The sequence below is a fragment of the Streptomyces sp. NPDC057280 genome, from assembly GCF_042668605.1.
GTDB lineage: Bacteria > Actinomycetota > Actinomycetes > Streptomycetales > Streptomycetaceae > Streptomyces.
Window position 1 is genome coordinate 506,609 of record NZ_JBHUYR010000005.1, and the last position, 55,892, is coordinate 562,500.

At 71.0% G+C, this 55,892-nt stretch carries 48 protein-coding genes (1 of these 48 cut by a window edge); 25 read left to right on the forward strand and 23 right to left on the reverse strand.

The window, feature by feature from the left end; genetic code table 11:
- Nucleotides 1–952: the 5' portion of an oligopeptide:H+ symporter gene (locus tag ACFUO4_RS29835; RefSeq protein WP_079311136.1), read on the reverse strand. It extends 545 nt beyond the left edge of the window; only the first 952 of its 1,497 coding nucleotides appear in the window; its start codon is at nt 950–952; its stop codon lies beyond the left edge, outside the window.
- Nucleotides 953–1,280: 328 nt separating this feature from the next.
- Here ACFUO4_RS29835 and ACFUO4_RS29840 point away from each other — a divergent pair, with 328 nt between their 5' ends.
- Both ACFUO4_RS29840 and ACFUO4_RS29845 read left to right on the forward strand, forming a co-directional pair.
- The gene (locus ACFUO4_RS29840) at nt 1,281–1,958 is read left to right on the forward strand and encodes a response regulator transcription factor (RefSeq protein WP_016436346.1); all 678 of its coding nucleotides are present in this window, start codon (nt 1,281–1,283) and stop codon (nt 1,956–1,958) included.
- 9 nt (nt 1,959–1,967) lie between these two features.
- A complete protein-coding gene (locus tag ACFUO4_RS29845) occupies nt 1,968–3,242 on the forward strand; it encodes an ATP-binding protein (protein WP_059196192.1) in 1,275 nt (424 codons plus the stop codon).
- Nucleotides 3,243–3,275: 33 nt separating this feature from the next.
- Here the strand turns inward: ACFUO4_RS29845 and ACFUO4_RS29850 are convergent, their stop codons facing one another.
- The gene (locus ACFUO4_RS29850; RefSeq protein WP_383490768.1) at nt 3,276–3,779 is read right to left on the reverse strand and encodes a GtrA family protein; all 504 of its coding nucleotides are present in this window, start codon (nt 3,777–3,779) and stop codon (nt 3,276–3,278) included.
- A gap of 216 nt (nt 3,780–3,995) precedes the next feature.
- On the opposite strand from ACFUO4_RS29850, the gene ACFUO4_RS29855 reads away from it, so the two are divergent.
- Genes ACFUO4_RS29855 through ACFUO4_RS29865 form a run of 3 tightly spaced genes read left to right on the forward strand, consistent with a single transcriptional unit; the run spans nt 3,996 to nt 6,846 of the window.
- The gene (locus ACFUO4_RS29855) at nt 3,996–5,135 is read left to right on the forward strand and encodes a 5-(carboxyamino)imidazole ribonucleotide synthase (RefSeq protein ID WP_079311134.1); all 1,140 of its coding nucleotides are present in this window, start codon (nt 3,996–3,998) and stop codon (nt 5,133–5,135) included.
- The gene (purE, locus tag ACFUO4_RS29860; RefSeq protein ID WP_383490663.1) at nt 5,132–5,662 is read left to right on the forward strand and encodes a 5-(carboxyamino)imidazole ribonucleotide mutase; all 531 of its coding nucleotides are present in this window, start codon (nt 5,132–5,134) and stop codon (nt 5,660–5,662) included. The genes ACFUO4_RS29855 and purE overlap by 4 nt, the downstream gene beginning before the upstream one ends.
- 5 nt (nt 5,663–5,667) lie before the next feature.
- Nucleotides 5,668–6,846, forward strand: coding sequence for a dipeptidase (locus tag ACFUO4_RS29865; RefSeq protein ID WP_079311133.1), 1,179 nt, complete (start codon nt 5,668–5,670; stop codon nt 6,844–6,846).
- Here ACFUO4_RS29865 and ACFUO4_RS29870 read toward each other — a convergent pair.
- Nucleotides 6,795–7,934, reverse strand: coding sequence for an alkene reductase (locus ACFUO4_RS29870; protein WP_383490666.1), 1,140 nt, complete (start codon nt 7,932–7,934; stop codon nt 6,795–6,797). The genes ACFUO4_RS29865 and ACFUO4_RS29870 overlap by 52 nt on opposite strands.
- A 61-nt stretch (nt 7,935–7,995) precedes the next feature.
- Here ACFUO4_RS29870 and ACFUO4_RS29875 point away from each other — a divergent pair, with 61 nt between their 5' ends.
- Nucleotides 7,996–8,355, forward strand: coding sequence for a MerR family transcriptional regulator (locus ACFUO4_RS29875; protein ID WP_079311132.1), 360 nt, complete (start codon nt 7,996–7,998; stop codon nt 8,353–8,355).
- A 98-nt stretch (nt 8,356–8,453) separates the two neighbouring features.
- The gene (locus ACFUO4_RS29880) at nt 8,454–9,593 is read left to right on the forward strand and encodes a dipeptidase (protein ID WP_383490668.1); all 1,140 of its coding nucleotides are present in this window, start codon (nt 8,454–8,456) and stop codon (nt 9,591–9,593) included.
- A gap of 10 nt (nt 9,594–9,603) precedes the next feature.
- Here ACFUO4_RS29880 and ACFUO4_RS29885 read toward each other — a convergent pair whose 3' ends face one another.
- Nucleotides 9,604–9,990 carry a VOC family protein gene (locus ACFUO4_RS29885; RefSeq protein ID WP_383490670.1) on the reverse strand — a complete coding sequence of 129 codons (387 nt, stop codon included), beginning with the start codon at nt 9,988–9,990 and terminating at the stop codon, nt 9,604–9,606.
- 13 nt (nt 9,991–10,003) lie between these two features.
- The gene (locus ACFUO4_RS29890; protein ID WP_383490672.1) at nt 10,004–10,363 is read right to left on the reverse strand and encodes a VOC family protein; all 360 of its coding nucleotides are present in this window, start codon (nt 10,361–10,363) and stop codon (nt 10,004–10,006) included.
- 84 nt (nt 10,364–10,447) lie between these two features.
- Here ACFUO4_RS29890 and ACFUO4_RS29895 point away from each other — a divergent pair, with 84 nt between their 5' ends.
- Nucleotides 10,448–10,948, forward strand: a complete 501-nt coding sequence (locus tag ACFUO4_RS29895; RefSeq protein ID WP_079311128.1) for a CGNR zinc finger domain-containing protein — start codon at nt 10,448–10,450, stop codon at nt 10,946–10,948.
- Between the two features lie 115 nt (nt 10,949–11,063).
- Here the strand turns inward: ACFUO4_RS29895 and ACFUO4_RS29900 are convergent, their stop codons facing one another.
- Nucleotides 11,064–12,407: a UDP-glucose dehydrogenase family protein gene (locus tag ACFUO4_RS29900; RefSeq protein ID WP_383490674.1), complete on the reverse strand. Its 1,344-nt coding sequence runs from the start codon at nt 12,405–12,407 to the stop codon at nt 11,064–11,066.
- 190 nt (nt 12,408–12,597) lie between these two features.
- Here ACFUO4_RS29900 and ACFUO4_RS29905 point away from each other — a divergent pair, with 190 nt between their 5' ends.
- Complete coding sequence (locus ACFUO4_RS29905; protein WP_383490676.1) at nt 12,598–13,755, forward strand: acyl-CoA dehydrogenase; 1,158 nt, start codon at nt 12,598–12,600, stop codon at nt 13,753–13,755.
- Between the two features lie 331 nt (nt 13,756–14,086).
- Here ACFUO4_RS29905 and ACFUO4_RS29910 read toward each other — a convergent pair whose 3' ends face one another.
- A complete protein-coding gene (locus tag ACFUO4_RS29910) occupies nt 14,087–14,635 on the reverse strand; it encodes an acyl-CoA thioesterase (protein WP_383490678.1) in 549 nt (182 codons plus the stop codon).
- 119 nt (nt 14,636–14,754) lie between these two features.
- On the opposite strand from ACFUO4_RS29910, the gene ACFUO4_RS29915 reads away from it, so the two are divergent.
- Nucleotides 14,755–16,041, forward strand: a complete 1,287-nt coding sequence (locus ACFUO4_RS29915) for an LCP family protein (RefSeq protein ID WP_079311124.1) — start codon at nt 14,755–14,757, stop codon at nt 16,039–16,041.
- Between the two features lie 71 nt (nt 16,042–16,112).
- On the opposite strand, the gene ACFUO4_RS29920 is transcribed toward ACFUO4_RS29915, so the two are convergent.
- From ACFUO4_RS29920 to ACFUO4_RS29930, 3 genes are all read right to left on the reverse strand, one after another.
- Entirely contained in the window at nt 16,113–16,484 is a 372-nt protein-coding gene (locus tag ACFUO4_RS29920; RefSeq protein ID WP_383490681.1) for a four-helix bundle copper-binding protein, read from the reverse strand.
- A 168-nt stretch (nt 16,485–16,652) separates the two neighbouring features.
- Nucleotides 16,653–17,486 (reverse strand): SAM-dependent methyltransferase, encoded by an 834-nt coding sequence (locus ACFUO4_RS29925; RefSeq protein WP_079311123.1) that lies wholly within the window; start codon nt 17,484–17,486, stop codon nt 16,653–16,655.
- 108 nt (nt 17,487–17,594) lie between these two features.
- Nucleotides 17,595–19,046 carry an LCP family protein gene (locus tag ACFUO4_RS29930; protein WP_383490683.1) on the reverse strand — a complete coding sequence of 484 codons (1,452 nt, stop codon included), beginning with the start codon at nt 19,044–19,046 and terminating at the stop codon, nt 17,595–17,597.
- 150 nt (nt 19,047–19,196) lie between these two features.
- Here ACFUO4_RS29930 and ACFUO4_RS29935 point away from each other — a divergent pair, with 150 nt between their 5' ends.
- A complete protein-coding gene (locus ACFUO4_RS29935; protein WP_383490685.1) occupies nt 19,197–20,225 on the forward strand; it encodes a glycosyltransferase family 2 protein in 1,029 nt (342 codons plus the stop codon).
- Nucleotides 20,226–20,307: 82 nt separating this feature from the next.
- On the opposite strand, the gene ACFUO4_RS29940 is transcribed toward ACFUO4_RS29935, so the two are convergent.
- The 5 genes from ACFUO4_RS29940 to ACFUO4_RS29960 all read right to left on the reverse strand — a co-directional run bounded on the left by ACFUO4_RS29940 (nt 20,308) and on the right by ACFUO4_RS29960 (nt 28,003).
- A complete protein-coding gene (locus ACFUO4_RS29940; RefSeq protein ID WP_383490770.1) occupies nt 20,308–21,867 on the reverse strand; it encodes an LCP family protein in 1,560 nt (519 codons plus the stop codon).
- 260 nt (nt 21,868–22,127) lie between these two features.
- Nucleotides 22,128–23,720, reverse strand: coding sequence for an LCP family protein (locus tag ACFUO4_RS29945; protein WP_383490687.1), 1,593 nt, complete (start codon nt 23,718–23,720; stop codon nt 22,128–22,130).
- 172 nt (nt 23,721–23,892) lie between these two features.
- Nucleotides 23,893–25,644: an LCP family protein gene (locus ACFUO4_RS29950; protein ID WP_383490689.1), complete on the reverse strand. Its 1,752-nt coding sequence runs from the start codon at nt 25,642–25,644 to the stop codon at nt 23,893–23,895.
- A gap of 230 nt (nt 25,645–25,874) precedes the next feature.
- On the reverse strand, nt 25,875–27,128 hold the full coding sequence (locus ACFUO4_RS29955) for an LCP family protein (protein ID WP_383490691.1): 1,254 nt from the start codon (nt 27,126–27,128) through the stop codon (nt 25,875–25,877).
- Nucleotides 27,129–27,247: 119 nt separating this feature from the next.
- A complete protein-coding gene (locus ACFUO4_RS29960) occupies nt 27,248–28,003 on the reverse strand; it encodes a TIGR03089 family protein (protein ID WP_383490693.1) in 756 nt (251 codons plus the stop codon).
- Between the two features lie 140 nt (nt 28,004–28,143).
- Here ACFUO4_RS29960 and ACFUO4_RS29965 point away from each other — a divergent pair, with 140 nt between their 5' ends.
- Both ACFUO4_RS29965 and ACFUO4_RS29970 read left to right on the forward strand, forming a co-directional pair.
- Nucleotides 28,144–29,499, forward strand: a complete 1,356-nt coding sequence (locus tag ACFUO4_RS29965) for a peptidoglycan recognition protein (RefSeq protein ID WP_383490695.1) — start codon at nt 28,144–28,146, stop codon at nt 29,497–29,499.
- A gap of 159 nt (nt 29,500–29,658) precedes the next feature.
- Nucleotides 29,659–30,741, forward strand: a complete 1,083-nt coding sequence (locus ACFUO4_RS29970) for a sugar phosphate nucleotidyltransferase (RefSeq protein WP_383490697.1) — start codon at nt 29,659–29,661, stop codon at nt 30,739–30,741.
- An 83-nt stretch (nt 30,742–30,824) separates the two neighbouring features.
- Here the strand turns inward: ACFUO4_RS29970 and ACFUO4_RS29975 are convergent, their stop codons facing one another.
- The 4 genes from ACFUO4_RS29975 to ACFUO4_RS29990 form a co-directional block, all read right to left on the reverse strand.
- On the reverse strand, nt 30,825–31,832 hold the full coding sequence (locus tag ACFUO4_RS29975) for a DNA-3-methyladenine glycosylase (protein WP_079311118.1): 1,008 nt from the start codon (nt 31,830–31,832) through the stop codon (nt 30,825–30,827).
- Nucleotides 31,833–31,951: 119 nt separating this feature from the next.
- A complete protein-coding gene (locus tag ACFUO4_RS29980) occupies nt 31,952–33,253 on the reverse strand; it encodes a coenzyme F420-0:L-glutamate ligase (protein WP_383490700.1) in 1,302 nt (433 codons plus the stop codon).
- Nucleotides 33,250–34,209, reverse strand: coding sequence for a 2-phospho-L-lactate transferase (cofD, locus tag ACFUO4_RS29985; protein WP_383490702.1), 960 nt, complete (start codon nt 34,207–34,209; stop codon nt 33,250–33,252). Before cofD ends, ACFUO4_RS29980 begins: the two co-directional genes overlap by 4 nt.
- Before the next feature lie 34 nt (nt 34,210–34,243).
- Nucleotides 34,244–34,738 carry a cysteine dioxygenase family protein gene (locus ACFUO4_RS29990; protein WP_059196224.1) on the reverse strand — a complete coding sequence of 165 codons (495 nt, stop codon included), beginning with the start codon at nt 34,736–34,738 and terminating at the stop codon, nt 34,244–34,246.
- A 610-nt stretch (nt 34,739–35,348) separates the two neighbouring features.
- Between ACFUO4_RS29990 and ACFUO4_RS29995 the strand changes: the two genes are divergently transcribed.
- The 3 genes from ACFUO4_RS29995 (at nt 35,349) to ACFUO4_RS30005 (ending at nt 40,960) form a co-directional block, all read left to right on the forward strand.
- The gene (locus tag ACFUO4_RS29995) at nt 35,349–35,612 is read left to right on the forward strand and encodes a WhiB family transcriptional regulator (RefSeq protein WP_010986447.1); all 264 of its coding nucleotides are present in this window, start codon (nt 35,349–35,351) and stop codon (nt 35,610–35,612) included.
- 210 nt (nt 35,613–35,822) lie between these two features.
- Nucleotides 35,823–39,458, forward strand: a complete 3,636-nt coding sequence (locus ACFUO4_RS30000) for a glycosyltransferase (RefSeq protein ID WP_383490705.1) — start codon at nt 35,823–35,825, stop codon at nt 39,456–39,458.
- Entirely contained in the window at nt 39,455–40,960 is a 1,506-nt protein-coding gene (locus tag ACFUO4_RS30005; RefSeq protein ID WP_383490707.1) for a DUF5719 family protein, read from the forward strand. Before ACFUO4_RS30000 ends, ACFUO4_RS30005 begins: the two co-directional genes overlap by 4 nt.
- Nucleotides 40,961–40,976: 16 nt before the next feature.
- On the opposite strand, the gene ACFUO4_RS30010 is transcribed toward ACFUO4_RS30005, so the two are convergent.
- The gene (locus tag ACFUO4_RS30010; protein ID WP_383490772.1) at nt 40,977–41,420 is read right to left on the reverse strand and encodes a metallopeptidase family protein; all 444 of its coding nucleotides are present in this window, start codon (nt 41,418–41,420) and stop codon (nt 40,977–40,979) included.
- Nucleotides 41,421–41,763: 343 nt separating this feature from the next.
- On the opposite strand from ACFUO4_RS30010, the gene ACFUO4_RS30015 reads away from it, so the two are divergent.
- The 6 genes from ACFUO4_RS30015 to ACFUO4_RS30040 all read left to right on the forward strand — a co-directional run bounded on the left by ACFUO4_RS30015 (nt 41,764) and on the right by ACFUO4_RS30040 (nt 47,543).
- Nucleotides 41,764–42,138 (forward strand): DUF3499 domain-containing protein, encoded by a 375-nt coding sequence (locus ACFUO4_RS30015; RefSeq protein WP_181387233.1) that lies wholly within the window; start codon nt 41,764–41,766, stop codon nt 42,136–42,138.
- Nucleotides 42,139–42,333: 195 nt separating this feature from the next.
- Nucleotides 42,334–43,698: a phosphomannomutase/phosphoglucomutase gene (locus ACFUO4_RS30020; RefSeq protein WP_079312392.1), complete on the forward strand. Its 1,365-nt coding sequence runs from the start codon at nt 42,334–42,336 to the stop codon at nt 43,696–43,698.
- A 135-nt stretch (nt 43,699–43,833) separates the two neighbouring features.
- The gene (locus ACFUO4_RS30025; RefSeq protein WP_007382472.1) at nt 43,834–44,004 is read left to right on the forward strand and encodes a Trm112 family protein; all 171 of its coding nucleotides are present in this window, start codon (nt 43,834–43,836) and stop codon (nt 44,002–44,004) included.
- Nucleotides 44,005–44,077: 73 nt separating this feature from the next.
- The gene (locus tag ACFUO4_RS30030) at nt 44,078–45,208 is read left to right on the forward strand and encodes an SIS domain-containing protein (protein ID WP_383490710.1); all 1,131 of its coding nucleotides are present in this window, start codon (nt 44,078–44,080) and stop codon (nt 45,206–45,208) included.
- 74 nt (nt 45,209–45,282) lie between these two features.
- Nucleotides 45,283–46,434 carry a mannose-6-phosphate isomerase, class I gene (gene manA, locus ACFUO4_RS30035; protein ID WP_383490712.1) on the forward strand — a complete coding sequence of 384 codons (1,152 nt, stop codon included), beginning with the start codon at nt 45,283–45,285 and terminating at the stop codon, nt 46,432–46,434.
- A 125-nt stretch (nt 46,435–46,559) separates the two neighbouring features.
- Nucleotides 46,560–47,543 carry a cation diffusion facilitator family transporter gene (locus ACFUO4_RS30040; protein ID WP_383490714.1) on the forward strand — a complete coding sequence of 328 codons (984 nt, stop codon included), beginning with the start codon at nt 46,560–46,562 and terminating at the stop codon, nt 47,541–47,543.
- A 50-nt stretch (nt 47,544–47,593) separates the two neighbouring features.
- Here the strand turns inward: ACFUO4_RS30040 and lepB are convergent, their stop codons facing one another.
- Nucleotides 47,594–48,277 carry a signal peptidase I gene (gene lepB / locus ACFUO4_RS30045; RefSeq protein WP_383490716.1) on the reverse strand — a complete coding sequence of 228 codons (684 nt, stop codon included), beginning with the start codon at nt 48,275–48,277 and terminating at the stop codon, nt 47,594–47,596.
- A gap of 159 nt (nt 48,278–48,436) precedes the next feature.
- Nucleotides 48,437–50,797 (reverse strand): fructose-specific PTS transporter subunit EIIC, encoded by a 2,361-nt coding sequence (locus ACFUO4_RS30050; RefSeq protein ID WP_383490718.1) that lies wholly within the window; start codon nt 50,795–50,797, stop codon nt 48,437–48,439.
- Nucleotides 50,798–51,266: 469 nt separating this feature from the next.
- On the opposite strand from ACFUO4_RS30050, the gene ahcY reads away from it, so the two are divergent.
- A complete protein-coding gene (gene ahcY / locus ACFUO4_RS30055; protein WP_383490720.1) occupies nt 51,267–52,724 on the forward strand; it encodes an adenosylhomocysteinase in 1,458 nt (485 codons plus the stop codon).
- 136 nt (nt 52,725–52,860) lie between these two features.
- The gene (locus ACFUO4_RS30060) at nt 52,861–53,475 is read left to right on the forward strand and encodes a hypothetical protein (protein WP_383490722.1); all 615 of its coding nucleotides are present in this window, start codon (nt 52,861–52,863) and stop codon (nt 53,473–53,475) included.
- A 32-nt stretch (nt 53,476–53,507) separates the two neighbouring features.
- On the opposite strand, the gene ACFUO4_RS30065 is transcribed toward ACFUO4_RS30060, so the two are convergent.
- Nucleotides 53,508–54,533, reverse strand: coding sequence for an RDD family protein (locus ACFUO4_RS30065; protein WP_383490724.1), 1,026 nt, complete (start codon nt 54,531–54,533; stop codon nt 53,508–53,510).
- Between the two features lie 128 nt (nt 54,534–54,661).
- Here ACFUO4_RS30065 and ACFUO4_RS30070 point away from each other — a divergent pair, with 128 nt between their 5' ends.
- Nucleotides 54,662–55,669, forward strand: a complete 1,008-nt coding sequence (locus ACFUO4_RS30070; RefSeq protein WP_383490726.1) for a stage II sporulation protein M — start codon at nt 54,662–54,664, stop codon at nt 55,667–55,669.
- Nucleotides 55,670–55,892: the final 223 nt, after the last annotated feature.

A 55,892-nucleotide genomic window follows, 5' to 3' on the forward strand; every position in this document is an offset into this window, starting at 1 on the left:
AGATCGACAGGGTCGAGCCGCCCTGGTCGTAGATCATCCAGAACACGGCCGCGGCCACGAAGAACCAGATGTACGCCGACATCGACTTCTGCTCGCTGCGGTCCAGGTCCTTGTCGCGCTTGATGCGGGCCAGCACCATCACCGGGATGATCAGGCCGAGCAGGGTCAGCGGGACCAGGATCCAGTTCAGCGTGTAGTGGCCGGAGAAGCCGACGATCGCGTAGAAGACCACGGCGACACCGGCCCAGATCGCGGCCTTGCGCAGGGTCGAGGCCTTCTCCTGCTCCGACAGCGGGGTCGGGACGACGCTGGAGCGGTCCGCCAGGTGGCGCGAGCCGATCAGGAACTGGCCGAGGCCCAGCGCCATGCCGAGCGCGGCGAGCGCGAAGCCCAGGTGCCAGTTGACGTTCTCACCGATGGTGCCGATGACCAGCGGCGCGGCGAACGCGCCGAGGTTGATGCCCATGTAGAAGACGGTGAAGCCACCGTCCCGGCGCGGGTCGTCGGGGCCGTCGTAGAGGTGGCCGACCATCGTGGAGATGTTGGCCTTGAGGAGGCCGGAGCCGATCGCCACGAGGCCGAGGCCCGCGTAGAAGGTGCCGGAGGACGGCAGGGCCAGCGTGAGGTGGCCGAGCATGATCACGCCACCGGCGACGGCGACGGTCTTGCGGGGACCCCAGACGCGGTCGCCGAACCAGCCGCCCGGCAGGGCGAGCAGGTACACCAGCGACACGTACACCGAGTAGATCGCGGTCGCGGTGGCGGCGCTGAGGTGGAGGCCGCCGGGGGCGACGAGGTACAGCGGGAGGAGAGCCCTCATGCCGTAGTAGGAGAAACGCTCCCACATCTCGGTCATGAAGAGAGTGGCCAGTCCGCGGGGGTGGCCGAAGAAGGTCTGCTCGGTGCCGGGGGTGCCCCGGCGGGCCGAGTCCTTCGTCAGGCTGGACGCCATTGGTCGTTCCTTGCTGGTGGGGACGCACGACGTGTTTCAAGGCTGGCGGTGGCCGGCCCGCACACAAAAGAGACCTTCAGCGTGAACTGCTCGGCCAAAGGTCCCCGTGCTGCAAAAGGCGTCTTTCACCATACGGCAGGACAGTGCCGGAAATGGAAGGACTTGAGAGATGGATCACAGGCTTCCGTGGAACCGTGCACACCTTTTCTAAGGTCCTCACCAGGTTCTCACCTCCGGTACATAGGTTCGTACCAGAACGCCCGATGGTAAGAATCACGCCCTTGCGATCACACCCCAGCATCTGCATTCCGCGGTCTACCATCAGCTCATGACCCGTGTACTGCTCGCCGAGGACGATGCGTCCATCTCGGAGCCGCTGGCCCGCGCCCTGCGCCGGGAAGGGTACGAGGTCGAGGTGCGTGAAGACGGCCCCACCGCACTCGACGCCGGAATGCAGGGCGGTGTCGACCTGGTCGTGCTCGACCTGGGTCTGCCCGGCATGGACGGCCTGGAGGTCGCCCGCCGGCTGCGCGCCGAGGGCCACGCCGTGCCGATCCTCATCCTGACCGCGCGCGCCGACGAGGTGGACACCGTCGTCGGACTGGACGCGGGCGCCGACGACTACGTCACCAAGCCCTTCCGCCTCGCCGAACTGCTCGCCCGGGTCCGGGCCCTGCTCCGGCGCGGCGCCGCCGAGCCCGCGCAGCCGCCGGCCACCCACGGCGTGCGGATCGACGTCGAGTCGCACCGCGCCTGGATGGGCGACGAGGAGCTCCAGCTCACCGCCAAGGAATTCGACCTGCTGCGCGTCCTCGTGCGCGACGCGGGCCGGGTCGTCACCCGCGACCAGCTGATGCGCGAGGTCTGGGACACCACGTGGTGGTCCTCCACCAAGACCCTCGACATGCACATCTCCTGGCTGCGCAAGAAGCTCGGCGACGACGCGGCGAACCCCCGCTACATCGCCACCGTGCGCGGTGTCGGCTTCCGGTTCGAGAAGAGCTAGCCGACCCCCGTGCGCCGCCGCCTCATCCAGTCGACGCTCGCCGTCGTCCTCGTCGTCATCGCCGTGTTCGGGGTCTCGCTCGTCATCGTCGAGACCCGGACCATCAGCAACAGCGCCCAGGAACGCGTCGACTCCGAGGCGGTCCGGCTGGCCAGCATCGTCGACAGCCGGCTGCTCGGCGAGCAGACCGTCGACGCGGAGGTGCTGAAGGAGCAGGTCGCGGGGGAGCGGTTCGCCGAGATCCACATCCCCGGCGAGCCGGTCATCGAGGTCGGCCCCAGGCCGACCGGTGACGTCATCAGCTCCACCGAGAAGGGCGAGGAGGGCGAGACGGTCACCGTCCAGGAGCCGCGCTCGTCCGTCACCCGGGAGGTCGGCCGCACCCTGCTGATCATCGGCGCGGTGGCGCTGCTCGCGGTGATCGCCGCCGTCCTGCTCGCCGTACGGCAGGCCAACAAGCTGGCCTCGCCGCTGACCGACCTCGCCGAGACCGCCGAGCGGCTCGGCTCCGGCGACCCGCGGCCCCGGCACAAGCGGTACGGCGTTCCCGAGCTGGACCGGGTCGCCGACGTCCTCGACGGCTCCGCCGAGCGCATCGCCCGCATGCTCACCGCCGAGCGGCGCCTGGCCGCCGACGCCTCCCACCAGCTGCGCACCCCGCTGACCGCGCTGTCCATGCGGCTGGAGGAGATCACCCTCACCGACGACCCGGACACGGTGAAGGAGGAGGCGACGATCGCGCTCACGCAGGTGGAGCGGCTGACCGACGTCGTCGAGCGGCTGCTCACCAACGCCCGCGACCCCCGCACCGGCTCCGCCGTCTCCTTCGACCTCGACGAGGTCATCCAGCAGCAGCTCGCCGAGTGGCGTCCCGCCTACCGCAGCGCGGGCCGGGCCATCGTCAGCTCCGGCAAACGGCATCTGCGGGCGGTCGGCACGCCGGGCGCGGTCGCACAGGTGCTGGCGGCGCTCATCGAGAACTCGCTCATGCACGGGGGCGGCACGGTGGCGCTGCGCACGCGCGTCACCGGCAACCAGGCGGTCATCGAGGTCACCGACGAGGGGCCGGGCGTGCCGGCCGACCTGGGCGCGCGGATCTTCGAGCGGACGATCAGCGGGCGCAACTCCACGGGCATCGGGCTGGCGGTCGCGCGTGACCTCGCGGAGGCCGACGGAGGGCGTCTGGAGATGCTTCAGGCGCAGCCGGCGGTGTTCGGGCTGTTCCTGTCCCGTACGCCTCTGAAGAAGCCGACGCTGGACGACCAGGAGCCCACGGTCCGCTAGGTCCGCCAGGCGTGGGCCAGGGCCGTGAGCCGCTCAGCTGACCCGCTGCTTCGAGCGCGGCCTGCGCTCCGCCTGCGCCAGGATCTCCTCCGCGCTCGCCACCAGCTCCGGCGCCGGCAGGGCCTTGAACACCCAGGTGCGGTACGACCAGAAGCGGAACAGCGTCGCGATGCCGATGCCGAGGAACTTGAAGACGTTGCTCTCCAGCGGGCTGTCCCAGCCGAAGCCGTACGTCGCCACGTACAGCACGCCGTTCTCGATCACCAGGCCGACCGCGCTGAACAGCAGGAACAGCGTCAGCTCCTTCGTACGGCCGCTCTTGTCGCGGTCGCGGTACGTGAAGTGGCGGAAGCCGATGTAGTTCGAGATGATCGCGACGACCGTCGCGATCACGCTGGCGCGCACCACCGGGAGGTCGGTGGTGTGCCGTACCAGGTTGAAGACGAGCAGGTTGACGAGCAGACCGGCACCGCCCACGGCGCCGAACTTGGCGATCTCGTGCACGAGCCTGCGCAGCCCTGAGGAACCACGTCCCATGGAAGTACAGGCCCCCAGTCGGTCGGTTTCGTCGACGTCGGTCGGTTTCGTCAACCCAGCCATGCTAACCATCCCCCCTGCCGGTTGCCTGCGCGCAGAGGTACACGGTCGTAAAGAAGCTGGTATGAGCGGGGGACAGGGGCCGGAAAGCAGGCACAAAGCGGGCGGAGGAGGAGCGGAATCCGGCCGCCGTGGCGTGGCCGATACCCTAGGAGCGTGACGTTCCCGGTAGTCGGCATGGTCGGCGGGGGCCAGCTCGCTCGTATGACACACGAGGCGGGCATCCCGCTCGGCATCAGGTTCAAGCTCCTCAGTGACACCCCTCAGGACTCCGCGGCGCAGGTCGTGAGCGATGTCGTCATCGGCGACTATCGCGATCTCGACACGCTGCGCGAGTTCGCGAGGGGCTGCGATGTGATCACCTTCGATCACGAACACGTACCCACCGAGCACCTCAGGGCTCTGGAGGCGGACGGCATCCCCGTGCGCCCCGGCCCCGACGCTCTCGTGCACGCCCAGGACAAGGGCGTGATGCGGGCGCGGCTCGACGCGATCGGGGTGCCGTGCCCACGGCACCGGATCGTGAGCGATCCGGCGGACGTGGCCGCCTTCGCGGCGGAGGGGGACGGCTTCCCGGTCGTCCTCAAGACCGTCCGCGGCGGCTACGACGGCAAGGGTGTGTGGGTCGTCGACTCCGTCGAGGAGGCCGAGGACCCCTTCCGGGCCGGCGTGCCGGTCCTCGCCGAGGAGAAGGTCGACTACGTCCGCGAGCTCGCCGCCAACGTCGTCCGCTCCCCGCACGGCCAGGCCGTCGCCTACCCGGTGGTGGAGTCCCAGCAGGTCAACGGCGTCTGCGACACCGTGATCGCCCCGGCCCCCGACCTGGACCCGGCGCTCGCGCTGGAGGCCGAGGAGATGGCGCTGACCATCGCCAAGGAACTGGGCGTGGTCGGCCACCTCGCCGTCGAGCTGTTCCAGACCCGCGACGGCCGCATCCTCGTCAACGAGCTGGCGATGCGCCCGCACAACAGCGGCCACTGGTCGATGGACGGCGCGATCACGTCCCAGTTCGCCAACCACGTCCGGGCCGTCCTCGACCTGCCGCTCGGCGACCCGCGCCCGCGCGCGAAGTGGACGGTCATGGTCAACGTCCTCGGCGGCGACTACCCGGACATGTACTCCGCGTACCTGCACTGCATGGCACGCGACCCCCAGCTCAAGATCCACATGTACGGCAAGGACGTGAAGCCGGGCCGCAAGGTCGGCCACGTCAACACCTACGGCGACGACCTGGACGACGTGCTGGAGCGCGCACGTCACGCTGCCGGTTACCTGAGAGGCACCATCACCGAATGAGCCCTGTCGTAGGCATCGTCATGGGGTCGGACAGCGACTGGCCCGTCATGGAGGCCGCCGCCCAGGCCCTCGACGAGTTCGAGATCGAGTACGAGGTCGACGTCGTCTCCGCCCACCGCATGCCGCGCGAGATGATCGCGTACGGCGAGGAGGCGGCCGGGCGCGGCATCAAGGTGATCATCGCGGGTGCGGGCGGCGCCGCCCATCTGCCCGGCATGCTCGCCTCCGTCACCCCGCTGCCGGTCATCGGCGTGCCCGTGCCGCTGAAGTACCTCGACGGCATGGACTCCCTGCTGTCGATCGTGCAGATGCCGGCCGGCGTGCCCGTCGCGACCGTCTCGGTGGCCGGCGCCCGCAACGCCGGGCTCCTCGCGGCCCGCATCCTCGCCACCTCCGACGAGGAGCTCCTGGGCCGCATGCGGGAGTTCCAGCAGGAGCTCAACGACCAGGCCACCGAGAAGGGCAAGCGGCTGCGCGCCAAGGTCGAGGGGGCCGGCGGCGGCTTCGGCTTCGGTTCAGGGAAGTGACGGCCATGTCCTCGCTGGAGACCGCCCGGGAACTCCTCGCCGAGTTCCCGGTCGTCGACGGCCACAACGACCTGCCCTGGGCGCTGCGCGAACAGGTCCGCTACGACCTCGACGCCCGTGACATCGCCACCGACCAGAGCGCCCATCTGCACACCGACCTCGCCCGGCTGCGGGCCGGCGGGGTCGGGGCGCAGTACTGGTCGGTGTACGTCCGCGCGGACCTGCCCGACGCGGTGCCGATGACGCTGGAACAGATCGACTGCGTACGGCAGTTGATCGACCGGCACCCGGCCGACCTGCGGGCCGCGCTGACCGCCGCGGACATGGAGGCGGCGCGGTCGGAGGGCCGTATCGCCTCCCTCATGGGGGCCGAGGGCGGCCACTCGATCGCCAACTCCCTTGCGACGCTACGCGCGTTGTACGCGCTCGGTGTCCGCTACATGACCCTCACCCACAACTACAACAACGACTGGGCGGACTCCGCGACGGACGAGCCGAAGGCCGGCGGCCTCACGGCCTTCGGGCGGGCGGTCGTGCGGGAGATGAACCGCGAGGGCATGCTCGTCGACCTCTCCCATGTGGCGGCGACGACCATGCGGGACGCGCTGGACGCCAGCCGGGCGCCGGTGATCTTCTCGCACTCCTCGTCCCGGGCGGTCTGCGACCATCCGCGCAACATCCCCGACGACGTCCTGGAGCGGCTGCCCGCCAACGGCGGCGTCGCGATGGTGACGTTCGTGCCGAAGTTCGTCCTCCAGGCGGCCGTGGACTGGACGGCGGCGGCCGACGAGAACATGCGCGAGCACGGCCTCCACCACCTGGACACCACCCCCGAGGCGATGAAGGTGCACCGCGCCTTCGAGGAGCGGCACCCGCGCCCGGTCGCCACGGCCGCGACGGTCGCCGACCACCTCGACCACATGCGCGAGGTCGCGGGCGTCGACCACCTCGGCATCGGCGGCGACTACGACGGCACCGCGTTCACCCCGGACGGCCTGGACGACGTCTCCGGCTACCCGAACCTGATCGCGGAGCTGCTCGACCGCGGCTGGTCCAGGGCGGACCTGGCCAAGCTGACCTGGCAGAACTCGGTGCGGGTGCTGGGCGCGGCGGAGGACGTCGCCCGGGACCTTCAGGCGACGCGCGGCCCGTCCAACGCGACGATCGAGTCGCTGGACGGCTGAGCGCCGGTTCCGTGCAGGGCGGGGTAGTCGGTGTAGCCGGCCGCCCCGCCCACGTACATCAGGTACCGGTCCCGTACGGGGTTCAGGGGCGCCCCGAGCCGCAGCCGGTCCACCAGGTCGGGGTTGGCGAGGAACGGCCGCCCGAGGGCCACGAGATCGGCGCCCGCGGCCAGCATGTCCCGCGCGGCCTGGGTGACCGCCCCGGTGGTGACGCCGGTCAGCACCGGGTTGCCGATCAGGGTGCCGGGCCAGTCGGCGCGGATGCGGCGGTACCAGCCGGTCGCCGGGTCGGCGTGCACGAGGTGCAGATAGGCGAGGCCGAGGTCCTTCAGACGGGCCACCAGCGCCGGGTAGAGGGTGTCGGTGTCGTCCTCGACGATGCCGTTGACCGTGCCGCCGGGGGAGACCCGTACGCCCACCCGGTCGGCGCCGACCGCGTCCGCGACCGCCTCGGTGACCTCGACGGTGAACCGCACCCTGCGCTCCACGGGGCCGCCGTACCCGTCCGTCCTGCGGTTGGTGTTGGCGGCCAGGAACTGGTGCAGCAGATGCCCGTTGGCCGAGTGCACCTCCACCCCCTCGAACCCCGCATCGACGGCCCGGCGCGCGGCGGCGGCGAAGTCGGCGGCGGTGGCACGGATGTCGTCGAGGCTCATCTCCCGTGGCACGACTGCCGGTTGATGCCCGCGCGGGGTGAAGATCGTCTCCGGGAGCGGCACGGCGGAGGGGGCGACGGGATGCAGCCCGGTGGTCTCCGGATGGCTGACCCGCCCGCCGTGCTGGAGCTGGAGGAACATCCGCCCGCCTGCCGCCCGCACGGCCTCGGTCACCCGCCGCCAGCCCTCCACGTGCCGGTCGGTGTGGATCGCGGTGATGTTCGGGTACGTCTGCCCGACCGCGTTGGGGGTCGCCGCCTCGCCGATGATCAGACCGGCGGAGGCGCGCTGGGTGTAATGGGTGACCATGAGGTCGGTCGGGGTGCCGTCGGCCTCCGCGCGGTTGCGGGTCAGCGGGGCCATCACCAGGTGGTGGGGGAGGGCGAGGCGGCCGAGGCGGGCCGGGGCGAGGAAGTCCGTTGAGTTCGTCATGCCGGGACGGTAGAACTTGACACTGATGTCAGATTCAAGCCCGTAGAAGGCGGTGGCAGGCATGCGGATCGGTGAACTCGCCCGGCGCACCGGCGTCAGCGAGCGCTCGCTGCGCTACTACGAGACCCAGGGCCTGCTCGCATCCGACCGCACCCCCGGCGGCCACCGGGACTACCCCGAGGCGGCCGTGGACCGCGTCATCAGGATCCAGGAACTGTACGCGGCGGGCCTGCACAGCGAGAAGATCCGGCAGCTGCTCCCCTGCATGCGGGACCAGGACGGCGGCCCCTCCACCGTCGCCACCCCACGCCTCGTCGCCGACCTCACCGCCGAACGCGACCGCATCGACCGCATGATCGCCGACCTGGTCCGCTCCCGCGACACGCTGGACGAGGTCATCCAGGCCGCCGAAGCCGGCTAGTACGCCGAACGCCCCACCCACCAGGAAGCCCCCCGCGCCCCGTGCGACGGTGACCGTACTGCTGATCATGTCGCCGACCACGACGTACGGAGCCCGCCATGGCCGATCTCCAGGACGAACTGCACACGACGACCGAGGTCGGCGCGCTCGACGAGCTGCCCGACCCCTTCGCGGAGACGGCGGAGACAGCCGGGACGGCGCGGCCCTACACGCCCGTCTCCGACCCGGACACCGAGCCCCTGGAACGGGCGCACGCCATCCTCGCCGCGCACCCCGTCGCCGACGGCTACAGCGGACTGCCCTGGGCCCTGCGGCACCTGTCCTGGTACGACCTCGAACTCGGCGAGAGCTCCGTCGACACGGACGTGCCCCGGCTGCGCGAGGGCCATGTGGGCGCCCTGTTCTGGTCGCTGCACCTGCCCGAGAGCATCGGCGGCGACCGCGCCGTGGGCGCCACCCTGGAACAGCTGGACCTGGTGAAGACGGTCGTCGGGGCGCATCCGGAGGGCCTCCGCCTCGCCCACACCGCCGGTGAGACCGCCGACGTACGGCACTGCGGCCGGGTCGCCGTCCTGCTCGGCCCCGCCGGCGCCGCCGCCCTCGGCGACTCCCTCGGCATCCTGCGCTCGCTGCACGCTCTCGGCCTGCGCGTCCTCACCCTGTCCGGCGCCTCCTGGGCCAGCGAGGCGGGCCTCACCCGGTTCGGCGAGGAGGTGCTGCGGGAGATGAACCGGCTCGGCGTCCTCGCCGACCTCTCCGGCGCCTCCGCCGACACCGTCCGCCGCGCGATCGCCGTCTCCAAGGCGCCGCTGCTGTGCACCCGCTCCGCCGCCCGCTCCCTGCGGCCCCACCCCGCCAACCTCCCCGACGACCTGCTCGCCGAGCTGGGCGCCGCCAACGGCCTGTGCATGGTGCCGCTCACCGCCGAGCAGACCGGCCCGAACGTGCGGGACGTGGCCGACCACCTCGACCACGTCCGCGCGGTCGCCGGACCGGAGTGCGTCGGCCTGTCCGGCACCTACGACGCCGGCACCGCCCACCCGCAGGACCTCACCGACGCCTCCTGCTACCCGCACCTGGTCGCCGAACTCCTGCGCCGCGACTGGTCCGAGTCCGACATCGCCCTGCTGGCCTGGGGCAACGTCCAGCGCGTCCTGCGCAGCGCGGACTTCACGGCCCGCGCCGCCCGGGAGCGACGCGAGCCGTCGACGGCGAAGATCTCCGACCTGGACGGGTGAGCCGGGCGGTTCAGACGGGGCCGATCCGGCAGAGGCAGAACGGATGCCCCGCCGGATCGGCGTAGACCCGGAAGTCCTCCTTGTCCTCGGCGTGCAGCGGCTTCGCGCCCAGCGCCAGCACCTTCCTCTCCGCCTCCTCGACCTCCTCCCAGGTGGTTCCCGCGTCGAAGTCGAGGTGGAACTGCTGGGAGTTGCGGTCGGCACGCGGCCACTCCGGCGGGGCGTACCCGGGCGCCCGCTGGAAGGCCAGCCGAGGCCCGCCGGGCACCTGGAGGACGACCCACTCGGGATCGTCGTCCTCGGGGGTGCCGCCGACGACCCCGGCGTAGAAGCGGGCGAGCGCGCGTGGATCAGGGCAGTCGAGCACGACGGAACGGAAACGGGCTGCGGCTGTCATGGGTACCTCCGGCTCAGCAGGCGCACAGGCAGAACGGGTGCCCCGCCGGGTCGGCGTACACACGGAACGAACGCGAGCGGTCCTCGGCGTCCAGCGCCTTCGCGCCGAGCGCGAGGACCTCCTTCTCGGCGGCGTCCAGATCCTGCACGGTCAGGTCCAGATGGAACTGCTGCGAGCGGTCCGCAGACGGCCACCGCGGGGGTACGTGGCCGGCGGCGGCCTGGAACGCGAGCGACTGTCCGCCGGGCACCTTCACGTCCACCCACTCCCCGTCCCCCTCCACCGTGCCGCCGAGCACCTCGGCGTAGAAACCGGCCAGGGCGCGGGGGTCGGGACAGTCCAGGACGACGGTGCCCAGCTTGGCGAGAGCCATGACTTCCTCCGATGTTACCTGTAGAAGCGGTCAACGAGTAACGCGGTTACCGCATACTCCCCCATAAGAGGTAACGTCGCAAGCATGAGTGAGAGATCGGCCGCGCCCGGCAGCCTGGCTCTGGTCGAGTCCCTGGTGAACACGCTGGACATCGAGTCGGGCGCGGACGCCCTCGACACGGCCGACGGGCGGGAGCGCTTCGGGCTCACGGAGGCGCAGGTCCCGGGGGCGCGCGAGCTGCGGGAGTCGCTGCGGGCGGCGCTGCTCGCGCACGCGGGCCATCCCGCGCACGCCCCGGTCACGCCCCTGGGCGAGCTGCTGGCCTCGGCCCCGCTGCGGGTGACGGTCGACCCGGCGGACGGCTCCGCGGCGCTCGTGTCCGCCGACGAGGGGCGCCTTCACTCCCGTATCGCCGAAGCCGTCGCGGCCGCCCTGATCGCGGGCACCTGGCTGCGCCTCAAGGCGTGCGAGAGCGACACCTGCCACTGGGCGTACTACGACCGCAGCCCCGCCGGACGCGGGCGCTGGTGCTCCATGCAGGTGTGCGGGGCGCGGGCGAAGATGCGGCGCTACCGGGCCAAGTAGTTCGCCGGATGCCGCACAGGCCGGTGGTGCAGAATGCAACAAGACGCCGGTTCGGCCGACTGAGCCTCGGCCGAACCGGCGTCGCCTGCCGCGGAAGCTTTTTCAGGAGCAGGGATCAGGCGGTGGGGCGCCCCATCGCCCGGTACGTCCACCCGGCCTTCCGCCACAGCACCGGGTCGAGGCTGTTGCGCCCGTCCAGGATCAGCCGGACCGCCGCGGCCTCGCCGAGCGCCGCCGGGTCCAGCTCACGGAACTCCCGCCACTCCGTCAGGTGCAGGACGACGTCGGCGCCCCGGACCGCCTCCACGGCGGTGTCGGCGTAGCCGAGGGTCGGGAAGACACGGCGGGCGTTCTCCATGCCCATCGGGTCGTAGACGGTCACCTGGCCGCCCTGGAGATGGATCTGCCCGGCCACGTTCAGCGCGGGTGAGTCCCGGACGTCGTCGGTGTCCGGCTTGAAGGTGGCGCCGAGGACCGCGACCCGCTTGCCGAGGAACGGCCCGCCGCCCAGCGCCTCCCGCGCCAGCTCCACCATCTGCCCGCGCTGGCGCATGTTGATCGAGTCGATCTCACGCAGGAAGGTCAGCGCCTGGTCGGCCCCCAGCTCACCGGCGCGCGCCATGAAGGCACGGATGTCCTTGGGCAGACAGCCGCCGCCGAAGCCGATGCCGGCCCGCAGGAACTTCCGGCCGATCCGGTCGTCGTACCCGATGGCCTCCGCCAGCTTGGCGACATCGCCGCCCGAGGCCTCGCACATCTCCGCCATCGCGTTGATGAAGGAGATCTTGGTGGCGAGGAAGGAGTTCGCCGAGGTCTTCACCAGCTCGGCGGTGGGGAAGTCGGTGACGACGAACGGCGTGCCCTCCGACAGCGGCGTCGCGTACACCTCGCGCAGCAGCTTCTCGGCCCGCTCGCTGCGCACCCCGACCACGATCCGGTCCGGGTGCAGCGTGTCCTGCACGGCGAAGCCCTCCCGCAGGAACTCCGGGTTCCAGGCCAGCTCGGCGTCGGCCCCGGCGGGGGAGTGGTCCGCGAGGTAGCGGGCCAGCCGGTCGGCGGAGCCGACGGGCACGGTGGACTTGCCGACCACCAGGGCGGGCCCGGTCAGGTGCGGCGCCAGCGAGGCGATCGCGGAATCGACGTACGACATGTCGCAGGCGTACTCGCCGTGCTTCTGCGGGGTGTTGATGCACAGGAAGTGGACATCGCCGAAGGCGCCGACCTCGGCCCAGTCCTGGGTGAAGCGCAGCCGCCCGCTGGACCCCTCGATCCCGGCGACGTGCTTGCGCAGCAGCTCCTCCAGGCCGGGCTCGAACATCGGGGCCTCGCCGCGCTGGAGCATGGCGATCTTCTCGGACACGACGTCAAGGCCCAGCACCTCGAAACCGAGCTCGGCCATCGCCGCCGCGTGCGTGGCGCCGAGATAGCCGGTGCCGATCACGGTGATCTTGAGGGCCATGGATGCTCCAGAGGTGGACGGAGTTGATGCGCTGCCCGAGCATAGTCGGGGCGTGACAGCGCCCCTCGTCGGGCAGCCTTTCCCCTGTCGCCAAGCTCACGTATCACTCCCGTGGGCGGGCCTCTAAAATTTGAGTTACTTAACGGTAATTAGCGTCGACCATCGCAGCGCACTGGGAGCGTGAGACACCTTGGCCGGATCGGCTGACTTCGACCTGTACCGCCCGTCCGAGGAGCACGACATGCTCAGGGACGCCATCCGCTCGCTGGCCGAGGCGAAGATCGCGCCGTACGCCGCCGCGGTGGACGAGGAGGCCCGCTTCCCGCGCGAGGCCCTCGAGGCACTGGTCGCGAACGACCTGCACGCCGTCCACGTGCCCGAGGAGTACGGCGGCGCCGGCGCGGACGCGCTGGCCACGGTGATCGTGATCGAGGAAGTGGCGCGCGTCTGCGTCTCGTCCTCCCTGATCCCGGCCGTGAACAAGCTGGGCTCGCTGCCCGTCATCCTCTCCGGCTCCGAGGAGCTGAAGAAGAGGTACATGACGCCGCTCGCCAAGGGCGACGCGATGTTCTCGTACTGCCTCTCCGAGCCCGACGCGGGTTCCGACGCGGCCGGCATGAAGACCCGGGCGGTCCGCGACGGCGACCACTGGATCCTCAACGGCGTGAAGCGCTGGATCACCAACGCGGGCGAGTCCGAGTACTACACGGTGATGGCCGTGACGGACCCCGAGAAGCGCAGCAAGGGCATCTCCGCCTTCGTGGTCGAGAAGTCCGACGAGGGCGTGTCCTTCGGCGCCCCGGAGAAGAAGCTCGGCATCAAGGGCTCCCCGACCCGCGAGGTCTACCTCGACAACGTCCGCATCCCCGCCGACCGCATGATCGGCGAGGAGGGCACCGGCTTCGCCACGGCGATGAAGACCCTGGACCACACCCGCATCACCATCGCGGCCCAGGCCCTCGGTGTCGCCCAGGGCGCCCTCGACTACGCCAAGGGCTACGTCCAGGAGCGCAAGCAGTTCGGCAAGGCCATCGCCGACTTCCAGGGCATCCAGTTCATGCTCGCCGACATGGCGATGAAGATCGCCGCCGCCCGCGCCCTGACCTACCAGGCCGCGGCCGCCTCCGAGCGCGGTGACAAGGACCTCACCTTCCAGGGCGCGGCCGCCAAGTGCTTCGCCTCGGACGTGGCGATGGAGGTCACCACGGACGCGGTCCAGCTGCTCGGCGGCTACGGCTACACCCGTGACTACCCGGTGGAGCGCATGATGCGCGACGCGAAGATCACGCAGATCTACGAGGGCACGAACCAGGTCCAGCGCATCGTCATGGCGCGCAACCTGCCGTAACGGCACAGTCGAAACGGCCCCCGCGCGATGCCGGGGGCCGTTGTCGTCGGTGGGGCGGCCGGGGTTCCTCGTAATTCGAATGCGCCCCCCACGCGGTGACCTGCACCGACTACACGGACTGCTTCCTGGTCGACGTCGGCGGGAACGGGTGGTTCGCCGGCGGGGCGTACCACCGTGACATCAAGCTGAAGGTGACCGACCGGGCCGCCGACGGTCACCACGTGGTCATCCGTTTCGTCCCGTACAACGCCACCACCGGCAAGGACAAGTACTGGTCATCAGCAACTGCACCAACTGGGTCTGACCCCCACGGAAGAGGCGGGCGGGCGGCTCAGTCCTCGAACCCCTCCGCCGCCCGCTTCTCCCGCAGCTCCATGATCGCCCGGCGGCGGGCCAGCCGGTGGGTGCGGCGGATCTGGGCCTCCTGGTAGCGGCGTTTGTCCTTCTCCGTCTCCGGGATCACCGGCGGCACCGCGCGGGGCTTGCCGTCGGCGTCGACCGCGGCGAAGACGAGATACGCGGAGCCGACCTGGGTCGCCGGGGCCGACTCGTTCCAGCGCTCCGCCAGCACCCGCACCCCGACCTCCATCGAGGTCCGGCCGGTCCAGTTGACCTGGGCCTTCACATGGACCAGGTCACCGACCCGGACCGGCTCCAGGAACGCCATCTCGTCCATCGAGGCGGTCACCGCGGGCCCGCCGCTGTGCCGGCCCGCCACCGCGCCCGCCGCGTCGTCGACCAGCTTCATGATCACGCCGCCGTGCACCGTCCCCAGCAGGTTGGTGTCGTTGTGGGTCATGATGTGGCTGAGGGTGGTGCGGGACGCCGACGTGGGCTTGCCAGGAATGTCGGACTCCGCTGCGGGGGCCTGGTCTGTCATGGCGTCCACCTTATGCCGCCGCCTCGATCGCGGACTTTGTGTTGGGTTCGCAACAGCCGTGCCCTGATTTTCCTACGACCCTTGTAAAGGGCACAGCCGTTCCCTGCACACTGGGCCCCATGAACGATTGGCCCGAGGCATGGTCCGACGAGAACCGCGGCAACCGCTACGGACGCGGCAGCGCGAGCGCACAGCCTGAAGGCGCCCGCGCCATGCGGCAGGTCCGCAGGCCCGCCTCGGGCGCGTACGGGGGTGGGCCCGGCCAGTCCGCGCCGCCCTACGGCGGCGGAGTGCCGCAGCAGCCCTCGTACGGCGGCTACACCGACGCCCCCGCCGGCGACGGGTACGACAGCGGCTACAACACCGGCCAGGTCTACGGCTCCGGCGGCCCGGGCGGTCCCGGCGGCCGTACCCGTGGTGAGCGGCCCGCGCCGAACTGGCGGCGCCGGATCAAGTGGACGGCGATCATTGTCGTCACGGTCCTGGTCGTGACGACGATCGGCACGTACTTCTGGGCCGACTCCAAGCTCAACCGCGAGGTCGACCTGTCGAAGGTCATCGACCGGCCCGACGCGGGCAAGGGCACCAACTACCTGATCGTCGGCTCCGACAGCCGTGAGGGCATGTCGGCCGAGGAGAAGAAGAAGCTGCACACCGGGTCCGCCGAGGGCAAGCGCACGGACTCGATGATGATCCTGCACGTCGGTGACAACGGCGACACGCTGATCTCCCTGCCGCGGGACTCCAACGTGACCATCCCGCAGTTCAAGGGCTCCGAATCCGGCAAGATCAGGCCCGCGATGGGCGCCAACAAGCTGAACGCGGCCTACGCGATCGACGGGCCGACCCTGCTGGTGCGCACGGTCGAGTACAACACCGGCCTGCACATCGACCACTACGTCGAGATCGGCTTCAACGGGTTCGCGGACATCGTGGACGCCGTCGGGGGCGTCGAGATCGACATCGACAAGGGCTTCAAGGACAAGTACTCGGGCGCCGACTTCAAGAGCGGCAAGCAGACGCTGAACGGCGAGCAGGCCCTGGCCTTCGTCCGGACCCGGCACGCCTTCGCGGCGAGCGACCTCGAGCGCACGAAGAACCAGCAGAAGTTCCTCTCCGCCCTGGCCCACCAGGTCGCCACCCCGTCGACGGTCCTGAACCCCTTCAAGTTCTACCCGACGATGGGCGCCGGCCTGGACTCCCTGATCGTCGACAAGGACATGAGCCTGTGGGACCTGGCGTCCATGTTCTGGGCGATGAAGGGCGTCAGCGGCGGGGACGGCACCTCCATGAACATGCCGATCTCCGGCTCGACCGGCGGCAACCTCGTCTGGGACAAGGCGAAGGTGAAGACGCTGGTGGACGAGCTGAAGAACGACGAGAAGGTCACCGTCTCCGGTAACTGACCCGGCGACTGATCCGGCACCACTCAGGGGCACCCTCCGGGGTGCCCCCGAGCCGTTTCAGGCCGCCGCGCTCACATCGTGGCGCCCGCCATGCTGCGACACATCTCCGCGCAGCGTCGACACGCCTCCGCGCAGCGCATCATCATCCGGTCGTCCGGCATGGCCATACACGCCTCGGCGCACATGTCGCACGCCTTGGCGCACATCGCGCACATCTCGGCCGACATCGGCGAGCGGCGCATCATCATGTCCGCGCACATGCGGGTCATCTCGGAGCAGTCCATGAGCGCGCGCATGACCTGCATCTGGGCCTGGCCGCCCATCTGCATGCAGGAGCTCATGGTCTCCTCGCACATGCTGTGGCAGGACATGCAGGCCTCGACGCAGTCCTGCATCTCCTTGGTCATGGCGGTCATTCCGGTCATTCCGGGCTTGGTGGTCATGGCTCCTCCTCGGGGGGTGCGGAGCCCGGGACGGGCCCCGTGCGCTTCCGTCCTACGCCCGCCCACCGCCCGGCGCCATCGGGCGGACGGTAATAATCCGGAACGTAACCGGCGCACACGCACGGTCCCCGCCATTTCCCCCGGACGACCCGGTGGCCGCCATCAGGGTTACGGCTTCCTGCCCACCCCTCCGAAGTGCGTGACCTCGGCGATCTCGCCCTCCGGCGCCTCCGGCCGCCAGCGCGAGCAGGAGACGATGCCGGGTTCGAGGAGCTCGACGTCCTCGAAGAGGCGGGCGAGGTCGGCGCGGCTGCGCAGGGTCATCGGGGCCGAGCCCTGGCTGTTCCAGTACTCCACCGCCGACTTCATCGCCTCGCCGTCGACCTCGGTGGTGGGGTGGGAGATCACCAGGTAGCTGCCGGAGGGCAGGGCCGCCAGCAGCTTGCGCACGATCCCGACCGCCTCGTCGGTGTCCATGACGAAGTTGACGATGCCGAGCATCGTGACCGCGACGGGGCGGGAGAAGTCGAGGGTCTCGGCGGCGCCCCGCAGGATCGCCTCGGGGTCGTGGACGTCGGCCTCGATGTAGTCGGTGGCCCCCTCGGGCGTGCTGGTGAGCAGGGCGTGCGCGTGGGTGAGGACCAGGGGGTCGTTGTCGACGTAGACGATCCGGCACGTGGGGTCGACGCGCTGGGCGACCTCGTGGGTGTTGTCGGCGGTGGGCAGGCCGGTGCCGATGTCGAGGAACTGCCGTATGCCCGCGTCCTCGGCCAGATACCGGACCGCGCGGGCCAGGAAGGCGCGGTCCGCGACGGCCGAGCGCGGCAGGGCCGGGACGAAGGACAGGATCTGGTCGCCGACCTCCTCGTCCACGGGGTAGTGGTCCTTGCCGCCGAGCCAGTAGTTCCAGATCCGGGCCGAGTGGGACACGTCGGTGCGGAGCCTGGTCACGCGTGCGACGCCTTCGTCACGGGACTCCGGGGGGCTGGACGGATCGGACATGAGCCTGGTCTCCTTCGGGCGGCACTGACCGGACATCACCGGTCGGGATGCGCACCAAACTAGACACAAGTTCACGGCCGTGGCCGGAAGTTGACCGAAATTCCGGACTCACAGGCACCCGACCTCATCGCCGGTGACCACCCCGAACTCCCCCTGGTACGGATCCTCCGCCCGCACCTTCCGCACCTGCCGGAAGTCCGCCCCGGCGATCACCTTCAGCACCGCTCCCTGCCCGCGCACCGGCCGCAGCTCGCTGCCCGGCAGCGCCGCCGCCAGCGACTTCGCGGAGCGGTCCCAGCGGGGGTCGTAGGCGACGACCGTGCGCTTGACGGAGCGGTTCGCCGAGGTGACCGGCTGGTGGGTGGTGCGGAAGCCGGTCGCGGCGAGCGCCGCGTCGACGCGCTTGCCGAGCCCGGCGGTCGCGGTGCCGTTCTCGACCTGGACGCGGATCTGCTGCGGGGCGACGGCGACCCGTAGGGCCTTGCTCTTCGGCTTGTGCGCGGCCAGCGGCTTGTCCTCGCGCAGCGTCTGGAAGAGCCGGCCCGCCTTCCGCGCGTCCCATTTCAGGGTGGAGCCGACGCCCTTGACGGCGTACCCCATCTGCCCGATCGGGACCGTCGTGAACTCGGAGGAGGACGGCGAGAAGTTCCGCATCGCCCGCCCCAGGTCGAGGAGCTCGTCCGTGCCGAACTCCCGGTCCGCCCGCACCGAACCCAGCACCGCCCGTGTCACGTCCCGGAACTTGAGCGGGTTGAGGAGGATGCCGGAGGAGGTCGCGCGGTCGATCAGCGCCGCCATGAAGCGCTGCTGGCGCTTCATCCGGCCCAGGTCCGCCGCCCCGTCGATGTGCCGCGAGCGGACGTACTGGAGGGCCTCGCCGCCCATCAGGGTGTGCGAGCCGGCGGGCAAGTCCAGGCCGGTGTAGGGGTCCTTCAGCGGTTCCGCGGTGCAGATCTTCACGCCGCCCAGGACGTCCACCGTCTTCATGAAGCTGGTGAAGTCGACCTCCAGATAGTGGTCGATCTTCACGTGCGTCATCGTCTCGACGGTCCGCACGGTCAGCTGCGGGCCGCCCTCCGCGTACGCCGCGTTGAGCTTGACGGGGTGGCCGTGGTGCTGCTCACCGGTGGTCTGGTCGGTGTGCGGGGGCGTCATCGCGTACGAGTCGCGCGGCAGGCTCACCACGCTGGCCCGCTCCCGGTCCTCCGAGATGTGCACGATCATGATCGTGTCGGTGCAGTGACAGGGCGCGCCGCCAAGGCGGTACTTCTGCCGCTCGGCCTCGGTGATCTTGTCCCGGCCGTCGGTGCCGACCAGCAGCACGTTCATGCCGTGCCCGGCTCTCGGCCGGTTCTTCATGTCCTTGAAGGGGTCCACGCGCGCGATGTCCGCGTCGAGGCTGGAGATCACCGCGTGCCCGATGCCGGCCGAGGCGAGGATCACCACGGAGAGCGTGGTGATCGCCCGTGCGGCCCACCGCGGTTTCCGCCGCCGGACGGGTGGCCGCGGCCTCGGTCGGGGCCGGGGGGCGGCGGGGGAGCGGCGGGGCGGCGTGGACATGGGGGACACCTCCGCTGAGACCGGACGGGACCGGGCCTGAGGGCCTTGCACGGGATCTTCAGCACCGTAGGCCGATACGATCTGCGGCCCGGGACGCCGCCCCGGGCGGGGCGCACCGGTGTCCCCCGTTCGCGGTAACGTGAGCCCCCTATGAACGCCAAGCCCGACGTGCAGCTCCCCGCCGTGTCTGTGATCATGCCGGTCCTCGACGAGGAACGGCATCTGCGCGGAGCCGTCCAAGCGATCCTCGCGCAGGAGTACGCCGGCGAGATGGAGGTCGTGATCGCCCTCGGTCCGTCCAGGGACCGCACGGACGAGATCGCCGCCGAGCTCGTACGCGAAGACCCCCGCGTCCACACCGTCCCCAACCCGACCGGCCGCACGCCCGCCGCCCTGAACGCCGCGATCAAGGCCTCCCGCTATCCGATCGTCGTCCGCGTCGACGGCCACGGCATGCTCTCGCCGAACTACATCGCCACCGCCGTACGGCTCCTCGAGGAGACCGGCGCGCAGAACGTCGGCGGCATCATGCACGCCGAGGGCGAGAACGCCTGGGAGGACGCGGTCGCCGCCGCGATGACCTCGAAGATCGGCGTCGGCAACGCGGCCTTCCACACGGGCGGGCAGGCGGGTCCCGCCGAGACGGTCTACCTCGGTGTCTTCCGCCGCGAGGCCCTCGAACAACAGGGCGGCTACAACGAGGAGTTCATCCGCGCCCAGGACTGGGAGCTGAACTTCCGCATCCGCGAGGCGGGCGGCCTGATCTGGTTCTCGCCGGAGCTGCGGGTCTCCTACCGTCCGAGGCCGTCCGTGAAGGCGCTGGCCAAGCAGTACAAGGACTACGGCCGCTGGCGGCACGTCGTCGCCCGGTACCACTCCGGCTCCATCAACCTGCGCTATCTGGCTCCGCCGGTCGCCGTCTGCGCGATCGCGGCCGGGATCGTGGTCGGCGCGGCCGTGACCCCGCTCGGCTTCGTGATCCCCGGCGGCTACCTCGCGGCGATAGCCCTGGGCTCGCTTCCGGCCGGCAAGGGCCTGTCGCTCAAGGCCCGCCTCCAGATCCCGGTCGCCCTCGCCACCATGCACATGTCGTGGGGGTACGGCTTCCTGACCAGCCCCAAGTCACTGGCACGCAAGGTCATCGCGTCGCGGCGGCCGGCGGTGCTGACGCAGGCGTAAGGGCCTTCGAAGGCTCCCGAAACGGCCCGAAGGCCCCCTCCCGCGACCGGGAGGGGGCCTTCGGTCGTTTCAGACCCGCGTGCTACCAGGTGAAGTCCGGATTGACGTGCATGCAGGCCTTGGTGTCCGCGCCGTTGAAGGTGTCCTCCGACTCGGGCAGCGAGTCGTCCTCCTTCGGCGCCTTGTACGTCGTACCGTCACGCCAGTCCGCGCCCACGACGAGCGTCACCCCGGAGACGTCCGTGGACTTCTTCACCGAACTCGTCGGCACGCCAAGGACCTTGGCCACGCGCAGGGCGTCGCCCTTGAGGTCGAGGCTCGGGTAGCGGATCAGGGTCTTCTCCGCGGCCGTCGCCGTCGTCCGGTCCGCCGCCGCCTTGGTGAAGCCCTTGCCGACCAGGAGCTCGGCCACCGTGCCCGCCCGGCCGGAGACGGGGGCGAGGGTGTCGGTGCGGGTGCCGTTCTCGACGGTGATGCCGATCTCGTCGTCCGCGGCGGCCTTGTCGGAGGTGGTCGTCTCCTTCGCGGTCTTCTTCTTGTCCTTGCCGTCGAGGGCGATGTCCTCACGGACGAGCCGGAAGACCTTCTCCGCCTCCTCCGGCTTGGGCACCACCCGGTTGCCGTCCGCGGCGTACTGCCACGGCATCGTCGTCATGGTGATGCGCTTCGTGGGGACCTTGCGCAGCTCGTTGCTCAGGTCGTACAGCTTCGTCACCGATCCCAGCCCGTCGTCCACCGTCAGCGCCTCGGTGGCCGTCTCGGCGAGCTTGCGCAGCTTGTTCGGGCTGCTCAGCGTCGCGTTCTCGCGCAACTGGCGGACCATCGAGTTCATGTACTGGTGCTGGGCCTTGGCCCGGGCGATGTCGGTGTTGTCCTCGAAGCCGTACCGGGTGCGCAGCCACTGCAGGGCCTGCTTGCCCTTGATGGACGTGGTGCCTTCCTCGAGCCGCAGGCCCGAGCCGTGCCCCGTCCGGGTGTGCGAGTAGATGTTGGCGTCCACGCAGACCGGCACGCCGCCGATCGCGTCCGCCATCGACACCACGCCCGAGAAGTCGACCATGATGAAGTGGTCGATGTGGATGTCGGTGAGCTTCTCCCAGGTCGCCACCGTGCAGCCGGGGCCGCCGCGGCCGAGGGAGTCGTTCGTCATCTTCGAGGTGAGCGCCGGGTAGACCTTGTCGTCGTCCGGGTCCGTGCACTTCGGGATGTCGACCAGGGTGTCGCGCGGCATGCTGACCACCGACATGTTGCTGCGGTCCGCCGACAGGTGCAGCAGCATCTGGACGTCCGCGCGCGGGGCGGTGTTGTACGTCTCCTTGGCGCCGCCGAGCTTCTGGTTCTCGGCGTTGTCCCGGGCGTCCGACCCGATCAGCAGGATGTTCAGCGGCGTCTGCCCGGCGGCGTTGGCCTCCGTCTTGGCGGCCCTGTCCTTCTCGTCGCCGATGTTCAGGTCGTCCTTCTTGAGGTTGCCGTTGAGGTGCCGGTAGTAGAGGTACCCGGCGCCCGCGGTGCCGACTATGACCACCGCCAGCACGATCGCCGCCCAGCGCAGGAACCGCCGGCCCCGCCTGCGGCCACCTCGGCCGCGTCGCCCCCCGCCGTGCCCTGCGGGCGGTCTGGGGCCCTGCGGTGTGAGGGACATCGTGTCCTCGACCGCGGGCACCTCTCCGCGCACGCTCTGCGTCAACTCCCTGCCCTCCCCACCCTGCGCCAGAAAAGCGGACCCTGGGCCGACCCGCCGAGCCTCCCCTTGCCCGGCGGGCGGCTGGTCGACTGCGCGCCCGGTCCGCCTGTTCGGAAGCGTACGCGAGCGCGGCTCATCATTCTTCAGTCACTTAGGAGTTCGCTGTGGAGGCAGGGGTTTCCCTCGGTCGCCCCCGGGCCCGCTCCCACCGCGGCCTCCTACCACTGGTACGTCCCGTACACGTCCATGCACTTGCTGTCGTCGGCCCCGTTGATCTCGTCGGAGTTCGACGGCAGGTCCCCGGCCTTCGGATCGGACTTCTTCGGGTACGTCGTGCCCTCACGCCAGTCGGCGCCCACGACGAGTGTGATCCCCGAGACGTCCGCCGACTTCTTCACCGAACTCAGCGGAATGCCAAGGGACTTGGCGACGCGCTGGGCGTCGCCCTCCAGGTCCGCGCTCGGATAGCGCACGACGGTCGCCTCCTCGGCGAGCCCCGCCGTGGCGTCCGCGGTGGCCCGGGCGAAGCCCTTGCCCCGGAGCAGGTCGGTGACGGTGCGGGCCCGTCCGTTCGCCGGGCCGAGCGTCGCGGACCGGGTGGCGTTCTGCACGGTGACCGCGATCTGGTCGTCGGGTGCCGCCGGGTCGTCGGAGACCTTCTCCTTGGTCTTCTTCCTGCCGGCCGAGCCCTTGTCGTCGAAGGGGACGTCGTCGCGGAGCATCTGCCACATCTTCGCGGCGCCCGCGGGCTCCGGAACCAGATGGTTCTTGTCCTGGGAGTCCTCGATGTTCGGCATCGTCGTCATGGTGAGCCGGTCCGTCGGCACCGACTTCAGCTGCATGCCCAGGTCGTAGAGCTTCTTCACGGTGCCGATCTCCTCGGAGACCGTCAGGGACTTCGTGGCCGCCTCGGCCAGGTCCATCAGGCGCCCGCCGTCGGTGAAGACGTTCTGGCTCTTCAGCGTGCGGATCATCGAGTTCAGGTACATGTGCTGGGCGCGCGCCCGCATCTGGTCGCTGCCCCAGGCATGCCGGGTGCGCAGCCACTGGAGCGCCTGCTTGCCCTTGATCTCGTGCCTGCCCTTGGTGAGCTTCAGGCCGGAGCCGCCCTTCTGCGCGGCTGTCGGGTGGTCCCACACGTTCTGGTTCACACAGACCTCGACGCCGCCGACGGCGTCCGCCATGCTCACCACGCCCGCGAAGTCGATCGTCATCCAGTGGTCGATGTAGACGCCGGTCAGGTTCTGCCAGGTGTCGAGCGTGCAGCCGGCTCCGCCGCGGGCCAGCGTCGTGTTGATGATGTCGTTGGTAGCCGGGTACACGTGACCCGTCTTGGGGTCCGTGCACTTGGGTATGTCGACGCGGGTGTCGCGCGGGATGCTCACCACGGCGGCGCTCTTGCGGTCCGCGGACAGGTGGATCAGCATCTGCACGTCCGCCAGCGGCGGATTGCCCCGGTTGTCCTTGCTGCCGCCCAGCTTGACGTTCTCGTCGGAGTTACGGCTGTCGGAGCCGATCAGCAGGATGTTCAACGGAGTCTGTCCCGCGGCGTTCGGCTCGGCCTTCTTCGCGCTGGAGCCACCGGTGCTGCGCTTGCCCTTGTCGATGTTGGCGTTCAGATGCTGGTAGTACAGATAACCGGCGCCGGCCGTGCCGAGTATCAGCACCGACAACGTCGTCGCCGACCAGCGCAGCACGCGGTGCTTGCGGCGCGGTCGCGCCCGGCGTCTGCCCTGTCTGCCCGCGCCGCCCTCGGCCGCCCCCTCCGCGACCTCCGGCTGCCGCTCCTCCCGGACACTGCTGTGGCTCATCTCCCCGTCCTCCCCACCCTCACCACGCACCCCACAGGCCTGCCGTACGCCCTGTTAGACGTTCGACAGGCCTGTCAGGTCAACACACTTCAGATGTTCAGCGGGCGCCGTTGCCCGCGTCCCCGCTCTCAGCGGGCGCCGTCGCCCGCACACCCGCCCCCGCGGGCCACGCTCACTTGGCGCACTTCACCTCGTTCGCCGTGGTCTTGTCGACGTTGGACGCCGTCGCGGTGGAGTTCATCTTCACCCCGGCCCCCTTGAAGTCCTCGCCCAGCGTCAGCGTCATCGTCGGCAGCCCCTGGGAGTTGGTGACACTCTTGCCGGGCTTCATCATCGAGCCCTTGAGCCCCAGGATCGCGGCCAGCCGGCGAGCCTGGTCGGCCTGGTCGGGGGCGTATTCGAGCGTCGTCTTCTTCTGGCTCTCGTCGGCGTTGCCCGCGTTCTCGGACTTGGTCACGCCCGCCTCGGTCTGGAGGTACGTGAGCTCCTCCTGGGCGCTGCCGGCCGCGGCACCGCCGTTGAGGATCCGCACCCGCACCTCGGAGGCGTCCGACTTGGGGCCCTTCAACCGGGCGGCGACGGCGGCCTTCTCCTTCTTCTCCTGGGCCTTGACCTCGGTGAAGGAGGTGTCGCTCTTGATCATGTTGAACACCTGCGAGGCGTTCGGCTCGAGGGGCACGACCGTCGCCTTGACGACCTCGGCGGGGTTGTCCTTGACCGGGACCGTGGTGAAGGTGATGTTCTTCATCGGCACCTTCTTCAGCTCCAGGGCCACGTCCTTGAGCGTGCTGGCCTTCCCTATGCCGGTGTCGACGGTGAGCGCCTTGGTGGCGGCGTTGGCCAGCTTGATCAGCTTGGTCGGGCTGGTGAGGGTGTCGCCGGAGGTCATCTTGCGCATCAGCGAACTCATGAACTGCTGCTGGACCTTGATGCGGTCGAGGTCGCCCTGGTTGCCGAAGCTGTGCCGGGTGCGGACGAAGGCGAGGGCCTGCTCGCCCTCGATGGTGTGCTTGCCGGCCGACAGCTTCAGATGCGAGTCGGGGTCGTCGACGTCCTTGGCGAGACAGACCTCCACACCGCCCACCGCGCTCGTCAGCGTCTTCACCGCGTTGAAGTCGGCCATCGCGAAGTGGTTCACGTCGATGCCGGTGAGCTCCTCGACGGTCTTCATGGTGCAGCCGGGGTTACGGCCGTCCTGGCCGAGGCTGGTGTTGAAACGCTGGTGCTGGGTGCCCGGGATGATCTTCTGGGTGCCGTCGTCCTCGGTGACCTCGCAGTCCGGAATGTCCACGATCAGGTCCCGGGGGATGCTCATCGCGGTCGCGTTCGTCCGGTCCTTGGAGACGTGCAGCAGGATGTTGGTGTCGGCGTGCCCGACACTGCCCTTGTCGCCGTAGCCCTCGTTGCCCGACCCGGTCCGCTTGTCGGTGCCGATGATCAGGATGTTGAAGGCCTCGTCCTTGCTGAACCCGTCGTCGGCCACGTTGCCGACGTCCTCGGTGGTGACGTTGCCTTCGAGGTGCTTCAGATACAGATAGGCGGCGCCGGCCGTGCCGACCAGCACGAAGGCCATCACGCCGCCGGTCCACAGCAGTATTTTCTTGCCGCGCGCCTTCTTCTTGACCGGCCGCCGGTTGCGGCGCCCGGGCGGCGGCTCCTCGGGAGCACCGCGGCGCCGACGGGGCGCCGGTACGTCACGGCCGGGGGCGTCGGCGGGAGAGGTGCGTCCCGGCGCGGCCGTTCTGCCGCGCGGCGTCCCGGACGGGCCCGCCGGACGAGGCGTCGTTCTGCTGCGTGGCCCCGGGACCGCTGATTGCGGTGCGGAAGGAGTCAGTCGCAGTTCGTATTCGCCAGTGTTCGGATTGAGTACCCACTGGTCTGCGGGGTCGATGTCGTCCGCCCGCCCACGGCCTTGCGCGTCCACGGTTGTCTGAATCCTCCGTCGGGGCCACGCGGCGCCTTCCCCCTCAAAGGCGCTCGGGTCTCGGTCACACAGTGCACGACCCCAGGAAGACCTATCGGCCTGCTGCACCGGATCGCTCACACTATCCGGCCAGTTCACCGGCAAGCGACGACGGTGACAAATTCCACGTCCCTACAACCGGGCAATCCACCCATTTCCTTGAACAGATGTACGTCGCCTTGGTAATCGCTTTACTCGCAGGTGGCCTCGGCGGCCGTGTTTCCCCGAAACGTGGGCGCGGGCGAAACGGCCGCGGCCGGCCCGGCGGGCCGTTCGGCGCCGGACTTTCCGTCGGCATCCGCTTCTTCTTGCGAACCATCGCTCGAATTGGGGTTCTTTGTCGTGGAATCCCGCGGAACTTCCTCGGCGACCGCCACCGGCGCATCCGTGCGCAGCTGGGTGAACAGCTTCTCCGCCTCGGCTTCCACGAGTTGGTCGCGGTTGGCGTCGTAGGCGTACGACTCCCGCGGCACGGTCAGGAATTGCACACGTTCGGTGGGGATGTCGCGCAGTCCGCGCACGAGGTCGTACAAACCACGCAAGCTCGCCAGATCCGGGTCGGTCGTGAGCGAGGACGTGGCCGCGTCCAGCACGGGATAGAGCTTCACCGGATTCAGCAGGACGTCGTTGCTCTGCAGTTTGTTGACGAGCGCCCCGAGGAACCGTTGCTGCCGGTCCATCCGGTCGGTGTCGCTGCCGTCGCCGATGGACTTGCGGGCGCGGACGTAGCCGAGGGCCTGCTCCCCGTTGAGCGTCACCCTGCCCGCCGGGAGCTTCAGCTTGGCGGCCTTGTCGTCGATCGGCCTCGTCAGGCAGATCTCGACGCCGTCCACCGCGTCGACCATGTCCTTGAAGCCGTGGAAGTCGACGACCATGTGATGGTCGATCCGGATGCCGGTCAGCTTCTCCACGGTCCGGATGGTGCAAGCCGAACCGCCCTTCTGGAAGGCGGAGTTGAACATCGTGAACGTCGGCTCGGTCCGGCTGCCGTCCGCCCGCCGACAGGCCGGTACGTCCACCATCAGATCGCGGGGGAGCGAGACGGCGGTGGCGGTGTGCCGCCCGGCGGAGAGGTGCAGCAGGATCGTCGTGTCCGAGCGCTCGGTCCCCGAGTCCCGCCCGTAGCGCGCGTTGCCGTCCCCGGAGCGCGAGTCCGACCCGATCAGCAGGATGTTCTGCGCGTCCTTGACGAGCGCGGTGGGCCGCTCCTTCTCGTACCGGGCGAGCTCGGCGGCGGCGGCGTTGTCGGCCGTGATGTTCCCGTCGAGCTTGACGTAGAGCGCCCACCCGGTCCCGACGGCCGCCAGGACGACGACGCCCACCCCGATCGCCCCGCCCCGCCGCCAACGCCGCCGACGCCGACGTATGAGCCCCCGCCCGGTGGCAGAAGCCCCCGCTCCCGGACCGAGGGTGCCTTTGCGGGGCGTACCTGCGGTGTCGGTCACGATTCGGTCCACCCCTCATGGCGTACGAGCGTGTGGTGCGGTCGCTCTTATGACCATGGCGTGGATGGGCGGGCGGGGGCGGATGGTGCTGGGCCGAATGGGGGACGGGCCTTTCGGCGTCAGCGCGCCGTGACGGTCACCCGCTCGCTCTCCATCCTCTTCGCCAGCCCTTCCTCCCCCAACCGCTCAAGATTCCGGCACAGCACCACGGACCCACCGGTGGCCAGCGGCGCGTACAACCCCGCGCACAGCCCCTCCCACGTGTCGTACGGCAGCCCCGACAGCAACCGGGACCCGGGCCCCGTGAGCCCGAGCCCGGAGGCCTCCGCCGCCGCCCGCTCCACGACCTCCGCCCCGCTGAACTCCCGCCCGGCCACGACCAGCGCCGGCTCCTCGGGGTCGACCGGCGTGAACGGCGCGAACCGGTCGCCCTGCCCCGGTACCTCGACCGCGTAGTCGGCGAAGCCGTCCGGCGGCTGCGGGAAGCGTCCGCCGAGCGGCCGCAGGGCGAGCGCGATCCGGGAGCCGGAGCAGGCGCGTGCCGCGTCGAGAGTTTCCGGGCCGCTCACCACGATGTCGGCCGCCTTGGGATCCCCGGCGACATCGGCGACCACGCCCACCGAGGAACACGCCAGCAGCCACACGGCCGTCTGCCAGTGCGCGGGCAGCAGCAGCGCGACCCGGTCGCCGGGTTCCGCGGAGAGCTCGCCCTGGAGCAGGTTGGCGGTCTTGGCCACCCAATTGGCGAAGGTGGCGACGGACAGTTCGACCCGTTCGCCCGTGGCGTCGTCGTAGAAGGTCACCAGGGGGCGTCCGGCATCCGCGGCGAGCGCGGAACGCAGCAGGTCGGCAGGGGTGCGATCGGTGGCGTTCACCCGGGCAAGCGTACGCGGGCGCACGGCGTGGCGGCGAAGGACCGGCCCGCCGCCCGCTCACCGGTTCGGGGGAACGACGGCCGACGCTCCGTCAGTTCCCGGATGGACAGAAATGTATGACTATGTCCAACATCGTTTGCATGCGTGGATTTCTTGCTTCCTCGATCGGTGTCACGTGCGCGGCCGCCCTCGCCCTTCCGCTGACCCCACCCGCCGCCGCGGCCGTCGCTCGCCCGGCGCCGAGCGCGGAGGCGGCCGTCCCGGGCAGCACGCAGTCGCTGCCGCTCACCCCGCTCGGCGCCGACCGCTCCCTGGGCTCCGCCCCCGTCCAGGGCCTGCCGCGCCGCGATGTGCACCGCTTCTCGATGGTCGGCGTCGTCTGGGACGACCCGGACACCGCCCTGCACGGCCGCGTCCAGGTACGCGCGCGTGCGCTCGACTCGGACACCTGGTCCCCCTGGCAGGACGTCGAGACGCACTACGGCGACGACGGCGCCGACCCCGGCACGGCCGAGCGCTCCTCCGGCCGGGTGCGCGGGGCGACGGCACCGCTGTGGGTGGGGGACTCGGACGGCGTGGAGGTACGGGTGCGGGCGGACGCCGAGACGCGGGAGGTCGGTGCGGCGCCGACCGTGCTGCCGTCGGGGCTGCGCCTCGAACTCGTCGACCCCGGCGGGGCCGCCCTCCCGCAGGGCAGCCCGGCCGGCGGCCCGCGGGCCCGTCGCGGGCTCGGCGCCGAGGCCCCCGAGGCCGTGGCCGCCTCCGCCGCCAACACCGCACTCGCGCCGCTCGGCGCCCTCGAGATCCCCGCGCTCGACCGCGCGCAGACCGAGCGCGAACTGCGCACCCTGCGGGCCGGCGAACTGACGGAGAGTCAGCGGGTGAAGCCGTTCATCGGCCCGCGCCCGAAGATCGTGACGCGCCGCGGCTGGGGGGCGGACGAGTCGCTGCGCGAGAAGAAGTTCGTCTACACGAAGAAGGTGAAGGCGGCCTTCGTGCACCACACGGCCACCGGCAACGGCTACCGCTGCTCACAGGCCCCCTCCGTCATTCGCGGTATCTACCGCTACCACGTCGAGAGCATGGGCTGGCGCGACATCGGCTACAACTTCCTCGTCGACAAGTGCGGAAAGATCTACGAGGGCCGCGCCGGGGGAGTGGCGAAGGCCGTCCTCGGCGCCCACACCCTGGGCTTCAACACCAACAGCATGGGGGTCGCCGTCCTCGGCTCCTTCGGCTACACCCGCCCCAAGTCCGCCGCGGTGAAGGCCATCGCCCGGCTCACGGCCTGGAAACTCGGTCTCTACGGTGCCGATCCGAGCGGGAAGACATACCTGAAGTCGGGCGGTGGCAACCTCTACCGCAAGGGCACGAAGGCTCGGCTGAACGTCATCTCCGGCCACCGGGACGGCTACTCCACGGCCTGTCCCGGCGCGCAGCTCTACCGCAAACTCGGCTCGGCCCGCTCGACCGCGGCGCGCTACCAGGGGAGGTAGGAGGGGAGAGCGGGGGCACGGAGAACCAGGAGGGACGGACAGAGAACCGTACTGCCGTCGAATCCGTCGATGCTGTCGAAAGCGCCGCACAACGGTCTGCATACACTGACCGGCCGAAAGACAGTTCGGCCGGTCACCGGCAGGAAGCAGAGACGACAGGTGACAGAAGCGATCCTCCTGGTCGGAGGCAAGGGCACGAGGCTGCGCCCGCTGACGGTGCACACCCCGAAGCCCATGGTCCGCGCGGCCGGAGTCCCGTTCCTCACACATCAGCTGGCGAGAGCCAGAGCCGCGGGCGTGGACCACATCGTCCTGGCCACGTCCTATCTGGCCGAGGTCTTCGAACCGTACTTCGGCGACGGCTCGGCACTCGGCCTGCACATCGAGTACGTCACCGAGGAGGAGCCGCTCGGCACGGGCGGCGCGATCCGCAACGTGGCCTCCCGCCTCCACTCGGGCCCCGACGAGCCGGTCCTGATCTTCAACGGCGACATCCTGACGGGCCTGGACATCCGGGCCCTGGTGGCCACGCACGAGTCGACGGACGCGGACGTCTCCCTGCACCTGACGAAGGTGACCGACCCGCGCGCGTACGGCCTGGTCCCCACCGACGAGACCGGCAAGGTCCTGGCCTTCCTGGAGAAACCCCAGACCCCCGAGGAGATCGTCACCGACCAGATCAACGCGGGCGCGTACGTCTTCCGCCGCTCCCTGATCGACACGATCCCGACGGGACGCCCGGTGTCCGTCGAACGCGAGACCTTCCCCGACCTCCTGGCGGCCGGCGCCCACCTCCAGGGCATGGTCGACTCCACGTACTGGCTGGACCTGGGCACCCCGGCGGCCTTCGTACGCGGCTCGGCCGACCTGGTCCTCGGCCGCGCCCCGTCCCCCGCGGTCCCCGGCCGCTGCGGCGACCGGCTGATCCTCCCCACGGCCCGGGTGGCCCCCGACGCCAAACTCACCGGCGGCACGGTGGTCGGCGAGGGCGCTTTCGTGGCCGAGGGCGCCCGGGTCTTCGGCAGCACGGTCCTGCCGGGCGCGGTCATCGAACCGGGCGCGGTCATCACGGACTCCCTGATCGGCACCCGCGCGAGGGTGGGCGAACGCTCCGTCCTCACCGGAGCGGTCATCGGGGACGGCGCGGTGGTGGGCCCCGACAACGAACTGCGCGACGGCGCCCGGATCTGGTGCGACGCCAGGATCCCGGCCGGAGCGGTCCGCTTCTCCTCGGACCAGTGACGCGCCTCTCGGAGCGGTGGCGCACATCTTCGATACTCCACCGGCAGGGGATCGGACACCGTCGTCGATCCCCTGCCAGGACCTCACAACCGCCCGATGTCCCCTCGTGGCATCCGCGGCGCCCGCCGCGCCGGCGTCCGCCCGCTCAGCAGGATCAGCCGGGCCGCCCGGTGCCGCTGCCCGGCATAGGGCTCCAGCAGCGACAGCATCGCCTCGTCATCGGCGTCCCGGTCCCCGGCCAGCGCCCATCCCACGATCCCCGGCAGATGCAGATCCCCCACGGTCACCGCGTCCGCCGCCCCGTGACTGCGCTGCACGACCTCCGCGGACGTCCACGGCCCCACCCCGGGCACGACCTCCAACCGCGCCTGAGCGTCCTGCGCGGACATGCCCACCGCCTGCTCCAGCCGCGCGGCCACCCGTACGGCCCGCAGAATCGTGGACGCCCGCTTGTTGTCCACGCCGGCCCGATGCCACTCCCACGACGGAATCAACGCCCACGTCCGAGGCGCCGGCATCACCCACAGCCGCCCCCCGGCCGCGGGCCCCGGCGCCGGCTCCCCGAACTTCCGCACCAGCGACCGCCACGCCCGGTACGCCTCGTCGGTCGTGACCTTCTGCTCCAGGATCGACGGGATCAAGGACTCCAGGACCAGCCCGGTCCGCGTCAGCCGCAAGCCCGGCCGCCGATGCCGGGTCACCGCCAGCAACCGGTGGCGAGGCACGAAGGCGGACGGATCGTCGGCGGCCCCGAGCAGCTCGGGCAACCGGTCGAGCAGCCACTCCGCCCCCGGCCCCCACGCCTCCCCGCGCACCTCCCCGTCGCGCCGCGCGGCCACCCGCAGGGTCCCCGGTCCGGCCGGCGTCAGACTGGCCCGCCACACCGACCCGTCCGGCATCGCCCGGAACGTCGGATCGGCGGGCCCGCGCCGCAACGGCCCGAGCACCAGCCCCAGATCCAACGGCCACTGCGGCACGAACGTCCGCACCCGCCCCGGCGCGGCCGCGGGCCGCGGCACACCTCCGGGCACGGCGACATGCCCACCGCGCACCGTCGTACGCGTGGGCCGCGGAGCGAACCGTCCAGCCACGAAGAAGTCCCGGATGAGATGAGTGAGGTCCTGCAGCCCTGGATGAGTGAGGTCCTACAGCCCTATGAGAGTAGAGGGGCGCAAGCCCCTCTCACCCCACATCACCGCGAAGCGCCACGTCACCGCACCTCGATGAACGTCCCCGCATCTCGCTCCGCCCGCGCCTTCGGCTCTTCCGCCGGATGCCCCACCGCCACGGCCCCCATCGGATCCCAGTCCGCCGGCAGCCCCAGCACCTCCCGGACCACGTCCCGGCAGAACATCGTCGACGACACCCACGCCGACCCCAGCCGCTCCCCGGCCAGCGCGACGAGGAAGTTCTGCACCCCGGCTCCGGTGGCGACGACGAACATCTCCCGCTCGGCCCCGTCCCGCCGCGGATCGCCGTACGTGTGCGAGCCGTCCATGACGAGACACGGCACCACCAGATACGGCGCGTTGCGCAGCACGTCCCCGCGCCGCACCCGCTTGGCGATCGACTCCTCGGTCTTGCCGTCCCGCCGCAGATCCGCGATCCACGCGTCCCGCATCGCGTCCAGCAGCTCGGTCCGTGAGGCCTCGGACTCCAGCAGCACGAAACGCCACGGCGTCGTGTGATGCGGGGCCGGCGCGGTCACCGCCGCGGCGACGGCCCGGCGCACGGCACCGCCGTCGACCGGCTCGTCCGTGAAGGCCCGGACGGTACGCCGCTGGGTCACCGCCAGCCGGACCGCCTCGGAGGTGCCCAGCCGGAACATGTCGTCGCGCGCGCCGCGCACCATGGCGCCCGCCCCCTCCCCGTGCTCGGGGGAGACCACGTGCGGCAGCCCGCGCACCACGGCGACGGGCAGCCCGGCGGCCTTGCCCTTGACCAGTTCACCGGCCGCGGCCAGTTCGTCGGCCGTGGCGACGACGGTGGCGCTGAGCGGATTGCCGTACGCGTCCGTGCCCCCGCGCAGGTCGTCGAGGACCCGCACCCCGGCGGCGCCGATCGCCACGTCCGTGAGCCCCGCGCGCCACGGCCGCCCGAAGGTGTCGGTGACGATCACACCGACCTCGACCCCGAGCAGCTCCCGCAGCCCTTCGCGGATCGCGCGCGCGGAGGCGTCCGGGTCCTCGGGCAGCAACAGGACCGTCCCGGCCGGGGTGTTGGAGGCGTCGACGCCGGCCGCCGCCATGACCAGCCCCTGCCGGTTCTCGACGATCCGCAGCGCACCGCGCCGGGCCACCACGCGGACCGTCTCGGCGTCGATCGCCGCCTCCCGGTCGGCCGCCTCGACGATCCGGCCCTCCGCCTTGGAGACGATCTTCGAGGTGACCAGCAGCACGTCACCGTCCGCGAGGCCCGGTTCGGCGGCGGCGATGAGCTTGGCGAGGTCGTCCCCGGCCGCGATCTCGGGCAGCCCGGGCACGGCCCACGCGCGGAAGCCGTCCGTACTCATCGGGCCCGGACCTCCTCCGCCAGCGCCAGCGCCTCGCGGGCCATCTGCGCGCTCGCGTCGAGGTCCGTCATCATCAGCGGCACGGCCCGGCAGCGGATGCCGGCCGCCTCGACGCGCTCCACGGAGCCCGCGTCGACGGTGTCGACGAGCCAGCCGTCCAGCAGCCCCGAGCCGTAGTGCTCGGCCACCGCCGCGGCCGTCGACTCCACACCCACCGCCGCCAGCACCTTGTCGGCCATCCCGCGCACGGGCGCGTCCCCCACGATGGGGGAGAGGCCGACGACGGGGACGCCCGCCTCGGCGATCGCCTCGCGGATGCCGGGCACGGCCAGGATCGTGCCGACCGAGACGACCGGGTTGGACGGGGGGAAGAGGATGACGTCCGCCGCGGCGATCGCCTCCAGGACACCGGGCGCGGGCTTCGCCTGCTCGGCGCCGACCGGCACGATCGCCTCCGCCGGGACCGAGGCCCGCAGCCGTACCCAGTACTCCTGGAAGTGGACCGCCTTGCGCTCGCCGTCCACCTCGACGGCGACATGGGTCTCCACGCGGTCGTCGGACATGGGGATGAGCTTCACGCCCGGCTTCCACCGGTCGCAGAGCGCCTCGGTGACCGCGCTGAGCGGGTACCCGGCGCCGATCATCTGCGTCCGCACGATGTGCGTGGCGAAGTCCCGGTCGCCGAGTCCGAACCACTCGGGCCCGACGCCGTAGGCCGCGAGCTCCTCCTTGAGGTGGAAGGTCTCGTCGGCCCGGCCCCAGCCCTGTTCCTCGTTGATGCCGCCGCCGAGCGTGTACATCACCGTGTCGAGGTCCGGGCAGACCTTCAGTCCGAAGAGGTGGATGTCGTCGCCGGTGTTGCCGATGACCGTGATGTCCGCGTCCGGCGCGGCCTGCTTCAGACCGCGCAGGAAACGGGCACCGCCGATGCCGCCTGCCAGAACCACGATTCGCATGGGCCCAAGTCTTGCAGGCGGGTACGACAAAGCGTCAGGCAGTCACCGGACGCGCCGTGCAGGCGTGCGATGTGTGCATCGGCATCTCGGTCAGGCCCGGGTAGTACACGTGCAGGCTGACCGCCGGCTCCAGCGCGTCGTTGACGACCTCGTGCACATAGCCGGGCGCGAACACCCGCTGCGTACCGGCGGCCAACGCGCGCGTGCCGCGGTCGGTGCGCTCGGTCAGCTCGCCGTCCAGGACCGTCAGCACGCCGGAGGAGCGGCCGTGGTCGTGCAGCCCGCTGCCCTGACCGGGCACCCAGGACAGCAGCCAGACCTCGTAGCCGGGGCCGGTGCGCAGCCGGTGGTACCAGCGCGACGTGGCGTCGTACTCCACCAGGTGCTCCCACTGCGAGCGGTCCGCGGCGATGGAGCGGGCCAGGCCGACGAACTCCGCGACGGTGACGGGGTGCTCGCGCGGGGCCTGGAGCAGATGCGGGACCTCGAGGATGTCGCCGGCGATCTGGAGGTCGTTGTCGCTGTTCATGGGTGCGGTGGTTCCTCAGTGAAAGAAGGTCAGTCAGACAGAGGGAACGAGAAAGGCCGAGTCCCGGGGGATTCGGCCTTCAGCTGGAGCGGGTGACGTCCACCGGGGCTCAACAGCTGTGACAGCAACAGCTACAGCGAGCGCGGGCAGCACCGTGGGACCCGGCGGTGCGGGTCAAGGTGAGTGCCAAGTTCGGGAGCATGCCCACAAGGACAGCGGTTCACACCCCCACTGTCAACTCGACACCGGCATGTGGGACCGGTTTCACCTCATCCGGTTCATCTGCGAGGTGAAAGGTTTGTGCATGGGGCTACCGGGACACATGGCGCACAACCGGCGCGCACGGAACGGGAACGAGCTCCTGGGCGTCCTTCTCCGTACAGGTCCTGCACGGGTCGGACGACCCCGAGGACCCCGTCTGCTTGTCAAGGTTTATGGCGATTTGAACACTTTCCGCTAGGCCTTGGTTCCGCAGAGTGAATAAGGGGCCCAATAGCAGATCTCGGCTTGACTCGCCCGGAGCAGCACACTTGTAATTTCACTCGTGTCGTTCAGCCGACATCGGTAACGGCTACATCACGGGGACGCGAAAGACAGACGAGGGGCGCACATGACCGAGCTGGTGCAGCAACTGCTGGTCGACGACGCGGACGAGGAACTCGGCTGGCAGGAGCGCGCGCTGTGCGCCCAGACCGACCCCGAGTCCTTCTTCCCCGAGAAGGGTGGCTCCACCCGTGAGGCCAAGAAGGTCTGCCTGGCTTGCGAGGTCCGCTCCGAGTGCCTCGAGTACGCCCTCGCCAACGACGAGCGCTTCGGCATCTGGGGCGGCCTGTCCGAACGCGAGCGGCGCCGCCTGAAGAAGGCGGCGATCTGAAGAAGGCCGCGATCTGAACCGACCGGGTCCGTGAAGGGTCCGCGTCCGCACGTACATACGGGACTTACGGCCCGTCGCAAGTGGGTTGTCCACAGGCGGCGGGCCGTCCCCATGCCCAGCCGATAGTGTGGTCGCTCGTCCGAGACGCCCCGCTGCCCCCTCGGGGCACAGGCGTCCACCGCAGTCCACCGAACCGGGGCCCGTACCTCGATGTCCGTGCACAGCCACACGGCAGCCCACGACGCTGCCACTCCTGAGTTCCCGCGTCATGTGGTGACCGCGGTCCTCGTCTCGCATGACGGCGCCCGCTGGCTGCCCGACGCGCTCGCCGGGCTGCTCGGCCAGGAGCGCCCCGTCCAGTTCGCGATGGCCGCCGACACCGGCAGCGCCGACACCTCCGCGCAGCTGGTCACCGACGCCCTCGGCGCCGACCGGGTGCTGCACCTCGCCCGCCGCACCGGCTTCGGCCAGGCCGTCGAGGAGGCCAACCGCACCGCGCCCGTCCTCACCCCGGACGACCTGCCGTACCTGAAGCGGCCCAGCGGCTGGGACCCCGTCACGCGCACCTGGCGCGACGACGCCTACGACCTGCCCGAGCTCCCGCACGGCGAACCGGTCCAGTGGCTGTGGCTGCTGCACGACGACTGCGCCCCCGAACCCGACGCCCTCGCCCAGCTGCTGCGCGTCGTCGACCAGGAACTGGAACTCGGCCGCGACGACGTGGCGGTCGTCGGCCCCAAGCTCCGCGGCTGGTACGACAAACGGCAGCTCCTGGAGGTCGGCGTCACCATCGCCCACTCCGGCCGCCGCTGGACCGGCCTCGACCGCCGCGAACAGGACCAGGGCCAGCACGACCACGTCCGGCCCGTGCTCTCCGTCTCCACCGCCGGCATGCTCGTGCGGCGCGATGTCTTCGAGGAGCTCGGCGGCTTCGACCGGCACCTGCCCCTGATGCGTGACGACGTCGACCTGTGCTGGCGCGCCACCGCCGCCGGCCACCGCGTCCTCGTCGCCCCCGAGGCGGTCGTACGGCACGCGGAGGCGGCCTCGCGCGAGCGCCGCGCCGTCGACTGCGTGGGCCGCACCGCGGCCTCCCCGCACAAGGTCGACAAGGCGGGCGCCGCCTACACCCTGCTCGTCAACAGCCGTACGGCCGTGCTGCCCTGGGTGCTGATCCGGCTCGTCGTCGGCACCGTGCTCAGGACGGTCGCCTATCTCGTCGGCAAGGTCCCCGGACAGGCCCTCGACGAGATCCGCGGTCTGCTCGGCACCCTGCTGCGGCCCGAGCGGATCATCGCCGGGCGCCGCAGGCGCGGCACACCGGCGGTCGACAAGGACGAGTTGCGCCCGCTGTTCCCGCCACCCGGCGCGACCGTGCGCGCCACCGTCGAGCAGGCCGCCGGCAGCTTCTTCGGCAGCTCCGACCCCGAGCAGACCTCGGGCGCCGGACGCCATGGCGGCGCGGTCGAGTCCGGACCCGGCGGCGACGACGCCGACTTCCTGGAGATCGAGCAGTTCGCACGCGTGAAGCGCATCGCCCGCAAGCCCGGCCCGGTGCTGTTCCTGGTGCTGCTGCTGGTCTCGCTCATCGCCTGCCGTGAACTCCTCGGCGCCGGCGCGCTCGCGGGCGGCGCCCTGCTGCCCGCCCCGGCCGACTCCGGTGAGCTGTGGTCCCGTTACCTCGACGCCTGGCACGGCGTGGGCGCCGGCGGCACCGCCTCCGCGCCGCCGTACCTGGCGATCGTGGCGATGCTCGCCTCCGTGCTGTTCGGCTCGACCGGGCTCGCGGTCACCGTCCTGCTCGTCTGCTCGGTGCCGCTGGCCGGCTTCACCGCGTACTTCGCCTCCCGGCCCCTGGTCGAGTCGCGGCTGCTGCGCGCGTGGGCGGCCGTCGTCTACGCCTTCCTGCCCGCCGCCACCGGCGCCCTCGCCGGCGGCCGCATCGGCACCGCCGTCCTCGCGATCCTGCTGCCGCTCATCGCGCGCGCGGGCATCGCCGCTGGCGGCCTCGCGCACCCCTCCGACGCGCGCGGCAGCTGGCGCGCCACCTGGGCGTACGCCCTGCTCCTGACGATCACCACCGCGTTCACGCCGATCGTCTGGCCGATCGCGCTGCTGCTCGGCCTCGGTGTCCTGGCCGTGCGCCGCACCGACCTCACCGCCTACGGCCTGCGCTTCCTGGCCCAGCTCGGCACCCCGCTGCTGATCCTGGCGCCCTGGTCGCTCACCCTCCTCCCGTTCGGCTTCTTCCAGGAGGCCGGTCTGGAGTACGGCTCCTCGGCCGCCTCCGCCACCGACCTGCTCGGCGCCAGCCCCGGCGGCCCCGGCACGGTCAGCGGTCTGATGCTCATCGGCGTCGTCCTGGCCGCGCTGGCCGCCCTGCTGCGCTCCGAGCGTCAGTCCGGGATCTGGACGGCCTGGGCGGTCGCCCTCACGGGCCTCGTCTTCGCGGTGCTGTCCAACAACTCCACCTGGGCGGGCCCCGCCACCCTCGTCTACGGCCTCGCCCTCCTGGCCGCCGCCGTGCTCGGCGCCGACGGGGCCCGCGCGCGGGTGGCCGAGCAGAGCTTCGGCTGGCGGCAGCCGGTCGCCGCGCTGATCGCCTTCGCCGCCGCGGCGGGCCCGCTGCTCGTCGCCGCGGGCTGGATGATCCGCGGTGCCGACGGCCCCCTGGAGCGCCGCGACCCGGTGCAGGTGCCCGCGTTCGTCGCCGAGGACGGCAACAACCGCGACCGGGCCCGCACCCTCGTCCTCGACAGCGACTCCGCCGCCCACGTCGGCTACATGCTGGTCCGCGGCTCGGGGGCCCGTCTCGGCGACGCCGAACTCGCCGCCGCGAGCGGTGAGAACACCGCGCTCGACAAGGTCGTCGCCAACCTGGTCGCCGGCTCCGGCGCCGACCAGGCCGACCAGCTCGGCAAGTTCGCCGTGCGCTACGTCCTCGTCCGCAAGGGCGCCTCGCGCGAGGTGGCCCGCGTCCTCGACGCGACCCCGGGCCTGTCCCGGCTGAGCGGGCGGAACGGCCAAGCCCTGTGGCGGATCGACCAGGACGTCGCCCGCGCCACCATCGTCGGCGGCACCGGCACCCCGACGCTCGTCGCCGCCGGACCCGTCGAGATCCACACCACGATCCCGGCCGGCGCCGACGGCCGCACCCTGCGTCTCGCCGACACCGCCGCCGAGGGCTGGACGGCCACCCTGGACGGCAAGCCGCTCACCCCGACCACCGTCGACGGCTGGGCCCAGGGCTTCGAACTCCCCGCCTCCGGCGGCAAGCTCGACGTCGTCTACGACGACCCGATCACCCACACCGCCTGGCTGTGGGTCCAGGGCGCCCTCGCCCTCGTCCTCGTGGTGCTGGCCCTGCCCGGCCGCCGCCGCGACATCGACGACGACCTCCCCGAGGAGGAGCGGGCCATCCCCGCCCAGGCGACCGAGGGCGAGGGCCGCCGCGCCCGCCGCCTGCGCGCCCAGGCCGAGGCCGAGGAGACCGCCCAGGGCGACGAGCCCCTGTCTCCTCCTTCGGAGGAGACCCCGGTACCGGTCCCGCAGCAGCAGTCCTACGGCGACTGGGACCAGTCGGCCTACCAGGGCGCCGGGTACGACGCCTACGCCGGCGACCAGTACCAGCCCGCCCAGCAGTACCCGGCGGGCGGCTACGACCAGCAGGGCTACGCGGACCCGTACCAGGGCGGCCAGTACGACCCGTACGCCTACGGAGGCCAGGCGCAGCAACCGTCGTACGACCAGTACGGGCAGCCGTACGACCAGGGCTACGACGCGACGTACGACCCGGCGCAGCCGCACCAGCACGGCGGCGAGCGTCCCGACGGGAGCCAGCAGTGAACCGCACCACCGTGTCCCTGATCGCCTGCGCGACCGCTCTCGCCGCCGTCACCGGCTTCGCCTCGCTCAGCGCGCCCGACGCGTCCGGCACGGACACCGCCAAGGCGGCCGCCGAGCTGCCCGTGGAGCGCACCAGCCTGCTCTGCCCGAGCCCCAGCCTCTCCGACATCGCCGACACGTCCTACACGTCCTTCACGCCCGTCACCAAGGGCACCGGAAGCGACGGCAAGGCCGAACTCGTCGCCGCGGCACAGGAGTCGGAGGACAGCGGGAAGAAGGACGACAAGAAGGCCGGCGACAAGAAGGCCGGCAAACCGGTCCTCACCGCCAAGGAGCCCGGCACGCCCGACACCGAGGACACCTCCGGCGGCGACTCCCCGGCGCTCATCGGCACCGCCGAGGGCAGGTTCGCGCCCGGCTGGACCGTGCAGGAGACCACCGAGGTCGCCGCGGGCACCGGACGTGGCCTCCAGGGCGTCAACTGCTCCGCCGCGGACACCTCGTTCTGGTTCCCCGGCGCCAGCACCGCCGCCGACCGCACCGACTACGTGCACCTGATCAACCCCGACGACTCGGCGGCCGTCGTCGACATCGAGCTGTACGGCAAGGACGGCGCCGTGGCGACGACGGCCGGCGAGGACATCACCGTCCCGCCCAGGTCCAGCGAGCCGATCCTGCTGTCCACGCTCACCGGCGAGAAGCAGACCAACCTCACCGTCCACGTCAACGTCCGCAGCGGACGCGTCGGCGCCGCCGTGCAGGCTCTCGACGACAAGATCGGCGGCGACTGGCTGGCCGCGTCCGCGGACCCGGCGGGCAGCCTGGTCCTGCCGGGCATCCCCAAGGACGCCACCGCCGTGCGCCTGGTCGCCTTCGCGCCCGGCGACGAGGACGCCGACCTGAAGGTGCGCCTCGCCTCGCCGTCCGGGTCGATCACCCCGGCCGGCAACGAGACGCTGCACGTCAAGGCCGGCATGACGACCGCGGTCGACCTCGGCGCCGTCACGCGCGGGGAGGCCGGTTCGCTGGTCCTGACGCCGACCGGCGACTCCGTGCCGGTGGTGGCCGCGCTGCGGGTCACCCGGGGCAAGGGCGCCAAGCAGGAGACGGCGTTCATCCCGGCCACCCGCCCGGTCGGCACCCGCGCGACGGCCGCCGACAACAGCGCCAAGGGCAGCACGCTGTCCCTGGTGGCGCCCAGTGGCACCGCACAGGTCAAGGTGACCGCGTCGGCGGGCGGCGACGGCGGCACGGCGGTCTCGAAGACGTACACGATCAAGGGCGGCACCACCCAGGACGTGGAGCTTCCCCGGCCGAGCGGTCTGAAGGGCACGTACGCGCTCACGGTGGAGCCGGTCTCGGGCGGCCCGGTCTACGCGGCCCGGACCCTGGCGGCCACCGAGGACGGCATCCCCGGCTTCACGGTGCAGACGCTGCCGGACGACCGGGGGACGGTCGCGGTGCCGGAGGCGGACGAGGACCTGTCGGTGCTGCAGAAGTAGCCCGCGGGGGCGTTCGTCAGTCCTCGCCGTAGCGCGGGTCGACCGTCTCCGGTGTCAGTCCGAGGAGCTCGGCGACCTGCTCGACGACGACCTCGTGCACCAGCGCCGCGCGCTCGTCGCGGCCCTTGGTGCGGATCTCCACCGGGCGGCGGTAGATCACCACGCGCGCGGGGCGCCCCTCGCGCGCGGCGATCGTGCCGCCCAAGGGGACCGCCTCGTCGCTGAAGCTCCGGCCGTCGAGGTGCGGCACCTCCAGGACGAGGAAGTCGATGTCGGCGAGCTGCGGCCAGCGCCGCTCCAGCCGCTCCACGGAGTCCTGCACCAGATCCGCGAACGCCTCGGCACGGCTCGCCGCGAGCGGGACCTGGGGCGGTGCGATCGGGCCGCGCATGCCCCGGCCATGGCGATCACGTCGGCGGGGCCCGGGGCCGACGGCTCGGGGCGGTACGGGGTTGTCCATCACTGGTGAAGCGTAGTCCCCGGCGAGGCCTGGTGCCCGGGGCCCACGCGGGGCCCGGGGGCTCTTCGGCCACCTCGCACGGCATGTCGCCGCATGACCATTCCAGCCAAGGTTGGGCTCGATTCCATATCTCTCCGCGACCGGTGATCTGATGGCAATTGACCTTGTTTGTACGGAGTGATGACCGGGACCGATGGCGTTCGAGATCTCGGTAGGCGGTGTCCGTGCAGGTCAGCAAGGTGTGCCCAAAGGGGCGTGTGGGGCGTTTCACACCACGACACGGTGGAGTGACCTCAGGGAGAGTCGTCGCGGCCCGCTCAAGAGTGCGGTACCGTCCAACGTCGTGAGCCCTGTACGTCGCTGTTCGCGCACCGCTTGCGGCCGCCCCGCCGTCGCGACGCTGACGTACGTCTACGCCGACTCGACCGCGGTCCTCGGCCCGCTCGCCACCTACGCCGAACCCCACTGCTACGACCTGTGCGCCGAGCACTCCGAGCGCCTCACCGCCCCGCGCGGCTGGGAGGTCGTCCGGCTGCTCGACGGTTCGGCTCCCGCCCGCCCCAGCGGCGACGACCTGGAAGCGCTGGCCAACGCGGTCCGCGAGGCGGCCCGTCCGCAGGAGCGCGCCGCCCAGGCCGGTGGCGGGGGACGCGCTGCGGACCCGATGGAGGTCGCGCGGCGCGGACATCTGCGGGTGCTGCGCTCACCCGACAACTGACCTCCTGGTCGGCAACCACCCCTTCTTCGTGCGTATGTGACGCACGTTCCGCGTCGGGCGGAACTCCCCGTTCCGGACCGGATGCCGCCCTGACCTGAGGTTACGTTCTTGGGTCCACTCGGCGGACGGACGGCGGGCTGTCGGTGGCTACGGGTAGTTTGAGGCGACCGACAGGACTTTTGGAGGGGTTAGGCAGTGGCTGCTGATCTGTCACAGCTCGTGAAGGCTTACGACGTGCGCGGGGTCGTTCCCGACCAGTGGGACGAGACGCTCGCCGAGCTCTTCGGAGCGGCCTTCGTGCAGGTGGTCGACGCGAGCGCGATCGTGATCGGCCACGACATGCGGCCCTCGTCCCCGGGCCTGTCGCGGGCCTTCGCGCGCGGAGCCGCCGCCCAGGGCGTCGACGTGACCGAGATCGGCCTGTGCTCCACCGACCAGCTGTACTACGCCTCCGGCGCGCTGAACCTTCCGGGCGCGATGTTCACGGCCTCCCACAACCCCGCCCAGTACAACGGCATCAAGCTGTGCCGCGCGGGCGCCGCCCCGGTCGGCCAGGACACCGGGCTCGCCGAGATCCGCGAACTGGTCGAGCGCTGGACCGACACGGGCGCTCCGGCGCCTGCGGAGACGCAGGGCACGATCACGCGGCGCGAGACGCTGGACGACTACGCGGCGCACCTGCGGGGCCTGGTCGACCTGACCTCCATCCGTCCCCTGAAGGTCGTCGTCGACGCGGGCAACGGCATGGGCGGGCACACGGTTCCGACGGTCTTCGCGGGCCTCCCCCTCGACCTCGTGCCGATGTACTTCGAGCTGGACGGCACGTTCCCGAACCACGAGGCCAACCCCCTCGACCCGGCGAACCTCGTGGACCTGCAGAAGCGCGTCCGCGAAGAGTCCGCCGACCTCGGCATCGCCTTCGACGGCGACGCCGACCGCTGCTTCGTCGTCGACGAGCACGGCGACCCGGTCTCCCCGTCGGCCATCACCGCCCTGGTGGCCGCGCGCGAGCTGGCCAGGAACGGCGGGGCGGGCGTGATCATCCACAACCTGATCACGTCCTGGTCGGTCCCGGAGGTCGTCAAGGAGAACGGCGGCACCCCGGTCCGCACACGCGTGGGCCACTCCTTCATCAAGGCCGAGATGGCGAAGTCCGGCGCGATCTTCGGCGGCGAGCACTCCGCGCACTACTACTTCAAGGACTTCTGGAACGCCGACACCGGCATGCTGGCCGCCCTCCACGTCCTCGCCGCCCTCGGCGGCCAGGAGGGCCCGCTGTCCGGCCTCGTGGCCGCGTACGACCGCTACACGGGCTCCGGCGAGATCAACTCCACCGTCGCCGACCAGGCGGACCGCCTCGCCGCGATCCGCGCCGCGTACGAGGGCCAGGACGGCGTCACGCTCGACAACCTGGACGGCCTCACGATCACGACCGCCGACTGGTGGTTCAACGTCCGCCCCTCCAACACGGAGCCCCTGCTCCGCCTGAACGCGGAGGCGAGGGACGAGGCGACGATGACGAAGGTCCGGGACGAGGTGTTGGCGATCATCAGGGCCTGAGCAGGTCGGGTGCCGTGGCACTCGTGCCCCCACCGACCCCGGTTGTCCACAACCCCGGCACCCACCCCCCACCGGCGGTACGCTGACCAGGCACATCCGCGCAAGCAGCCGTACCGCCCCCGAAGGGAACACCTCATGCCGCTCGAAGCCGGCCTCCTGGAGATCCTCGCCTGCCCGGCCTGTCACGCCCCCCTCAAGGAGCAGGACACCGAGCTGATCTGCACCGGCCAGGACTGCGGCCTGGCGTACCCGGTCCGCGACGGCATCCCCGTCCTCCTCGTCGACGAGGCCCGCCGCCCCGCGTGACCCCCACGCCCACGCCCGACGGGGCCGCGCGCGCGTAATCGACGAATCCGGTGATCGGAGGAGCCTGCCGCCCATGCTCGACGAATCGCTGCTCGACACCCCAGAGGCACTCTCGGAGGCCGACCGCCGCGGCCTGCTGCGCGGCGCCGCCGAGGCCGGCGCCCGCGTCCGCACCGCGGCCAGGCACGCCGCCGAGGCCGGTGTCAACGACCTCAAGCCCGACGGCCGCCCCCGCGCGGTCCTCATCGCGGGCCCCGGCGCCGCCGCCATCTGCGTCGCCGACCTCCTCGGCACGCTCGCCGGCGCCGGCAGCCCCGTCATCCGCCTCGCCCCCACCGGCGTCGCCCCCGCTGCGGGCGCCCTGCGCTGGGAGCTCCCGGGCTGGACCGGCTCGGTCGACCTGCTCCTGATCGCCACCCCGGACGGCACCGAACCAGGCCTGTCCCTCCTCGCCGACCAGGCCTACCGCCGTGGCTGCACGGTCGTCGCGGTGGCCCCCGCCGGCACCCCCCTCACCGATGCGGTCGAGGGCGCCCACGGCCTCTTCGTACCGCTCGCGACAGCCCCGTACGAGCAGGACGAGCAGCAGCTCACCGCGTCCGCCCCGGGCGTCCTGTGGGCGCTGTTCACCCCGCTCCTCGCGCTCCTCGACCGCACCGGCCTGCTCGCCGCCCCGCCGGACGCCCTGGAGAAGGTCGCCGACCGCCTCGACCACATCGCCGAACGCTGCGGGCCCGCCATCGCGACGTACAGCAACCCGGCGAAGACCCTCGCCGCCGAGCTCGCCGACGCGCTCCCGGTGATCTGGACGGAGGGCGTCTCGGCCGGCCCGGCGGGCCGCCGTTTCGCCGCCGCGCTCGCCGAGCTCTCCGGCCGTCCCGCCCTGGTCGCCGAACTGCCCGAGGCGCTCGCCGCCCACAGCGCCCTGCTCGCCGGACCGCTGGCCGCCAGCGCCGACCCCGACGACTTCTTCCGCGACCGCGTGGAGGAGCCTCCCGCGCTCCACGCGCGCGTGGTGCTGCTCCGTGACCGCCCCCTCGGCGGCCTCACCGCCGCGCCCGCCGCCCGGGACCTGGCGCTGAGCCACGACACCCCGATCAGCGAGCTGGAACCGGAGGAAGGCGCCGAGCTGGAGACCCTCGCGGAACTGATCGCCATCACGGATTTCGCCGCGGTTTACCTGGCGCTCGCCTCGGGCGCCTGATCATGCCCGGGAAGACCTGACCGCCGTAGCGCAACGGACGGGCAGCGCCCTGACCGTCGTACAGAAAGAACCCGATGGACCGCCTCGACAACACCATCCGCCCCTACGCCTGGGGTTCGACCACCGCCATCCCCGAACTCCTGGGCGTCGCACCGAGCGGCGAGCCGCAGGCGGAGATGTGGATGGGCGCCCACCCAGGCGCTCCCTCGCGCACCGCGCGCGGCACCCTCGTCGAGGTCATCGAGGCCGACCCGGCACGGGAGCTGGGCGCGGCGGCCGTCGCGAAGTTCGGCCCGCGGCTGCCCTTCCTGCTCAAGATCCTCGCCGCCGGCGCCCCGCTCTCCCTCCAGGTGCACCCCGACCTCGCGCAGGCGAAGGAGGGTTACGAGGACGAGGAGCGCCGCGGCATCCCCGTGGACGCCGGTCACCGCAACTACAAGGACGCCAACCACAAGCCCGAACTCATCTGCGCGCTCACCGAGTTCGACGGCCTGTGCGGCTTCCGCGACCCGAACCAGGCCGCCGCACTGCTGGCCGGACTCGGCGTCGACTCCCTCAAGCCGTACGTCGACCTGCTGCACGCCCACCCCGAGGACGCCGCCCTGCGCGAGGTCCTCACGGCCGTCCTCAGCGCCGACCCCGAGGAGATGGCCCGTACGGTCGCGGAGGCGGCCGCGGCCTGCGCGCGCCTCGGCGGTGAGTACGCGCCTTACGCGGACATCGCCCACCACTACCCGGGCGACCCGGGCGTCATCGCGGCCATGCTGCTGAACTTCGTCCGACTGCAGCCCGGCGAGGCCCTGTTCCTCGGCGCCGGCATCCCGCATGCCTACCTCAGCGGCCTCGGCGTCGAGATCATGGCCAACTCCGACAACGTCCTGCGGTGCGGCCTGACCCCCAAGCACGTCGACGTCCCCGAACTCCTGCGCATCGTCCGCTTCAAGGCCGCCGACCCCGGCGTACTGCGCCCGGAGGCGTCCCCCGACGGAGAGGAGGTCTACGAGACCCCGATCGACGAGTTCCGGCTGTCGCGCCACGTCCTCCCCGAGGGCGGCGCCGCCCACGACCTGACCCGCGCGACCCCGCAGATCCTGCTCTGCACGGCGGGCTCGATCCGGGCGGGGGAGCACCAGCTGAGCCCCGGTCAGTCGGTGTTCGTCCCGGCGGGCGAGAAGGCCGAGGTGTCCGGGACGGGCACGGTCTTCCGGGCAACTGTGATTGTGTGACCGGCGCTGTGGATACCTGACGAGCCCACCCCGGGTGAGGCTGCAAGAATGGCCCACCGGCAAAGCACGGGCAAAGGCCGAAAGGGCCGCGTCCGGCACGGCGTACGAAGGGACAACGCGAACACATGAGCGCGTCAGGCGGCACCAAAGCGATCGTGGCGGCACTCGGCGCCAACCTCGCGATCGCGGCATCGAAGTTCGTGGCGTTCGCGTTCAGCGGTTCCTCGTCGATGCTCGCCGAGGGCGTCCACTCGCTCGCCGACTCCGGCAACCAGTTCCTGCTCCTCCTCGGCGGCAAGAAGGCCCAGCGCGAGGCCACCCCGCAGCACCCGTTCGGCTACGGCCGCGAGCGCTACATCTACGCCTTCCTCGTCTCCATCGTCCTGTTCTCGGTCGGTGGCATGTTCGCCATCTACGAGGGCTACGAGAAGGTCAAGCACCCGCACGAGGTCGAGCACTGGTACTGGCCGGTCGGTGTCCTCGTCTTCGCGATCATCGCCGAGGGCTTCTCCTTCCGGACCGCCATCAAGGAGTCCAACGAACTGCGGGGCTCCCAGACCTGGTCCCAGTTCGTCCGCCGCGCCAAGGCGCCCGAGCTGCCGGTCGTCCTCCTGGAGGACTTCGGCGCGCTCATCGGTCTGGTCCTCGCCCTCGGCGGCGTCGGCCTGGCCCTGATCACCGGCGACGGCGTCTGGGACGGCATCGGCACCCTCTGCATCGGCGTCCTGCTCATCCTGATCGCGCTCGTCCTGGCCGCCGAGACCAAGTCCCTGCTGCTCGGCGAGGCCGCGGGCACCGACGAGGTCAGGAAGATCGAGACGGCGATCGTCGACGGCGACACCGTCACCGGCATCATCCACATGCGCACGCTCCACCTCGGCCCGGAGGAACTCCTGGTCGCTGCCAAGATCGCCGTCCAGCACGACGACTCGGCCACCGAGGTCGCCAACGCCATCAACGCGGCCGAGGCCCGCATCCGCGAGGCCGTCCCGATCGCCCGCGTCATCTACCTGGAGCCGGACATCTACAGCGAGGCCGAGGCCGCCAAGGGCCCCGACCGCGAGGCCACGCCCGGGGGACCGGCACAGCAACCCACCGCCGGACACTGACGACCGAGGGCCCGCCGGAATCCGGCGGGCCCTCGGACACTCCTCGCTCCTCACACCTGCATCGCCCACGGCGGCGCAGGGGGCACAGCGGCCCGCGCCCTGCGCCGTACGACGAAAGCGGCGATTCCCAGCCCGACACCCACCAGCACCATCACGGCACCGGCGATGATCACCGCGCCCAGCACTCCTGGCGCGGTGGAGCCGTCGAGGACCCGCCCCCTGATCGCGGAGGCCGGGAGCGTCCCACCGTGGTCGCTCAGGAACGCCCGTGAGTCGGCGGCGCTCGAGCGATGATCGCCCAGCAGAAACAGCCGGCCCTCGGGCACCCGCACGTCGTAAGGCATGGGGAACCCGCCGTACACGTCCCCGTCCTTCAGGTAGGGCTCCTCCAGCGGCTTCCCGTTCACGGTGATGCGGGCCCGCGGCCCGTGCCCCGTGCAGCACTTCACCCGGTCACCGCCCACACCGATGACCCGCTGCATCACCAGACCGTCGCTGTGGTACCGGTCCGGCGCCGAGAGCATCACGACATCCCCGCGCCGCACCTCGCTCGCGTCGACCCGCTCGTAGAACACCCGGTCGCCCGGCCCGTACGCCGGCGTCATGCTCTCGCTCGACACGACGGCGCTGCCGAAGGCGTCCCGCGCATAGCCGACGCCCCCCAACGCCAACAGCAACCCCACCAGCCCCACCACGACGGCTGCGATCCCCAGTCCCCGCCCTTTGCCGGACATTGCGTTCCTCTCCGTGCGGCCCCTCCGCGGCCGCAGAGCGTAGCGGGCGTCTGTGAACCGGCTGTGCTGCCGGGGTGACCAGGAAGGAGCGGGCCCCGGGCGGCGCGCCGACCTGCGCGGTTGCGTGCCGCCCGACGATCGGAGGGCCCGGAGCGACGGCTAGCCGACCTCGCGCAACACTCCGAGCACCGCCGACTCGTCCGCGGCGGCCGTGAGCCGTTCCCGGAATCCGGTGTCCATCAGCTTCCGCGACAGCAGCGCCAGAATCCGCAGATGCTCGTCCCCCGCAGCCGCCTCCGGCACCGCGATCATGAACACCAGCTTGGCCCGCGTACCGTCCAGCGACCCCCACTCGATCCCCTCCGCGGACCGTGCGAACCCGACGACGGGCGCGGTCACCGCATCCGTCTTGGCATGCGGGATCGCGATCTCCTCACCGAGCCCGGTCGTGCCCTGCTCCTCCCGCCGCAACGCGGTCGCCACGAGCTCGTCCACATCCGCGACCTTGCCGCTCCGCGCCAGCAGCCGGGCCATCTCATGGATGGCGCCCTCCTTGTCACCCGCACCGAGCCGGACGCTCACGGTCGCCTCGGTGAGATACCCGGAGAGCACTTCGGCATCGACCGAAGCGGCGGGCTCGACCGAAGCGGCGGGCTCGGCCGTAGCGGAGGGCTGGACTGAAGCGGCGGGCTGGGGTGAAACGGAGGGTTCGGCCGAAGCAGCGGGCTGGGATGAGGCAGAGGGCTCGATTGAAGCGGAGGGCTCGACGGAAGCGGCGGGCTGGGGCGAAGCAGAGGGCTCGACTGAAGCGGCGGGCTGGGGTGAAGCGGAGGGCTCGACTGAAGCGGCGGGCTCGGCCGAAGCAGCGGGGTCGACCAAAGCGGCAGGCTCGGCCGGTGCGGCAGACGAGGTGGTCGGCGCGGGCGCTGAGGTGGGCAGTGTGGCCACGCTCCTCTGCGCCACGATGCCGACGGCGCCCGGCACCGCCCCCGCACGCGACCCGACCAGCACCGGCTCGGGCCCGGGCCCCGATGTCCCGACGACTGTCCCGGCGCCCGGCTCCCCGCGTCGCCCGCGCTCGCTCAGGTCGATGAGGGCGACCGTCGTCAGCGCGGTGACGACCGTGCCGATCACCACGGCCACGAAGAACATCGGCACCCCGCTCACCGCGCCCAGCACCGCCACGATCGGTCCGCCGTGCGGCACCGCGTCCTCGACGCCGGCGACCCCGGCGATCGCTCCGGCGACCGCGCCACCGAGCATGTTGGCCGGGATGACCTGCGCGGGCCGCGCCGCCGCGAACGGGATCGCGCCCTCGGAGATGCCGAAGCAGCCCATGAAGAGCGAGGCGAGACCGGTCTCCCGCTCCTGTTCTGTGTAGAGCCGCCTGCGGACCAGCGTCGCGAGCCCCTGGCCCAGCGGCATCACCGGGATCGCGGCGGCACACATGCCCATGACTGTCTGGTTGCCGGTCGCGATGAGGCCCGCGCCGAAGAGGAACGCCGTCTTGTTGACCGGCCCGCCCATGTCGAACGAGATCATCAGTCCGAGGATCGCGCCGAGCAGGATCGCGCTGGTGCCGGTCATGCCGCTGAGCCAGTCGGTCAGGTGCTCGAAGACCCAGGAGATCGGTTTCCCGAGGACGTAGATGAAGAACAGTCCGAGCGCCGTGGTCGCCACGATCGGGATCACGATGATCGGCATGATCGGCTGCACGAACTTCGGGACCTTGACCTTCTTGATCCACAGCACCAGATACCCGGCGAGGAAGCCGGTCACGATCGCCCCGATGAAGCCCGCGCCCGCCTTGGAGTCGTACAACGCACCGGTGTTGGCTATCCAGCCACCGATCATGCCGGGGACCAGGGCGGGGCGGTCGCCGATGGCGTACGCGATGTATCCGGACAGGATCGGCACCATCAGCGTGAAGCCGATGACGCCGATGTTGTTCACGTCCATCCAGAAGGAGTCCTTCGGGATGACCAGACCGCCGGACGGGTCCGTGTGGCCGCCGAGCGAGAGCGAGATCGCGATCAGCAGCCCGCCGACCACTACAAACGGGATCATGTAACTGACCCCGTTCATCAGCGCCTTGTACCCGACGCTGCGCTCCTTCCCGCCGGACGACGACACCACCGCCGCCCCTCCGCCGGGCTCGTGCACTGGCGCCGACTGCACCCGCTCGATCAGCCGCTCGGGATGGTGGATGCCCTCCGCCACCCCGACCGTGAGGACCCGCTTGCCGACGAAACGGCTGAGGTCCACGTCCTTGTCCGCGGCGACGATGATGCCGTCCGCGGTGCTGACATCGTTGTCATCGAGGATGTTTTCGGCCCCGATCGATCCCTGCGTCTCCACCTTCATGTCGATGCCGCGGCTCTCGGCGGCCTGCTGCAGTTTCTCCGCCGCCATGTACGTGTGTGCGATGCCGGTCGGACACGCGGTCACCGCGAGCAGCCTGACTCTCTGCTGCTCGCCGCTGCCACTGTCCGTGGGGGGAGGGCCGGCCGGACTGGTCACGTCGATCTCCTAACGCCTTTGTCACACGGAACGCCGTCCCGGACGCCCCGCGGGATCGATCAGCTGGTCCCGATCTCTTCGCATCCTTCACCACGAACCGGCGGGCCCGAAGAAGCAAAAGTCCCAGTTCGCCCCTGTCTGGCGGGCCTTGTTCCAGCGATCGTGGGTGTCCTGTTATCGCTGTCCCGTCCGCCGCATCCCATGCCTGAGCTTTGCTAGAAGGACGCCATGGGTTCGGAGGTGGACTGGGGGCGGCCGGTCGTACCGGTGTAGCTTGGGACGGAGCCAGACGTCGCTGCTGATGGCGGTCGGGCGGTCCCACCGCGGACCGGCCGAGGGAGAGAGGGCCTCCGACGGACTGCGCTGCGCGCACGCGGGCATGCCTGTGTCCTCTTTCGGGCACCCCTGTGTCCGCCGCCGCGCAGACCAGCCCTACCCACCTCGCCCCAACCCCGAGGAGCAGCTCGCAATGACGACTGTCGACAACCGACAGGACTTCAAGGTCGCCGACCTCTCCCTGGCCGAGTTCGGCCGCAAGGAGATCACCCTCGCCGAGCACGAGATGCCCGGCCTGATGGCGATCCGCAAGGAGTACGCCGAGGCGCAGCCGCTGGCCGGCGCCCGCGTCACCGGCTCCCTGCACATGACCGTGCAGACCGCCGTTCTCATCGAGACCCTGGTCGCCCTGGGCGCGCAGGTCCGCTGGGCCTCCTGCAACATCTTCTCCACCCAGGACCACGCGGCCGCCGCCATCGCCGTCGGCCCGAACGGCACGGTCGACAACCCGCAGGGTGTCCCCGTCTTCGCCTGGAAGGGCGAGACGCTGGAGGAGTACTGGTGGTGCACGGAGCAGGCGCTGACCTGGCCGAACACCCCCACCGGCGGCCCGAACATGATCCTGGACGACGGTGGCGACGCCACCCTCCTCGTCCACAAGGGCGTCGAGTACGAGAAGGACGGCAAGGTCCCCTCGGTCGACACCGCCGAGAACGAGGAGCACCGCGTCATCCTCGAGCTCCTCAACCGCACCATCACCGAGGGCTCGCAGAAGTGGACCCAGCTCGCCTCGGAGATCCGCGGGGTGACCGAGGAGACCACGACCGGTGTCCACCGGCTGTACGAGATGCAGCGTGACGGTCAGCTGCTGTTCCCGGCGATCAACGTGAACGACGCCGTGACGAAGTCGAAGTTCGACAACAAGTACGGCTGCCGGCACTCCCTGATCGACGGCATCAACCGCGCCACCGACGTCCTCATCGGCGGCAAGACCGCGGTCGTCTGCGGCTACGGCGACGTGGGCAAGGGCTGTGCGGAGTCGCTGCGCGGTCAGGGTGCGCGGGTGATCGTCACGGAGATCGACCCGATCTGCGCCCTTCAGGCGGCGATGGACGGCTACCAGGTCACGACGCTGGACGAGGTCGTCGACAAGGCCGACATCTTCATCACCACGACCGGCAACAAGGACATCATCATGGCCTCGGACATGGCCAAGATGAAGCACCAGGCGATCGTCGGGAACATCGGCCACTTCGACAACGAGATCGACATGGCCGGTCTGGCGAAGATCCCGGGCATCGTCAAGGACGAGGTCAAGCCGCAGGTCCACACCTGGACGTTCCCCGACGGCAAGGTGATCATCGTGCTGTCCGAGGGCCGTCTGCTGAACCTGGGCAACGCCACCGGTCACCCCTCGTTCGTGATGTCCAACTCTTTCGCGGACCAGACGCTGGCCCAGATCGAGCTGTTCACCAAGCAGTCCGAGTACCCGATCGGCGTGTACACGCTGCCCAAGCACCTGGACGAGAAGGTCGCCCGGCTGCACCTGGACGCGCTCGGCGTGAAGCTCACGACGCTCCGTCCCGAGCAGGCCTCCTACATCGGCGTCGAGGTCGAGGGTCCGTACAAGCCCGACCACTACCGCTACTGAGCCGCCCTCAGCTCAGCGGCAGAACCTCCGAGGCAGGCCCCCGCACCCCCGTGCCGGGGGCCTGCCCCTTTGGCCGCCGTGGCCGGACAGCCCGCGCCGCCACGCCCGGACCAGCCCTTCACCACCCAGGACCCCCATGCCCCGCGGCCGTTATTCGCTCCACGATCCGCACGATCACACCCCCCTCGCAGAAGAACACTTCCACTGCGCCCCCGGCCCTTCCGGCTGGCGCTATGTCTCCCAACTGACCACCGCCGCGGGCGATCACGCGGGCTCCGTCGACCTCGCCCTCGACGAGCTGGGCCGCCCCATCCGGCTGGAACTCCACGCCGCCGCCTGGCAAGTACGTGGAGCCGCCCTCGACGGCGTCACCTGGGTCCGCACCGACCCCACGGGGACGCACGCCACGGAAGGCAATGTCCGCGCACATGCCTTCACCGGCACGTCCCCCGCGTTCCTCGTCGCCACCGCCCGTCTCCTGCGCCTCACCCCTTCCTCCTCAGCCACCCGCATACGGCTCGTCGCCTTCACGGATCCGGTCCTCGCCCCGCGCACCCTGGACCAGTCCTGGGCGCTGAGGAAAAGCGAAGCACACGCCACTGACAACGGCCCCCTGACCGTGGACGAATACCAGGTCACAGCCCTGGACACCGGCGAGCAGCACACCGTGCACATCGCCGGCGACGTGGTCCTGTCGGCCCCCGGCGTCGAACTCGAAGACCTGGAATCGCCGCCGTCCGTGTTCCCCTGAGACCGAGCCCGGCCGGGGTGGCGTGCCAGCGGCTAGGCGGGGGGAGCGAACCCGGTACGAGGAGCCTCGGGCGACGGCACTGCGCGAGGCTCGGACTCACCCACGACGGCAGACGGGGGAGCTGTGACCGCAGGAGGCGAAGGCATCTGGACAGGCGCAGATGCCTGTTCCGGCGAAGGCCCGTACGCCCCAGGCGCTCCGTAAGCCCCAGGGGACCCGTAGGTACCAGGCGGCCCGTACGCGCCAGGCGGCCCGTACACCCCAGGCGCACCGACCACTGGAGCAGTCACCCCGCCCGCTGCCCCCGGACCGTTCGTGAGGGCCCGCCGAGCCTCACGGGCCTGCCGCTCCTGCACCACGGCCGCCAGATAGGCCGCCGGCGGAACCCCGTGCGGTGCCGGAGTGCCGGTGCGCGCGGCGAGATCGGCGGCCAGCCGCTCGGCCATGGCCGCGCCCACCTGCGGATCGAGCTGCTGCATCCGCGCCAGGTACTGACGCATGGCAAGCCACAGCCCGTCGGGGACCGCCGACAGATCAAGCCCGGAGAACCGACCGGCCAGCCAGGGCGGCGGGGGAGGCAGAAAACCCGAGGGCGAGACAGGGATCCGTTCCCGTACGACGAGAGTCCCCGCGAACACGTCCCCGAGCCGCCGCCCCCGCGCAGACACGAGGGAGGCGACACAGGCGACGACCCCGAACGTCAGCAGGATCTCGATCACCCCGATCCCACCCCGCACCAGGGCATGCCGGAACCGGATCGGCCCGCCGTCGTCCCGCACCACCCGCAGCCCGAACGCCATCTTCCCGAGCGAACGACCGTGGCTGAGCGTCTCGACCGCGATAGGTCCGCCCACCATCACGAGCACGAAGGCGGCGAGAGAGACCGCGAACTGCGCCGCCTCGTCCAGCGAGGCCGTCGAAGTCACCAGAGCGACGGTCACGATGATGTAGGCGACAGAGGCCACCACCAGATCGAGCAGCACGGCCAGCGCCCTGCTCGGCAGCCGCGCGGGACGCAGTTCCAGCGCCACCGCCTCGCCCGTCACCAGCTCACTCACGCCCGCCGTCCTTCCCTGGCCCGCCCCGAGAACCGCCAGTCTGCCAAGCTGAGGGCGCATCGCGCGCCAGTACGACAAGCTGACACCACGACGAGCCGCCGACGACCAGCCGAGGAGCAGCCGAACCGATGGACCTCGACGTCTTCGTCTCCGCCCACCGGGCGGAGTGGGACCGCCTGGACGCCCTGCTCCGCCGCCAGCGCAGACTCACCGGCGCCGAGGCCGACGAACTCGTCACTCTCTATCAACGTACGGCGACCCACCTCTCACTGATCCAGTCCAGCGCCCCCGATCCCCAGCTGACGGGGCGACTCAGCCAACTCGTGGCACGCGCGCGTGGCGCGGTGACAGGAACCCGCCGCGCCTCCTGGCGCGACGTGACCCGCTTCCTGACCTACGGCTTCCCGGCGGCGGTCTACCGGGCGCGCCACTGGTGGGTCCCCACCGCGCTCCTCTCCACGGCGGTGTCGATCCTCCTGGGCTGGTGGATAGGCACCCACCCCGACGTGCAGTCCTCCATCGCGGCACCCAGCGAACTGCGCGAGCTCACCCGCCCCGGCGGCCAGTACGAGACGTACTACTCAAGTCATCCCGCGGCGTCCTTCGCCGCCCAGGTCTGGACGAACAACGCCTGGGCCGCCGCCCAGTGCCTGATCCTGGGCGTCTTCCTGGGACTCCCAGTCCTCTGGATCCTCTTCCAGAACATGCTCAACCTCGGAGTCGGCTTCGGCCTGATGTCCTCCGCCGGCCGCCTCGACACCTTTCTGGGCCTCGTGCTGCCCCATGGCCTTCTCGAACTGACCGCGGTCTTCGTCGCCGCGGGCACCGGACTGCGCCTCGGGTGGACGGTCATCGACCCCGGCCCCCGCACCAGGCGAGCCGCCCTCGCGGAGGAAGGACGCGCCGCGATCGGAATGGCGATCGGCCTCGCCCTGATCCTCTTCGTCTCCGGCGCGATCGAAGGCTTCGTCACCCCCTCCGGCCTGCCCACATGGGCTCGCATCACCATCGGGATCGCCGCCGAAGTCGCCTTTCTCGCCTACGTCTACGTCCTGGGCGGCCGTGCGGCCCGCACCGGCGAAACGGGCGACGTCGAGGCCGCTGAACGCAGCGCCGCCGTGCCCATGGCCGCCTGATGTGCGAGTGGGGCTGCTGAACTGCTAGTCTCCTCTTCGCCCCACAAGAGCCGTTGACACGGAGCTTGCGGGGAGGTAGATTCGAACAGTTGCCTGGAACTGGGTATAGTCCGGTCGGCGACAGTGAGTGTCTGTCTGCTTCTCGAAACATCGCTTTCGAAGAGGCCCCCTCCCGATGAATTCGGAAATGAGCAGCCGGTCAGACCGGCGCGAAACTTCTGAT

What these genes read in the sequence shown, in the direction of transcription:
- ACFUO4_RS29840 (WP_016436346.1), top strand. Translation starts at nt 1,281, where the DNA reads ATGACCCGTGTACTGCTCGCCGAGGACGATGCGTCCATCTCGGAGCCG.
- ACFUO4_RS29850 (WP_383490768.1), bottom strand. Translation starts at nt 3,779, where the DNA reads ATGGGACGTGGTTCCTCAGGGCTGCGCAGGCTCGTGCACGAGATCGCC.
- purE (WP_383490663.1), top strand. Translation starts at nt 5,132, where the DNA reads ATGAGCCCTGTCGTAGGCATCGTCATGGGGTCGGACAGCGACTGGCCC.
- ACFUO4_RS29865 (WP_079311133.1), top strand. Translation starts at nt 5,668, where the DNA reads ATGTCCTCGCTGGAGACCGCCCGGGAACTCCTCGCCGAGTTCCCGGTC.
- ACFUO4_RS29870 (WP_383490666.1), bottom strand. Translation starts at nt 7,934, where the DNA reads ATGACGAACTCAACGGACTTCCTCGCCCCGGCCCGCCTCGGCCGCCTC.
- ACFUO4_RS29875 (WP_079311132.1), top strand. Translation starts at nt 7,996, where the DNA reads ATGCGGATCGGTGAACTCGCCCGGCGCACCGGCGTCAGCGAGCGCTCG.
- ACFUO4_RS29880 (WP_383490668.1), top strand. Translation starts at nt 8,454, where the DNA reads ATGGCCGATCTCCAGGACGAACTGCACACGACGACCGAGGTCGGCGCG.
- ACFUO4_RS29885 (WP_383490670.1), bottom strand. Translation starts at nt 9,990, where the DNA reads ATGACAGCCGCAGCCCGTTTCCGTTCCGTCGTGCTCGACTGCCCTGAT.
- ACFUO4_RS29890 (WP_383490672.1), bottom strand. Translation starts at nt 10,363, where the DNA reads ATGGCTCTCGCCAAGCTGGGCACCGTCGTCCTGGACTGTCCCGACCCC.
- ACFUO4_RS29895 (WP_079311128.1), top strand. Translation starts at nt 10,448, where the DNA reads ATGAGTGAGAGATCGGCCGCGCCCGGCAGCCTGGCTCTGGTCGAGTCC.
- ACFUO4_RS29900 (WP_383490674.1), bottom strand. Translation starts at nt 12,407, where the DNA reads ATGGCCCTCAAGATCACCGTGATCGGCACCGGCTATCTCGGCGCCACG.
- ACFUO4_RS29910 (WP_383490678.1), bottom strand. Translation starts at nt 14,635, where the DNA reads ATGACAGACCAGGCCCCCGCAGCGGAGTCCGACATTCCTGGCAAGCCC.
- ACFUO4_RS29915 (WP_079311124.1), top strand. Translation starts at nt 14,755, where the DNA reads ATGAACGATTGGCCCGAGGCATGGTCCGACGAGAACCGCGGCAACCGC.
- ACFUO4_RS29920 (WP_383490681.1), bottom strand. Translation starts at nt 16,484, where the DNA reads ATGACCACCAAGCCCGGAATGACCGGAATGACCGCCATGACCAAGGAG.
- ACFUO4_RS29925 (WP_079311123.1), bottom strand. Translation starts at nt 17,486, where the DNA reads ATGTCCGATCCGTCCAGCCCCCCGGAGTCCCGTGACGAAGGCGTCGCA.
- ACFUO4_RS29930 (WP_383490683.1), bottom strand. Translation starts at nt 19,046, where the DNA reads ATGTCCACGCCGCCCCGCCGCTCCCCCGCCGCCCCCCGGCCCCGACCG.
- ACFUO4_RS29935 (WP_383490685.1), top strand. Translation starts at nt 19,197, where the DNA reads ATGAACGCCAAGCCCGACGTGCAGCTCCCCGCCGTGTCTGTGATCATG.
- ACFUO4_RS29940 (WP_383490770.1), bottom strand. Translation starts at nt 21,867, where the DNA reads ATGTCCCTCACACCGCAGGGCCCCAGACCGCCCGCAGGGCACGGCGGG.
- ACFUO4_RS29945 (WP_383490687.1), bottom strand. Translation starts at nt 23,720, where the DNA reads ATGAGCCACAGCAGTGTCCGGGAGGAGCGGCAGCCGGAGGTCGCGGAG.
- ACFUO4_RS29965 (WP_383490695.1), top strand. Translation starts at nt 28,144, where the DNA reads ATGCGTGGATTTCTTGCTTCCTCGATCGGTGTCACGTGCGCGGCCGCC.
- ACFUO4_RS29980 (WP_383490700.1), bottom strand. Translation starts at nt 33,253, where the DNA reads ATGAGTACGGACGGCTTCCGCGCGTGGGCCGTGCCCGGGCTGCCCGAG.
- cofD (WP_383490702.1), bottom strand. Translation starts at nt 34,209, where the DNA reads ATGCGAATCGTGGTTCTGGCAGGCGGCATCGGCGGTGCCCGTTTCCTG.
- ACFUO4_RS29990 (WP_059196224.1), bottom strand. Translation starts at nt 34,738, where the DNA reads ATGAACAGCGACAACGACCTCCAGATCGCCGGCGACATCCTCGAGGTC.
- ACFUO4_RS29995 (WP_010986447.1), top strand. Translation starts at nt 35,349, where the DNA reads ATGACCGAGCTGGTGCAGCAACTGCTGGTCGACGACGCGGACGAGGAA.
- ACFUO4_RS30000 (WP_383490705.1), top strand. Translation starts at nt 35,823, where the DNA reads ATGTCCGTGCACAGCCACACGGCAGCCCACGACGCTGCCACTCCTGAG.
- ACFUO4_RS30010 (WP_383490772.1), bottom strand. Translation starts at nt 41,420, where the DNA reads ATGGACAACCCCGTACCGCCCCGAGCCGTCGGCCCCGGGCCCCGCCGA.
- ACFUO4_RS30025 (WP_007382472.1), top strand. Translation starts at nt 43,834, where the DNA reads ATGCCGCTCGAAGCCGGCCTCCTGGAGATCCTCGCCTGCCCGGCCTGT.
- ACFUO4_RS30030 (WP_383490710.1), top strand. Translation starts at nt 44,078, where the DNA reads ATGCTCGACGAATCGCTGCTCGACACCCCAGAGGCACTCTCGGAGGCC.
- manA (WP_383490712.1), top strand. Translation starts at nt 45,283, where the DNA reads ATGGACCGCCTCGACAACACCATCCGCCCCTACGCCTGGGGTTCGACC.
- ACFUO4_RS30040 (WP_383490714.1), top strand. Translation starts at nt 46,560, where the DNA reads ATGAGCGCGTCAGGCGGCACCAAAGCGATCGTGGCGGCACTCGGCGCC.
- lepB (WP_383490716.1), bottom strand. Translation starts at nt 48,277, where the DNA reads ATGTCCGGCAAAGGGCGGGGACTGGGGATCGCAGCCGTCGTGGTGGGG.
- ahcY (WP_383490720.1), top strand. Translation starts at nt 51,267, where the DNA reads ATGACGACTGTCGACAACCGACAGGACTTCAAGGTCGCCGACCTCTCC.
- ACFUO4_RS30060 (WP_383490722.1), top strand. Translation starts at nt 52,861, where the DNA reads ATGCCCCGCGGCCGTTATTCGCTCCACGATCCGCACGATCACACCCCC.
- ACFUO4_RS30070 (WP_383490726.1), top strand. Translation starts at nt 54,662, where the DNA reads ATGGACCTCGACGTCTTCGTCTCCGCCCACCGGGCGGAGTGGGACCGC.